57 protein-coding genes and 1 pseudogene (2 of these 58 only partly in view) are annotated in these 54414 nt (G+C 67.6%); 30 read left to right on the forward strand and 28 right to left on the reverse strand.

Features of this window, described 5'->3' with window-relative positions; translation table 11 throughout:
* Positions 1–512, reverse strand: the beginning of a protein-coding gene (locus tag QZH52_RS14570) for an MBL fold metallo-hydrolase (protein WP_301810215.1). It extends 562 nt beyond the left edge of the window; 512 of the gene's 1074 nt are visible here — the first part of the coding sequence; its start codon is at positions 510–512; its stop codon lies beyond the left edge, outside the window.
* A 71-nt stretch (positions 513–583) separates the two neighbouring features.
* On the opposite strand from QZH52_RS14570, the gene QZH52_RS14575 reads away from it, so the two are divergent.
* Complete coding sequence (locus QZH52_RS14575; protein WP_301810218.1) at positions 584–1078, forward strand: CinA family protein; 495 nt, start codon at positions 584–586, stop codon at positions 1076–1078.
* Here QZH52_RS14575 and QZH52_RS14580 read toward each other — a convergent pair.
* Positions 1075–3504, reverse strand: a complete 2430-nt coding sequence (locus tag QZH52_RS14580) for a mechanosensitive ion channel family protein (protein ID WP_301810221.1) — start codon at positions 3502–3504, stop codon at positions 1075–1077. The genes QZH52_RS14575 and QZH52_RS14580 overlap by 4 nt on opposite strands.
* 40 nt (positions 3505–3544) lie before the next feature.
* Positions 3545–5788 carry a heavy metal translocating P-type ATPase gene (locus QZH52_RS14585; RefSeq protein ID WP_436411585.1) on the reverse strand — a complete coding sequence of 748 codons (2244 nt, stop codon included), beginning with the start codon at positions 5786–5788 and terminating at the stop codon, positions 3545–3547.
* Positions 5789–5961: 173 nt separating this feature from the next.
* On the opposite strand from QZH52_RS14585, the gene QZH52_RS14590 reads away from it, so the two are divergent.
* Both QZH52_RS14590 and QZH52_RS14595 read left to right on the forward strand, forming a co-directional pair.
* Positions 5962–6330, forward strand: coding sequence for a hypothetical protein (locus QZH52_RS14590; RefSeq protein WP_301810223.1), 369 nt, complete (start codon positions 5962–5964; stop codon positions 6328–6330).
* A gap of 45 nt (positions 6331–6375) precedes the next feature.
* Positions 6376–6987 (forward strand): response regulator transcription factor, encoded by a 612-nt coding sequence (locus QZH52_RS14595; protein ID WP_301810226.1) that lies wholly within the window; start codon positions 6376–6378, stop codon positions 6985–6987.
* 35 nt (positions 6988–7022) lie between these two features.
* Here QZH52_RS14595 and QZH52_RS14600 read toward each other — a convergent pair whose 3' ends face one another.
* Together QZH52_RS14600 and QZH52_RS14605 are read right to left on the reverse strand one after the other, a co-directional pair.
* Positions 7023–7421 (reverse strand): hypothetical protein, encoded by a 399-nt coding sequence (locus QZH52_RS14600; protein WP_301810230.1) that lies wholly within the window; start codon positions 7419–7421, stop codon positions 7023–7025.
* Between the two features lie 33 nt (positions 7422–7454).
* The gene (locus tag QZH52_RS14605) at positions 7455–7901 is read right to left on the reverse strand and encodes a YidH family protein (RefSeq protein ID WP_301810232.1); all 447 of its coding nucleotides are present in this window, start codon (positions 7899–7901) and stop codon (positions 7455–7457) included.
* A gap of 93 nt (positions 7902–7994) precedes the next feature.
* Between QZH52_RS14605 and QZH52_RS14610 the strand changes: the two genes are divergently transcribed.
* The 3 genes from QZH52_RS14610 (at position 7995) to QZH52_RS14620 (ending at position 11670) form a co-directional block, all read left to right on the forward strand.
* Positions 7995–9284: a tripartite tricarboxylate transporter substrate-binding protein gene (locus QZH52_RS14610; RefSeq protein ID WP_301810234.1), complete on the forward strand. Its 1290-nt coding sequence runs from the start codon at positions 7995–7997 to the stop codon at positions 9282–9284.
* Positions 9285–9367: 83 nt separating this feature from the next.
* A complete protein-coding gene (locus QZH52_RS14615) occupies positions 9368–11161 on the forward strand; it encodes an ATP-binding protein (protein WP_301810236.1) in 1794 nt (597 codons plus the stop codon).
* A gap of 86 nt (positions 11162–11247) precedes the next feature.
* On the forward strand, positions 11248–11670 hold the full coding sequence (locus tag QZH52_RS14620; protein ID WP_301810239.1) for a Cd(II)/Pb(II)-responsive transcriptional regulator: 423 nt from the start codon (positions 11248–11250) through the stop codon (positions 11668–11670).
* Between the two features lie 72 nt (positions 11671–11742).
* Here QZH52_RS14620 and QZH52_RS14625 read toward each other — a convergent pair whose 3' ends face one another.
* The 5 genes from QZH52_RS14625 to QZH52_RS14645 form a co-directional block, all read right to left on the reverse strand.
* Positions 11743–13470: a bifunctional protein-serine/threonine kinase/phosphatase gene (locus tag QZH52_RS14625; RefSeq protein WP_301810242.1), complete on the reverse strand. Its 1728-nt coding sequence runs from the start codon at positions 13468–13470 to the stop codon at positions 11743–11745.
* A gap of 13 nt (positions 13471–13483) precedes the next feature.
* Positions 13484–14296 carry a formate/nitrite transporter family protein gene (locus QZH52_RS14630; protein WP_286531049.1) on the reverse strand — a complete coding sequence of 271 codons (813 nt, stop codon included), beginning with the start codon at positions 14294–14296 and terminating at the stop codon, positions 13484–13486.
* 50 nt (positions 14297–14346) lie between these two features.
* The gene (nirD, locus tag QZH52_RS14635; protein WP_286520365.1) at positions 14347–14691 is read right to left on the reverse strand and encodes a nitrite reductase small subunit NirD; all 345 of its coding nucleotides are present in this window, start codon (positions 14689–14691) and stop codon (positions 14347–14349) included.
* A gap of 18 nt (positions 14692–14709) precedes the next feature.
* Complete coding sequence (nirB, locus tag QZH52_RS14640) at positions 14710–17235, reverse strand: nitrite reductase large subunit NirB (protein WP_301810249.1); 2526 nt, start codon at positions 17233–17235, stop codon at positions 14710–14712.
* A gap of 142 nt (positions 17236–17377) precedes the next feature.
* Positions 17378–17872, reverse strand: coding sequence for a hypothetical protein (locus tag QZH52_RS14645; RefSeq protein WP_301810252.1), 495 nt, complete (start codon positions 17870–17872; stop codon positions 17378–17380).
* Between QZH52_RS14645 and QZH52_RS14650 the strand changes: the two genes are divergently transcribed.
* Both QZH52_RS14650 and QZH52_RS14655 read left to right on the forward strand, forming a co-directional pair.
* Complete coding sequence (locus QZH52_RS14650) at positions 17871–19238, forward strand: homoserine dehydrogenase (RefSeq protein WP_301810254.1); 1368 nt, start codon at positions 17871–17873, stop codon at positions 19236–19238. The two genes, QZH52_RS14645 and QZH52_RS14650, sit on opposite strands and share 2 nt — an antisense overlap.
* 307 nt (positions 19239–19545) lie before the next feature.
* On the forward strand, positions 19546–20163 hold the full coding sequence (locus tag QZH52_RS14655) for a hypothetical protein (RefSeq protein ID WP_301810256.1): 618 nt from the start codon (positions 19546–19548) through the stop codon (positions 20161–20163).
* 110 nt (positions 20164–20273) lie between these two features.
* On the opposite strand, the gene QZH52_RS14660 is transcribed toward QZH52_RS14655, so the two are convergent.
* The 7 genes from QZH52_RS14660 to QZH52_RS14690 form a co-directional block, all read right to left on the reverse strand.
* Positions 20274–20528 (reverse strand): hypothetical protein, encoded by a 255-nt coding sequence (locus tag QZH52_RS14660; RefSeq protein WP_301810258.1) that lies wholly within the window; start codon positions 20526–20528, stop codon positions 20274–20276.
* Positions 20529–20601: 73 nt separating this feature from the next.
* The gene (locus QZH52_RS14665; protein ID WP_301810260.1) at positions 20602–21756 is read right to left on the reverse strand and encodes a cupin domain-containing protein; all 1155 of its coding nucleotides are present in this window, start codon (positions 21754–21756) and stop codon (positions 20602–20604) included.
* A 14-nt stretch (positions 21757–21770) separates the two neighbouring features.
* Positions 21771–22475 carry a fumarylacetoacetate hydrolase family protein gene (locus QZH52_RS14670; RefSeq protein ID WP_301810263.1) on the reverse strand — a complete coding sequence of 235 codons (705 nt, stop codon included), beginning with the start codon at positions 22473–22475 and terminating at the stop codon, positions 21771–21773.
* Positions 22476–22501: 26 nt separating this feature from the next.
* Positions 22502–23716, reverse strand: coding sequence for an NAD(P)/FAD-dependent oxidoreductase (locus QZH52_RS14675; protein ID WP_301810265.1), 1215 nt, complete (start codon positions 23714–23716; stop codon positions 22502–22504).
* 9 nt (positions 23717–23725) lie between these two features.
* Entirely contained in the window at positions 23726–24043 is a 318-nt protein-coding gene (locus QZH52_RS14680) for a non-heme iron oxygenase ferredoxin subunit (RefSeq protein ID WP_301810267.1), read from the reverse strand.
* 8 nt (positions 24044–24051) lie between these two features.
* Positions 24052–24522 (reverse strand): aromatic-ring-hydroxylating dioxygenase subunit beta, encoded by a 471-nt coding sequence (locus QZH52_RS14685; protein WP_301810269.1) that lies wholly within the window; start codon positions 24520–24522, stop codon positions 24052–24054.
* Position 24523: 1 nt separating this feature from the next.
* Positions 24524–25792 (reverse strand): aromatic ring-hydroxylating dioxygenase subunit alpha, encoded by a 1269-nt coding sequence (locus QZH52_RS14690; RefSeq protein WP_301810272.1) that lies wholly within the window; start codon positions 25790–25792, stop codon positions 24524–24526.
* Positions 25793–25921: 129 nt separating this feature from the next.
* Between QZH52_RS14690 and QZH52_RS14695 the strand changes: the two genes are divergently transcribed.
* From QZH52_RS14695 to QZH52_RS14775, 17 genes are all read left to right on the forward strand, one after another.
* Positions 25922–26836, forward strand: coding sequence for a LysR family transcriptional regulator (locus QZH52_RS14695; protein ID WP_301810274.1), 915 nt, complete (start codon positions 25922–25924; stop codon positions 26834–26836).
* A gap of 223 nt (positions 26837–27059) precedes the next feature.
* On the forward strand, positions 27060–27257 hold the full coding sequence (locus QZH52_RS14700; protein WP_301810277.1) for an OmpA/MotB family protein: 198 nt from the start codon (positions 27060–27062) through the stop codon (positions 27255–27257).
* Between the two features lie 22 nt (positions 27258–27279).
* The gene (locus tag QZH52_RS14705) at positions 27280–27585 is read left to right on the forward strand and encodes a hypothetical protein (protein ID WP_301810280.1); all 306 of its coding nucleotides are present in this window, start codon (positions 27280–27282) and stop codon (positions 27583–27585) included.
* A 68-nt stretch (positions 27586–27653) separates the two neighbouring features.
* Positions 27654–28700: a phospholipase D-like domain-containing protein gene (locus QZH52_RS14710; RefSeq protein WP_301810281.1), complete on the forward strand. Its 1047-nt coding sequence runs from the start codon at positions 27654–27656 to the stop codon at positions 28698–28700.
* A gap of 106 nt (positions 28701–28806) precedes the next feature.
* The gene (locus QZH52_RS14715; RefSeq protein ID WP_301810282.1) at positions 28807–29271 is read left to right on the forward strand and encodes a hypothetical protein; all 465 of its coding nucleotides are present in this window, start codon (positions 28807–28809) and stop codon (positions 29269–29271) included.
* Positions 29272–29305: 34 nt separating this feature from the next.
* Positions 29306–30148: a DUF2092 domain-containing protein gene (locus QZH52_RS14720; RefSeq protein WP_301810284.1), complete on the forward strand. Its 843-nt coding sequence runs from the start codon at positions 29306–29308 to the stop codon at positions 30146–30148.
* A gap of 21 nt (positions 30149–30169) precedes the next feature.
* Positions 30170–30772, forward strand: a complete 603-nt coding sequence (locus QZH52_RS14725; protein ID WP_301810287.1) for a hypothetical protein — start codon at positions 30170–30172, stop codon at positions 30770–30772.
* A gap of 36 nt (positions 30773–30808) precedes the next feature.
* Positions 30809–31567: a porin family protein gene (locus QZH52_RS14730; protein ID WP_301810289.1), complete on the forward strand. Its 759-nt coding sequence runs from the start codon at positions 30809–30811 to the stop codon at positions 31565–31567.
* 78 nt (positions 31568–31645) lie between these two features.
* Complete coding sequence (locus QZH52_RS14735) at positions 31646–33136, forward strand: arylsulfatase (protein WP_301810292.1); 1491 nt, start codon at positions 31646–31648, stop codon at positions 33134–33136.
* A 21-nt stretch (positions 33137–33157) separates the two neighbouring features.
* Positions 33158–33628, forward strand: a complete 471-nt coding sequence (locus QZH52_RS14740; protein WP_301810295.1) for a (2Fe-2S)-binding protein — start codon at positions 33158–33160, stop codon at positions 33626–33628.
* 10 nt (positions 33629–33638) lie between these two features.
* Positions 33639–35876, forward strand: coding sequence for a xanthine dehydrogenase family protein molybdopterin-binding subunit (locus tag QZH52_RS14745; protein WP_301810296.1), 2238 nt, complete (start codon positions 33639–33641; stop codon positions 35874–35876).
* Between the two features lie 5 nt (positions 35877–35881).
* A complete protein-coding gene (locus QZH52_RS14750; RefSeq protein ID WP_301810298.1) occupies positions 35882–36097 on the forward strand; it encodes a hypothetical protein in 216 nt (71 codons plus the stop codon).
* Positions 36098–36185: 88 nt separating this feature from the next.
* Complete coding sequence (locus tag QZH52_RS14755) at positions 36186–36644, forward strand: cupredoxin domain-containing protein (protein ID WP_436411586.1); 459 nt, start codon at positions 36186–36188, stop codon at positions 36642–36644.
* Entirely contained in the window at positions 36634–38247 is a 1614-nt protein-coding gene (locus tag QZH52_RS14760) for a cbb3-type cytochrome c oxidase subunit I (protein ID WP_301810304.1), read from the forward strand. Before QZH52_RS14755 ends, QZH52_RS14760 begins: the two co-directional genes overlap by 11 nt.
* Positions 38247–39107, forward strand: coding sequence for a c-type cytochrome (locus tag QZH52_RS14765; protein WP_301810306.1), 861 nt, complete (start codon positions 38247–38249; stop codon positions 39105–39107). The genes QZH52_RS14760 and QZH52_RS14765 overlap by 1 nt, the downstream gene beginning before the upstream one ends.
* 147 nt (positions 39108–39254) lie before the next feature.
* Positions 39255–39554 (forward strand): hypothetical protein, encoded by a 300-nt coding sequence (locus QZH52_RS14770; protein WP_301810308.1) that lies wholly within the window; start codon positions 39255–39257, stop codon positions 39552–39554.
* 295 nt (positions 39555–39849) lie between these two features.
* The gene (locus QZH52_RS14775; protein WP_301810309.1) at positions 39850–40263 is read left to right on the forward strand and encodes a cell envelope biogenesis protein TolA; all 414 of its coding nucleotides are present in this window, start codon (positions 39850–39852) and stop codon (positions 40261–40263) included.
* 60 nt (positions 40264–40323) lie between these two features.
* On the opposite strand, the gene QZH52_RS14780 is transcribed toward QZH52_RS14775, so the two are convergent.
* The 7 genes and pseudogenes from QZH52_RS14780 to QZH52_RS14810 all read right to left on the reverse strand — a co-directional run bounded on the left by QZH52_RS14780 (position 40324) and on the right by QZH52_RS14810 (position 46804).
* Positions 40324–40818 carry an SRPBCC family protein gene (locus QZH52_RS14780; RefSeq protein ID WP_301810310.1) on the reverse strand — a complete coding sequence of 165 codons (495 nt, stop codon included), beginning with the start codon at positions 40816–40818 and terminating at the stop codon, positions 40324–40326.
* A 139-nt stretch (positions 40819–40957) separates the two neighbouring features.
* Positions 40958–41290 (reverse strand): cell envelope biogenesis protein TolA, encoded by a 333-nt coding sequence (locus QZH52_RS14785; RefSeq protein WP_301810313.1) that lies wholly within the window; start codon positions 41288–41290, stop codon positions 40958–40960.
* Between the two features lie 161 nt (positions 41291–41451).
* Positions 41452–42055 (reverse strand): annotated as a pseudogene (locus tag QZH52_RS14790) (HupE/UreJ family protein).
* Between the two features lie 44 nt (positions 42056–42099).
* Positions 42100–42345, reverse strand: coding sequence for a hypothetical protein (locus QZH52_RS14795; protein WP_301810316.1), 246 nt, complete (start codon positions 42343–42345; stop codon positions 42100–42102).
* Complete coding sequence (locus QZH52_RS14800; RefSeq protein ID WP_301810319.1) at positions 42335–43495, reverse strand: tetratricopeptide repeat protein; 1161 nt, start codon at positions 43493–43495, stop codon at positions 42335–42337. The genes QZH52_RS14795 and QZH52_RS14800 overlap by 11 nt, the downstream gene beginning before the upstream one ends.
* Positions 43492–44997, reverse strand: a complete 1506-nt coding sequence (locus QZH52_RS14805) for a DUF4331 family protein (protein ID WP_301810321.1) — start codon at positions 44995–44997, stop codon at positions 43492–43494. Before QZH52_RS14805 ends, QZH52_RS14800 begins: the two co-directional genes overlap by 4 nt.
* A gap of 13 nt (positions 44998–45010) precedes the next feature.
* The gene (locus QZH52_RS14810; RefSeq protein WP_301810324.1) at positions 45011–46804 is read right to left on the reverse strand and encodes a di-heme-cytochrome C peroxidase; all 1794 of its coding nucleotides are present in this window, start codon (positions 46802–46804) and stop codon (positions 45011–45013) included.
* A gap of 229 nt (positions 46805–47033) precedes the next feature.
* Here QZH52_RS14810 and QZH52_RS14815 point away from each other — a divergent pair, with 229 nt between their 5' ends.
* Positions 47034–47621, forward strand: a complete 588-nt coding sequence (locus tag QZH52_RS14815; RefSeq protein WP_301810328.1) for a hypothetical protein — start codon at positions 47034–47036, stop codon at positions 47619–47621.
* 36 nt (positions 47622–47657) lie between these two features.
* A complete protein-coding gene (locus tag QZH52_RS14820) occupies positions 47658–49055 on the forward strand; it encodes a patatin-like phospholipase family protein (RefSeq protein WP_301810331.1) in 1398 nt (465 codons plus the stop codon).
* A 61-nt stretch (positions 49056–49116) separates the two neighbouring features.
* On the opposite strand, the gene QZH52_RS14825 is transcribed toward QZH52_RS14820, so the two are convergent.
* Genes QZH52_RS14825 through QZH52_RS14835 form a run of 3 tightly spaced genes read right to left on the reverse strand, consistent with a single transcriptional unit; the run spans position 49117 to position 52107 of the window.
* Positions 49117–49986: an isocitrate lyase/PEP mutase family protein gene (locus QZH52_RS14825; RefSeq protein WP_301810334.1), complete on the reverse strand. Its 870-nt coding sequence runs from the start codon at positions 49984–49986 to the stop codon at positions 49117–49119.
* The gene (locus tag QZH52_RS14830; RefSeq protein ID WP_301810337.1) at positions 49983–50939 is read right to left on the reverse strand and encodes a tripartite tricarboxylate transporter substrate binding protein; all 957 of its coding nucleotides are present in this window, start codon (positions 50937–50939) and stop codon (positions 49983–49985) included. Before QZH52_RS14830 ends, QZH52_RS14825 begins: the two co-directional genes overlap by 4 nt.
* 40 nt (positions 50940–50979) lie before the next feature.
* Entirely contained in the window at positions 50980–52107 is a 1128-nt protein-coding gene (locus tag QZH52_RS14835) for a TauD/TfdA family dioxygenase (protein WP_301810340.1), read from the reverse strand.
* A 128-nt stretch (positions 52108–52235) separates the two neighbouring features.
* Here QZH52_RS14835 and QZH52_RS14840 point away from each other — a divergent pair, with 128 nt between their 5' ends.
* Positions 52236–53099 (forward strand): LysR family transcriptional regulator, encoded by an 864-nt coding sequence (locus QZH52_RS14840; protein WP_286531124.1) that lies wholly within the window; start codon positions 52236–52238, stop codon positions 53097–53099.
* Here QZH52_RS14840 and QZH52_RS14845 read toward each other — a convergent pair whose 3' ends face one another.
* Positions 53100–53405, reverse strand: coding sequence for a hypothetical protein (locus QZH52_RS14845; RefSeq protein ID WP_301810343.1), 306 nt, complete (start codon positions 53403–53405; stop codon positions 53100–53102). It lies immediately after the preceding gene.
* Between the two features lie 420 nt (positions 53406–53825).
* Between QZH52_RS14845 and QZH52_RS14850 the strand changes: the two genes are divergently transcribed.
* Positions 53826–54113: a hypothetical protein gene (locus tag QZH52_RS14850; protein WP_301810345.1), complete on the forward strand. Its 288-nt coding sequence runs from the start codon at positions 53826–53828 to the stop codon at positions 54111–54113.
* Positions 54114–54260: 147 nt separating this feature from the next.
* On the forward strand, positions 54261–54414 hold the beginning of the coding sequence (locus QZH52_RS14855; RefSeq protein WP_286531133.1) for a response regulator transcription factor. The gene runs 215 nt beyond the window's last position; 154 of the gene's 369 nt are visible here — the first part of the coding sequence; the start codon lies at positions 54261–54263; its stop codon lies off the right edge, out of view.

Genomic DNA, 54414 nt, shown 5'->3' on the forward strand with positions numbered 1-54414 from the left:
TAGTCGTGGGCCGGGTACACCTTGAGCGCAGGGTCGAGATGCAGCACCCGGTTGAAGAGGCTGTCGTAGAGCGCCTCGGGGTCGCCGCTGGGCAGGTCGGTGCGGCCGGTGCCGCCGATCAGCAGGGTGTCGCCGGTGAAGAGCCGGTCGTCGACCTGGATGCACATCGAGTCGGCCGTGTGGCCGGGCGTGTGCAGCACTTGCAGGCGCATCTGGCCGACGACGATCATCTCGCCGTCGCCGAGCCGCATGTCGACGAAGGGCGCCGGGCTGGCCCGCTGCATCACGACCGGCACGCCGAGCTGGCGTGCCAGTTCCTTGGTGGCCGAGAAATGATCGGCGTGGGTGTGGGTGTCGATGAGGTAGCGGATGCGCACCCCGTTCTGTGCGGCGAGGGCCACGTAGTGGTCGATCTGGCTCAGCGCCGGATCGATCAGGACGGCGGCGCGGGTCTCGTCGCAGCCCACGAGGTAGGACTGGCAGCCGCCGGTTGCAACTTGCTCGAAGATCATGGTGGGGACCTCGCTGGCGGTCGAGTCTAGCGGGCTCTGCGGCCAGGGGAAAGCGCCCTTACGATAGCCGCATGTCCGACCTGCCACCACTCTCCATGCTCGCCGCCCGCGTCGGCGCCACCCTGAAGGAGCGCGGCGAGACGGTCGCGGTCACCGAATCCTCGGCCGGCGGGCTGGTCTCGGCGGCACTGCTGGCGATACCGGGGGCCTCGGCTTTCTTCCTGGGCGGCGCGGTGGTCTACACCCGGCGCGCCGGCAGGGCGCTGCTCGGCCTGACGCCCGCCGACGTCGCCGGCCTGCGCGGCGAGACCGAGCCCTATGCCGCGCTGGTCGCCAACCGGGTGCGCCAGCAGCTGCGCGCCACCTGGGGCCTGGCCGAAAGCGGCGCGGCGGGCCCGTCGGGCAGCCCCTACGGCGACGCGCCCGGCCATGTGTGCCTGGCGGTCGCCGGCGCCGCGACGTCGACCCAGACCGTCGCGACCGGCGAAGCCGAACGGACGCTGAACATGGACCTGTTCGCGCGCCACCTGCTGGCGCTGTTCGATGACGTGCTGCGGCAGCCCTAGGACGGCGCTGCGGGTTCCTTGCCGGCCAGCGCTTGCGCGAATTCCGCCGACAGGCCGCGCAGGTGCAGGTCGCTCTGCGGCCGGGGCACCTCGATGCCGGCTTCCGCCAGGCCTTCGCGCACCGCCACCGCCAGGTTGCTGCGCACCACCACCCAGCTGACGCTGTCGGTGGTCCAGGCGCGCAGGCTGAAGTCGAGGGCGCCGGCGGTCAGGCCGGTCATGAGGGCGGCGGGTTCCGGCACGGTGGCCACGCCGTCGACGCCGCGGGCGATCGCAAGCAGCAGCTCGATGGTGGTGCGCGGGGGCACGTCGGGGCCGGTACTGACATTGATGTCGATGCGCCGGCGCGTGCCCCGCAGCGTCCAGTTGACCAGCTTGTCGGCCAGCAGCATGCCGTTGGGCACCACCACGTCGGCGCCTTCGAAGGTGGTCACGATGGTGGCCCGCATGCCGATCTGGCGCACCGTGCCGGACATGCCCGCGACATCGACCACGTCGCCCGGCTGGATCGGCCGCTCGAACATCAGGATCAGGCCGGCGACGAAGTTCTTCACGACGTCCTGCAGCCCGAAGCCGATACCGACGCCGAGGGCGCCGAACACGATGGCCAGCTGCCCGATCGGGAAGCCCAGCACGGCCAGCGCCGACAGCAGTCCGACCAGCAGGATCGTGTAGTAGGTCAGCGTCGAGATGCTGTTGCCTACGCCGCGCGTGAGGGCGAGCGAGGGCAGGATGTCCTCGGCCAGCAGCATGCGGATCGTGCGCGCCAGCCAGAAGGCCAGGAAGGCGGCGGCCACGAACGCCGCGATGTTCCCGAGGCTCAGCGACACCACGCCGATGGTGAATCCGTAGGAGAGGATCGCCAGCAGGAAGTCCGACAGCGGGCGATAGATGCGAAAGGCCTGCAGCCCGATGACGACGCAGGCGACGGCCATCAGCGTGCGGCCGATCCTGGCGCCGGCGTCGATCAGCGAGCTGGTGTTGCGGGCCCCCGGGCGCGCCGGCCCCGGCCGCGCCAGCAGCACCCTGAACAGCGCCACCAGCACCGTGGCGCCGGCATACATGACCAGGGCGAGGTAGCTGGTGTCGAGCACGGCGCTGGTCAGCATGGCCGACAGCGACAGGTTGCCGAGCAGGTTGGAGACCGCGGCCGCCGCGAGCACCGCCGAGGCGGCGCCCAGCAGGTAGATCATCGGGGTCGGACTCGACGGCGCGTCCGCGGTCCCGGCGGCGCGGCGCGCCCGCGCGACCAGCCAGACCAGGGTGCCGGCCATCGACAGGTCCATCGCGAGCAGCATGCTCCGGTACAGGAATTCGTTGCCGAGCAGCAGCGAGGCCAGCACGTTCAGGAAGTAGAAGACGGCGCTGAGATAGGCCCAGGGGCCGACGGCCTGCAGGATCCGCTCGGGCAGCAGGCGCAGCACGGGCACCCAGGCCAGCAACATGGCCGCCTGCTGGCGGATGGCCGGACCCTGGAAGTCGAACACCACCGCACCGAGCGCCAGCAGCACCAGCCAGGCGGCCCAGGGGCGGGTCAGCGCCTGGAGTGAGGCGGCGCTGGCATGGCCCTGGGCAATGAGCTGTCCGGCGCGGTGGCGCAGCCAGAACAGCAGCGGGAGCAGCACCAGGCCGACGGCCACCAGCACGCGCAGCACCGGTGCGTTCGCGGCATCGTGGTCGCGCGCGAAGGCGGTCTCGATGGCCAGGCTCTTGCGCAGGCTGGCATTGGCCGTCTCGGAGGCCCGGCCGGCGGCGGCGCCCTGCCACAGGGCCGGCGAATCCATCGACAGCAGGCGCCGGTCGAGCTCCTCGACCTGGGTCTGCACCGCCGCCTGGCCGGCGTCCACCTCGGCCGCCAGCACGCTCGCCTTGCGGCCGAGATCGAGCAGCTCGGCCAGGGGTTGCGCGACCCGCTGCTCGGCTTGTTCGATCTGCGCAATCAGCTCGTCGATGCGCTGCTGCAGCGCCGCCGCCAGCTCGGTTGACGCTGCGCGCGTGGCCTGCCAGTCGCTGCGGCGGGCGGCCAGCGAGGCGGCGTCTTCGGCGTGCGCGTGGGTGGTTCGCGAGAGGCGGGCGCGGCCGTCGGCGAGCTCGCGGGCATAGAGCTGCCAGTGCCTCTGCAGGCTCTCGAGGCGCCGAACCGGCAGCGCGGCGAGGTCGGTGCCGGTGGAAAGCGAGGACAGCGCCTCGACGGCGGCGGACTGGCGGGCCAGCACGTCTTTCGAACGCTGCAGTTCTTCCGCCGACGCGACGCGGCGCATGGCGGCCTGGACGAACTGTTCGTCGGCGTCGGCGCGGGCCGTGATGTCCGCGGTCGGGATCGGGGAGGTCGCCGTGGCGGCGACTGGTGCGTCGGCCGCCGTCGCCGCCTGCGCGCCGATGAGCCACAACGCGCAGGCGATGAAGGCGAGGAGGCGCGTGGGCATGGTCGGTCGCGGCGATGTTGCTTTCGAATCCTGAAGGGTGTCAAGGAGAACGAAGAGGGCGGGACACGCCGCGCAGCAGCCGCAGCCCGTTGGCCACCACCAGCAGGCTCGCGCCCATGTCGGCGAAGACGGCCATCCACATGGTCGCGCTGCCGAACACCGCCAGCACGAAGAACACCGCCTTGATGCCGAGCGCCAGCGAGATGTTCTGCCACAGCACCGCGTGCGTGCGGCGCGACAGGTGGATGGTCTCGGCGATCCGGCCGAGGTCGTCGTTCATGATGACGACGTCGGCGGCCTCCACGGCGGTGTCGGTGCCGGCGCCGCCCATCGCGAAGCCGATGTCGGCCTGCGCCAGGGCCGGCGCGTCATTGATGCCGTCGCCGATCATGGCTGTCGGGCCGTAGCGCTGGCGCATGTCCCGGATGGCCGCCAGCTTGTCTTCGGGCAGCAGGCCGCCGCGGGCATCGTCGATGCCGGACTCGCGCCCGAGTGCCAGGGCGGTCGCCTGGTTGTCTCCGGTCAGCATGACCGGTGTGACGCCCAGCGCCCGCAGCGCGGCGATGGCCTGCACCGAACTGGGCTTGATCGTGTCGGCCACCGCGAACACCGCCAGCACGCCGCCCTCGTCCGCCAGCAGGGTGACGGTGCGGCCCTGGGCTTCGTGGGCCGCCAGCTCGGCTTCGAGCGCCGGCTCGGCCTGGCCGCGTTCGCTGACCAGGCGATGGTTGCCGAGCACCATCGTGCGGCCCTCGACCACCCCCTCGACGCCGCGGCCCAGCAGGGCCTTGAATCCGTCCACCGGCAGCGCGTGGCCTTCGATGCCCAGGGCGATCGCGGCCGACACCGGATGGTCGGAGCGCGCCGCCAGGCTCTTGGCCCATTGCCGTGCCTGTCGCTCGTCGGCCTCGCGCCAGGCCTTGAAGGCCACCAGCTTTGGCTTGCCCACGGTCAGGGTGCCGGTCTTGTCGAGTGCCACGGCCTTGAGCCGGCGGGCGTGCTCGAGGTGGCTGCCGCCCTTGATCAGGATGCCGCGCCGCGCGGCTGCCGCCAGCCCGCTGACCACCGTGACCGGCGTGGAAATGACCAGCGCGCAGGGGCAGGCGATGACCAGCAGCACCAGCGCCTTGTAGACGGCGGCCAGCCAGGGCCAGCCCAGCAGCAGCGGCGGCAGCACCGCCACCGCCAGCGCGAGGGCGAACACGGCGGGCGTGTAGATGGCGGCGAAGCGATCGACGAAGCGCTGGGTCGGGGCGCGCGTGCCTTGCGCTTCCTCGACGGCGTGGATGATGCGCGCCAGCGTCGAGTCGCTGGCCGTCGCGCTGACGCGGAACTCCAGCTCGCCGTTCTGGTTGATCGTGCCGGCGAAGACCGGGCTGCCCGGCTCCTTGTCGGCCGGAATGCTCTCGCCGGTGACGGGCGCCTGGTCGATCGCGCTGTGGCCGCGCGTGACCATGCCGTCGAGCACCACGCGCTCGCCGGGCTTGACGCGTGCGATCGCGCCGATGGCGATCCCGGTCGCCGGCACGCGGCGCCAGCTGCCGTCGGGCTGCGCCACCTCGGCGTCGGCGGGCGCAAGATCGACCAGGCCCTTGATCGCGTTGCGGGCGCGGTCGACCGCCCGCGCCTCGATCAACTCGGCGATGGCATACAGGGCCATCACCATGGCGGCTTCCGGCCATTGGCCGATGGCGAAGGCGCCGGTGACCGCGACCGACATCAGGGCGTTGATGTTGAGCTTGCCGTGCCGCAGCGCGCTCAAGCCCTTGGCGTAGGTCTCGAGGCCGGCCAGCCAGATCGCCGCCGCCGCGACCGCCATGCCGGCTGCCTTCCAGGCCAGGATGTCGGGGGCGAGGAAGGAGATCGCCTCGGCGGCCGCCGCGAGCGCAAGGGCGGCCGCGAGCCGCAGGTGGCCGGGGCTCGCGCCGTGCGCGTGCAGCGCGCCATCGGGCGATGGCGCAGTCTGGGCCGCGGCCTCCAGCGGCTCCGGCACGAAGCCGGCCTTGCGAATGGCCGCCAGCGCGATCGGCACCGCGGCGTCGGTGCCGTCGATGCGCAGCGTCCGCTGGCCGAGGCGGAAATGCAACCCCCGAATACCGGCGATCGGCTCCACCAGGCGGCGAATCTCGGACTCTTCGACCGTGCAGTCCATGGTGGCGATGCGGAAGGTGTTCGGCGCGTCGCCGGGTTCGACCCGCGTGGGCTCGGGCGCGCCCAGTGGCGTGGCAGCGCAGCAGGCATCCGCTGCGGCCGTCGGCGCGTGGGGTTGGTGGTGTTGGGCCATGTCGTTGTCGCTTTCGAGGGTATTTCACACCCTGTACCCACTACAAGGTCAAGCGAGGCTCGGGCGTCGGGCCCGGGCTGGTCAAAGGGTACTGCCTGCCGGACAATTCAAGACAGGTCGCTTGACTCGTCTCACCCTGGATCGCCCCGTCACCCCCACCGAGGAGCAGCACCATGACCCCCCACCCCATGCATGCGGCGATCTCTTGCGTCGCCCTTGCGGCGTGCACCGCCGCGTTCGCGCAATCGTCCGACCTCGACGCGGCCCGGGCGCGCTACGAACGCACGCTCGCGTACTGCAATGATGGACATCTGCCGCGCCCGCAACGCGATGCCTGCGTGCGCGATGCGGGAATGACGTGGGACCAGGCTCAACGCGGACTGCGGCCCCTGGACGATGTCACGTCACCCGGCGGCCGCGCCATCGTGGTCGTTCCGCAAGGCGCGCCGCCGCCCTTGAGCGACTCCGACACCATGACCTCGCCGGACGGCGACTCGACGATCGTCCTGCCCGCGGATGGCTCCAGGCCCCTGACGCAGTGATGGCCCGAGGGGAACACGACGCGGCCAATTCGCTAGACTGGCGAGATGCCGGACCCCACCGTATTCATCATCGACGACGACGAGGCCTATCGCGACTCGGTGCGGGAACTGGTGAGCTCCGTCGGCCTCGCCACCGAGACCTACAGCTCGGCTCTCGCCTTCCTCGAGGTCTTCGACGCTGCACGTCCCGGCTGCCTGGTGCTGGACGTGCGCATGGCGCGCATGAGCGGCTTGGCGCTGCAGGAGCGGCTGGCGAAGATCGGTGCGCGGATCCCCATCGTGTTCATCAGCGGTCACGGCGACATCGCGATGGCCGTCAAGGCCGTCAAGGATGGCGCCGTGGACTTCGTGCAGAAGCCGTACCGCGAGCAGCAGCTGCTCGATGCGATCGACGAGGCCTTGCGCCGGGATGCGAAGCTTCGAACGCCCGTGGACGATGCGCACGACCACCTCGACAAGCGGATCGAGGCCCTGACCGAGCGTGAACGCGAAGTGATGCAGCTCGCGCTGAAGGGATTGCCGAGCAAGCTCATCGCCAAGGAGCTGGACATCAGCCACCGGACCGTCGAACAGCATCGCAGCCGGCTGCTCGAGAAGCTGGGCGTGAGTTCGATGACCGAGTTGATACGTCTCAGCCTCGAGCGGCCGGGCGGGTAGGCATCGCGAAGCAATCGGCGACCGGGGCGACCTGGTCATCGGGACCGCGTGCGGCGCAGCATCCAGTTCACCAGGCTGCGAAACAGCAGGTAGGGAACCACCGCGAGCACGAGGGCGACCATGAGCGCCTCGCCCGGATAGACCCAGCGCATCGCGACGAATTGGTAGATCGCGTCCATCACGACCGCCACGATGAACACCTTGCTGACATGTCCCCAGCCCTCCCGGATCAAGGCTCTGCGCTGCGCGCGGTCGCGCACCAGTGCCAGGAAGTAGAGGGGGCGTCCGTCCAGCGCATCCCGCCTGCCGGCCCGGTACGCCAGGAAGGCCGCCACCGCCGGCTGCAGGATGAAGCGGAACGCCAGCGGCGCGTGCCGGCCGCTCGTGATGTCGGCCCAGGTGCGGGTGAGGAAATCCATCGGGAGATCGACCATGGTTCCTCCATCGCGCGGGTTCTTCGGCGATGCTCAAAGCATCCTGAAGCTGATGCCCATGAAAGCGCACAGGCCCGTGACCGCCATGATCAGCGCCATGACGAACGAGGGCTGGAAGACGCGGAAGTTCTTGGCTTCGCGGAGCTTCTTGATCCGGTACCAGTACTCGACCACGCCCATCAGCATCGCCACCGTTCCGAGGCCGGTGAGGAACAGCCCCATGTCGCGCGGCACGTGGCTGGCCGTCAAGGCCGCGCCCTGTTCACGGATGCCCTCGAGAATCTTGTAGATCGTGAAGCCGAAGCTGATCATGGACAGCGCCGTCCTCACCCATGCCATCAACGAGCGGTCCGCAGCCATCAGGGTGCGGTCGATCGCCAGCTCGGTGTTGAACAGCGCCAGCTCGCTGGAGGACTTCTGCGCCAGCGCGGCCGCGCCCGGGGTCGAGTGGGTCGGCGTGGCTGAGGAAGGGTCTTGCATGGAGATCCGTTTCGCATGTTGCGCGCTGCGAGGAGGCATTGTGCGCACGGCGGCCGGACAAATCCAGCCCTGCGGCCACGTAGCGCCACGTACGTGGCACGGGTGTGCGCCGGTGATCGCCCTCATCCGGCCGAGCCGCGCGCCGCCCGCCGCGGGTTGCGCTGCCGGCCATCGCAGGAGCGAATCGCTGCACCAGCAACGGCCGCCGAGCCACCGCGCCGCCAGGGTGCCGAAGACCAGCGGAATGGCGGTCGTGGCGAGGGGTCGGTGCCGCCACTGCCAGGCTGGGGTTCCAAGACCTCCGGTCGCACTCGGGCATCGCGGGTGTCATACTCCGCCGCTGGCGGACGGATCAGAAGTCGCTGCCGGCGGGTTCGGGTTCGGCCATCGGGCAAGCGCATTTTCGAAGGAGCGGCCATGCGGCTGGCCAAGATCCTGAGGATTCTCACACTTGCGATGGGCATCTGCCTCGCTGCCGTTTCGCGGGCAGACGACGGCGGCCCGATCAGGTTCCTGGTGCCCTTCGAAGGCGGTTCCGCCACGGCGCTGGCGCTCTACCTGGCGGAACGTGCGAACGCCGAATATGGCGCCCACATCTATGTCGAGGAAAAGCCGGGCGCGAGCGGCCGCATCGGCGCCATGGCGCTGAAGAACGCGCCGCCCGACGGCAAGACCATGGCGCTCTTTCCCTTCGTCGTGCCGGTCCTGGCGCCGCTGATCTTCAAGGATGTCCACTACGACGCGGTGCACGACTTCGCGCCGGTCTCGCAGATCGCGGCATACCCCTTGGCGCTCGCGGTTTCGCAGGACCACCCCGCGACCTCGGTGGCCGGCTTCGTGGCCTGGGCGAAGGACCACCCGACGGAATCGTTCTACGGCATGGGCTCCGCCGGAAGCCTGGCTCAGTTTCTCGGCGTCATGATTGCGCAGGAGGCGGGCATCGTCTTGAAACCCGTGCCTTACAAGGGTGCCGGGCCGATGACGGTCGATCTCGTCGCGGGCCATATTCCCGCCGGCATTTCGTCGGTCTCGGACCTGATCGAGATGCATCGCGCGCACAAGTTTCGGATCATCGCGGTGTCGGGCACCCGGCGCCTGGCGCAACTGCCGGATGTGCCGACATTCATCGAGCAAGGCTATCCGTCGGTCCAGGCCATCGGCTGGGTCGGCATTTTCGCCCCTCGGGGTACACCGAAGACGGTCGTCGATCGATGGTCGACGATGTTCGCGACGATCGTGCATTCGCCGCAGGCGGCCGCCAGGCTCGCCGAGTTGGGTTTCGAACTCACCGGCACCTCGTCGGACGAACTCGCAGCGACCCTGGACGCCGATATTGCGCGCTGGGCGCCCATCGTGAAGGCATCGGGCTTTCACGCCGACTAGGGACGTCGTCCATGGCTGTGCGACCATCCACCGTCTTGGGGACACCGACCGCGGCCCGGGTGCAAGGGCCGGCGCCGGTCTCCATGCACGACCTCCTTTGCTTCGAACGGCTCCTGTCGGATCTGTCGGCTAGATTCATCGCCCTGTGCCCCGGGGAAATCGACGGTGCCATCCACGACAGTCTGGCGCGCATCGTCTCGACGCTCGGCATCGATCGATCCACCCTCAGTCGGGTCTTTCCCTTGAGCGGGCGGATGCAGGTCACCCATTCGTTCGCGGCGGAAGGCATCGGGCCCGCGATGACGAATGTGTCGGCGCGCGAATTCGCTCCCTGGTCTCTCGACATGATGATGGCCAACAGGCCGGTCGTGTTCGAGCGTCTCGACGACCTTCCGCCCGACGCAACCGTCGACAAGGAAACCTTGCGCAGCATCGGCCTCAAATCGCACGTGACGATGCCGATCATCGTGGCGGGCGAATTGCATGGCGCGCTGAGCTTCGGTTGCGTGCGCGCGGAGCGCCGCTGGCCGGAAGATCTTCTGAATCGGATGCGGCTGCTGGCGAATGTCTTCGGTAGCGCCCTCGCACGCAAGCATGCGCAGGAGCAGCTCGACCATGCGATCGGCTTCGAGCGACTGGCCAGCAGCATCCTGGCGTCCCTGGTGCTGGCCGAGCCCGGGCAGTCGGAAGTCGCGATCGGAATCGGCTTGCGCCAGATCGGACGGTTCATGGAGGCCGAGCGCATCGGCCTCTGGGATCGCGGATCTGGCGACCTCATGTTTCGCGCGGTCCAGCGCTGGCATGCGGATGGCTTCGCGCCGCCTTCGACCCTGGGTGAACCACCCGATCTGCCCTGGATCATGCATCGACTGGCGGCGGGAAACATCGTGCGCCTGCCTCGGGTGAGCGAACTGCCGCCCGAAGCCGACGGCGATCGCGCTGCATTGCAGGCCTCCGGGGTGCGCTCGCTGCTGGTGGTGCCGATCTCCGTGCCGGTCGGGGTCACGGGCGCCTTGGCCATCGCCAGCACGCAGCGCGCGCACGAATGGCCGGAGGCGCTGATGCCCGGCGTCAGCCTGCTGGCCGAAGTGTTCGGCAGCCTGCATGCACGCGATACGGCCGAACGCCGGAAGCTTGCCGCGGAGGTCGAGGCGGCACATTGGCGTGAGCGGCTGGCGCATCTCGTGCGGGTCCATACGGCGGGCGAAATGTCGGTCGCACTGGCCCATGAGATCACCCAGCCGCTCGGCGCCATCGAGAACTATGCGCTCGCGGCACGCCGGCGCGCCGGCGAGTCTGCGCCCGACATGACGCGGGTGTCGGAACTCCTGGACAAGGTCATCGGGCAGGCCACTCGCGCCGGCGAGGTGGTGACACGCATGCGCGACATGGTGCAGCGGCACGAACTGGAACCGAAGCTGATCGACATCCAGCGTGCCATCGCCGAATGCATCGGCATGGTGAAGATGGACTGCGACCTGCGCGACATCGAGATCCGCCTGTCGGAGGCGAGCCGGCTGCCGCCGGTCATCGTCGATGAGATTCATCTGCAGCAAGTGGTGCTCAATTTGCTGCGCAATGCGATGGATGCGATCGGGCATGGCAGCGGCGAGCGCGCCATCGGCGTGTCCGTCATGCGCAACGAGGGCGACGAGATCCAGGTGGAGGTCGCGGACACCGGCACCGGCATCGCCAACGGCGATCTGGAGCGGATCTTCGAATCCTTCTACTCGACCAAGGCGAGTGGACTGGGCGTTGGCCTGGCCATCTGCCGCAAGCTGATCGAGGCGCACGGCGGCAGGCTCTGGGCTTCGCATCGGGCCGGCGGCGGTGCCCTGTTCAGATTCACGATTCCGATCGCCGTCCAGGGCGATTGAAAACGCATGGCCCCCGCCCCAACGTCCCTATGGTTGACGCCATTATTGGAAGAATGGAGCATGTCTTCGCTTAATCTCACGACACCATGAAGATCGGCGACCTGAGCAATGCAACCGGTGTCGACGTCGGCACCATCCGCTTCTACGAACGGGCAGGCCTGCTGGCGGCGCCGGCGCGCCAGCCCAACGGCTACCGCGCCTACGGGCAGGCACACCTGGAGGGCCTGTCCTTCGTGCGCCATTGCCGGGCGCTGGACATTCCCCTGAGCGACATCAAGAGGCTGCTGGATTTCGCGGCGACGCCACAGCAGGATTGCGCCGACATCAACCAGCTGGTCGACGAGCAGATCGAGCGCGTGCGCGCCCGCCTGAAGAGCCTCAAGGCCTTGGAGAAGCAACTGACCGTGCTGCGCGGGCGCTGCTCGCAGCCGCACGCCACCCAGGAGTGCGGCATCTTGAGCGAGCTGGTGTCGGCGGCGCACGGCGAGGCCTGTGTTTGTCACTCCTGAGACCTTGCGGGACAGACCAAGAAACTGCGAAGCAGTTTTTGCTCTGTCCTCAACTGATCAGAATTGCGGGACTCACTTCCCCGCCACCAGCAGCCCCAGCAGGACGACCGTGACCACGCCCAGCAGCGCGGTGGCGCACTGCCAGAACCGCACCGGATGCCGCTCGGCCAGCGGCGAGTTCCGTGGCCGCAGGAACTCCGGTCCCGGCGCCTTCAGATCATGCGCGAACTCGGACACCGCCTGCTGGCGCCGGGCAGGGTCCGGGTGCAGCGCCTTTTGCAGCACCGCATCGACCCAGGCCGGCAGGTCGGGCCGGAAGTGGCGCAGCGGCACGTAGCGCAGGCGCTTCGCGTCGGCGGCCGACCGAACGCGTGAAGCCTGCAGGCCGTACGGCAATTGCCTGGTCAGCATCTGGTAGACGATCACGGCCAGCGAGAACAGGTCGGAGCGGATGCTGCCGCCCTGGCCGATGAAGTACTCCGGCGCGGTGTACTGCAAGGTGCCGGCGATGGCGAGCGCGCGCCGGTCCCGAGAGCTGTCGGCCAGGCCCGCCACGTGCGTCGATGCCAGGTCGATGATCTTCACGGTGCCGGCGCGATCGATCATCACGTTCTCGGGCCGGATGTCCTGGTGCAGCATCTCCTTGCCATGCAGCGCCTGCAGCCCCTTGGCCAGCTGCTCGACGATGCTGCGCACGCTGTCCAGCGAAGGCCTGTGATGGTCGACCATCCATTGCGCCAGCGTCTGGCCATCGACGTACTCCATGGCGACGAACAGGTGCCCGCGCACGCGCTCGATCGTGCCGGCCTTGACGACGTGGGGGCTGTCGACCCGCCGTGCCACCCATTCCTCGAGGACGAAGCGGTCCAGGTAGTCGGGGTCGTCGCGCAGGTCGACCGACGGAAGCTTGAGCACCACGGGGTGCCCGCGGGCGTCGTCCAGCGCCAGGTGCACGTGGCTGCGCGCACTGACCTGAAGCTCGCGCACCAGGGTGAAGCCCTCGAAGCGCGCCCGCGGGGCGAGCGCGGGCGGGATCGCCAGCGCCTGGCGCTGCGACTGCAGCTGCGCGGCGTCCGCCGCCGGGAGTTCGTCGATGCGCAGCAGCTGGACCGTGCGGTCGTCGCCGCTCCGCGCGTTCGACGTCAGCAGGCGGGCGGCTTCGTCGAGGTCGTCGCCGCAGCGGGCCAGTGCGTGGTGCACCGCCCGGGCGTCGAGGCCGGTCCAGGCGCCATCCGTGGCCAGCAGGTAGACCTCGCCGACTTCCGCTTCCCAGCAGCGATAGTCGATCTCCACGTTGGGGCCCGCCCCCAGGGCGCGTGACAGGTACGACTCGACCGACGACAGGTGGACCCGGTGGTCCTCCGTGAGCTGCTCCAAGGCTTGCGGATGCAGGCGGTAGATTCGCGCGTCGCCGACGTGCAGCAGGTGCACGTCGCGGCCCTTGAGGACCAGTGCGCTGAAGGTGCAGACGTAGCCGCTGTCCCTGTCGAAGCGGGCGTCGCTGCGCAGGGTCTGGGCATGCAGCCAGGCGTTGGTGGCGCCCAACACCCGCTGGGCCGAGCGGCGCACCGACCAGGCCTCGGAGGTGGCGTAGTAGTCGTCGAGGAAGCCGCGCACCGCCGCTGCGCTGGCGACCTGGCTGACGCGGCTGGAGCCGATCCCGTCGGCGATCGCGATCGCGATGCCCTTGGTCGTCCGCAGCGATCCTTCCGGCAGCATGGCGCCGTGGAAATCCTGGTTGACCGGCCCCGGCCCGGCCAGCGAATGCTGGCCGAGCGTCACGCGCAAGGCGCTGCCCATGAAGGCGCTGCGCTCAGCCCACGACCCGCTTCGGCGCCGTCTTGTAGTGGGTCGCGTACAGGGTCGCGCCGACGAAGGTCAGGCCGCCGACCAGGTTGCCCAGCACGGTGGGGATCTCGTTCCAGATCAGGTAGTCCATCAGCGTGAACTTGCCGCCCAGCAGCAGGCCGGTGGGAAACAGGAACATGTTGACGATCGAATGCTCGAAGCCCATGTAGAAGAAGACCATCACCGGCATCCACATGCCGATGGCCTTGCCGGACACCGTGGTCGACATCATGGCGGCGACCACCCCGGTCGACACCATCCAGTTGCACATCACGCCGCGGATGAACAAGGTCAGCATGCCGGCGGCGCCGTGCGCGGCATAGCCCAGGGTGCGGCCTTCGCCGATGTGGCCGAGCTTCTCGCCGACCGCATTGGGCGCCTCGCTGAAGCCGAAGGTGAAGATGATCGCCATGAAGACCGCGACCGTCAGCGCGCCGGCGAAGTTGCCGACGAACACCAGCCCCCAGTTGCGCAGGCAGCCGCGCCAGGTGGCGCCGGGGCGCTTGTCGAGCACGGCCAGCGGCACCAGCGTGAAGACGCCGGTCAGCAGGTCGAAGCCCATCAGGTACAGCATGATGAAGCCGACCGGGAACAGCATCGCGCCGACCAGCGCGTTGCCGGTGTTGACGGACACGGTCACGGCGAAGGCGGCCGCCAGCGCCAGGATGGCGCCGGCCATGTAGGCGCGGATCAGCGTGTCGCGGGTCGACATCAGCAGCTTGGATTCGCCGGCATCGACCATCTTGGTCACGAACTCGGCAGGGGCTAGGTAGGCCATGGGGATTCCTTGGAAAGTGGAAAAGTCGTGAAGCTGCGAGGCGGCGGGGATCAGGCGAGCGCGACCAGCACGCGGCCTTCCTGCACGCGCACCGCATGGGCACGCACCGAGTGCTCGGGCGCCTCGATGCATTCGCCGCTCTGCAGGTCGAAGTGGTTCTTGTAGAGCGGCGAGGCGACGACGATGCGTTCGCCGATGCTGCCCACCAGCCCGCGCGAGAGCACGCTGGCGCCCGCCTTCGGGTCGACGTTGTCGATGGCATAGAGCGCCTGTTGCCGGCCGACCCGGAAGATCGCGACATGCACGCCCTCGACGAGGGCGCACACGCCGGTATCGGGCAAGATGTCGCCGTCGGCGCAGACGGCGGTCCAGTGGCGTGATTCGTTGGTGGTCATCTCGAAGTCCTCGGGTGTTCAGGCGGTGGCGGCATCGGCATCGGCACGTTCCTCGCTGCGAGCCGGCCGGATCTGGCCGCGCTCCTGCACGAAGACGATGTGCTCGTCCGGCTTCTCGCTGTTGACGAAGGAGCGGAAGCGCGCGCGCGTGACCGGGTCGTTCACCGCCGTCTTCCACTCGCACTGGTAGGTGTCGACCACGTGCTGCATCTGGGCTTCGAGCTCGGCGCCGAGGCCCAGCGTGTCCTCGATCAGCACGCCCTTCAGGTAGTCGAGGCCGCCCTCCAGGTTGTCGCGCCAGGTGCTGGTGCGCTGCAGGCGGTCGGCGGTGCGGACGTAGAACATCAGGAAGCGATCGATCAGCCGGACCAGCTCTTCCTTGCCCAGGTCGGAAGCGATCAGTTCGGCATGGCGCGGCTTCATGCCGCCGTTGCCGCAGACGTAGAGGTTCCAGCCGCGCTCGGTGGCGATGATGCCGACGTCCTTGCCCTGCGCCTCGGCGCATTCGCGGGTACAGCCCGAGACGCCGAACTTGATCTTGTGCGGTGCCCGCAGGCCCTTGTAGCGGTTCTCCAGCTCGACCGCCAGGCCCACGCTGTCGGCCACGCCGAAGCGGCACCAGGTCGAGCCGACGCAGCTCTTCACGGTGCGCAGCGACTTGCCGTAGGCATGGCCCGATTCGAAGCCGGCCGCGATCAGTTCCTCCCAGATCGGCGGCAGCTGCTCGACCCGGGCGCCGAACAGGTCGACCCGCTGCCCGCCGGTGATCTTGGTGTAGAGGCCGTACTTCTTCGCCACCTGGCCGACGGCGATCAGCCCTTCGGGCGTGACCTCGCCGCCGGGCATGCGCGGCACCACCGAGTAGCTGCCGTCCTTCTGGATGTTGCCGAGGAAGTAGTCGTTGCTGTCCTGCAGAGGGGCCAGGTCCTTCTTGAGCACGAACTCGTTCCAGCACGACGCGAAGATGCTGGCGGCGGTGGGCTTGCAGACCGCGCAGCCCAGGCCCTTGCCATGCCTGGCCAGCAGGTCCTCGAAGCTGCGGATCTCGCCGACGCGGATCAGGTGATAGAGCTCCTGGCGCGAATAGGCGAAGTGCTCGCACAGGTGGTTGTCGACCGCCAGGCCGCGCTTGGCCATCTCGGCCTTCATCACCTGCGTGACCAGCGGCACGCAGCCGCCGCAGGTGGCGCCGGCCTTGGTGCAGGCCTTGAGTTCGGCGGTGGTGCAGGCGCCTTCGCTGACGGCCGCGCAGATCTGTCCCTTGGTGACGCTGTTGCACGAGCAGATCTGGGCGCTGTCGGGCAGCGAATCCACGCCCAGGCCAGGCTTGGCCTTGCCGTCGCTCGAAGGCAGGATCAGGAATTCCGGGTCGGCCGGGAGCGTGATGCCGTTCAGCGCCATCTGCAGCAAGGTGCCGTACTCGGTGGCATCGCCGACCAGCACCGCGCCCAGCAGCTGCTTGCCGTCTTCGCTGACCACGATCTTCTTGTAGATCTGCTTGTGCTCGTTGACGTACTGGTAGGCACGCGACCTGGGCGTCTTGCCGTGGGCGTCGCCGATGCTGGCGACGTCGACGCCCATCAGCTTGAGCTTGGTGCTCATGTCGGCGCCGGTGAAGGCGGCGTCGTCCTGGCCGGCGATGTGCCGGGCGGCCACGCGGGCCATGTCGTACCCCGGCGCGACCAGGCCGAAGGTCTGCTCGTTCCACGCGGCGCATTCGCCGATCGCGTAGACATTGCGGTCGCTGGTGCGGCAGTGGCTGTCGATCGCCACGCCGCCGCGCGGGCCGACCGCCAGCAGGCACTGGCGCGCGAGTTCGTCGCGCGGCCGGATGCCGGCCGAGAACACGATCATGTCGGTCTCCAGGTGGGTGCCGTCGGCGAACACCATGCGGTGGCGCGCGCTCGCGCCGTCGGTGATCTCGACCGTGTTGCGCCCGGTGTGCACGTGCAGTCCCAGGCCCTCGATGCTGCTGCGCAGCGCGCGTCCGCCGCCCTCGTCGACCTGGACCGCCATCAGCCGCGGCGAGAATTCGACGACATGGGTCTCGAGGCCCATGTCGCGCAGCGCCTTGGCGCATTCGAGGCCCAGCAGGCCGCCGCCCACGACCACGCCGGTCTTCGAGCGGGCGCCGCTGGCCTTCATGGCCTCGAGGTCCTCGATGGTGCGGTAGACGAAGCAGTGGGGGCGGTCGCGGCCCGGCACCGCCGGCACGAAGGGCGCCGAGCCGGTGGCCAGCACCAGCTTGTCGTAGTGCACCACTTCGCCGTCGGCCGTGGTGAGGGTGTTGTTGCGCCGCTCGATGGCCACGGCCCTGGCCGCCAGCTTCAGGCTGAAACCGGTGCGCTCGAAGAAGCCCGGCTCGACCAGGGACAGGTCCTCGGCGGTCTTGCCGGCGAAGAACTCGGACAGGTGCACCCGGTCGTAGGCCGGCCGAGGCTCCTCGCAGAGCACGGTGACCTGCGCCTGCGAGAGCCCGAGTTCGTGGAGTTGCTCGAGAAACTTGTGGCCCACCATGCCGTGGCCAATCACTGCGATTTTCATGTCGGATCCTGCACGCAACCGCCCGTGACGGGGTGCAGGCCACCATGACTGGCTGTAGCTCAGCCGGTGGCAGCGGGCCCCCGCGTGGAACGGATGCGACTTGGGTTGGAACAGGCGAACCGGCGGCGTCGTTGCTTTCGGTTCACTCGGATCCCTCGCCATCGTTAGCGGAGGCACTGCAAAAATCCGCGACAACGGTGTCGGCGGAACAGCGAAGGGATTCAAGCAACAACCGTGCCTGCGGGGTTTGCCCTCGCGGGTCGTGCTTCTGCGGGGAAAGCGCGCGTGATCGGCCCTGGAAGCCGGGCACCGTGCGCCGATGTGGCGCAGCGCTCGCCTGTTTGGTGCGGAGGAGGTCGGTGGCGCGGGCTCCTGTACACTGACTGCCCATGTCGTGCCAATTCATCCCTGCCGCATCGAGCGCCGCCCTCATGGGCCGCATGATGTCGCCTGCCTTCACTCGGGCGAATGGGGCATTGGGTTCACGAATGATTACCACCATTACCACCGCGGCCACCTGAGCACGCGCAGGTGGCCGTTTCGGCAGCCACCTGGTGTTCTCGCTCTCCCCCGAACGAATCCGACCCAGCTCTGGCAGCTGGGTTTTCTGTTTGTTCGTCCGTCCGGAGATCTTCATGTACCGCGATCCAGTCCAGTCCTTCGAGTGTGAGTCCCGCAGCCGCCTTCCCGCGGCGACCCGTCCCCTGCGCGTCGGCATGATCGGCATCGGCACCGTGGGTTCGGGCACCTTCCGGGTGCTGGCGCGCAACCAGGCCGAGATCGCCGGGCGGGCGGGGCGAGGGATCGAGGTGGTGATCGTCGCGGCCCGCGACCTCGTGCGGGCCGCGGCCATCGTCGACGGCAAGGCCGCATTGACGGCCGACCCGCTGGAGGTCGCGACCCATCCCGATGTGGACGTCGTGGTGGAAGTGGCCGGCGGGACCGGGCCGGCGCGCGACTGGGTGCTGGCGGCCATCGCCCACGGCAAGCACGTGGTCACGGCCAACAAGGCGCTGCTCGCGGTGCATGGCGGCGAGATCTTCGCCGCCGCTCGGCAGCGCGGCGTCAGCGTGGCCTATGAAGCGGCCGTGGCCGTGAGCATCCCGATCATCAAGGCCCTGCGCGAGGGCCTGACGGCGAATCGGATCGAATGGGTGGCGGGCATCATCAACGGCACCACCAATTTCATCCTCGGCAAGATGCGTGACGAGGGCATCGACTTCGGCAGCGCGCTCGCGCAGGCGCAGGCGCTGGGCTATGCCGAGGCTGATCCGAGCTTCGACATCGAGGGTGTCGACGCCGCCCACAAGCTCACGCTGCTGGCCGCCAATGCCTTCGGCATGCCGCTGCGTTTCGCGGATGCGCAGGTCGAGGGCATCGCTGCCCTGCAGGCGCAGGACGTGGCCGGCGCGGAGCAACTGGGCTATCGGGTGAAGCTGCTGGGGATCGCGCGACGCCGGGCGGATGGCGTGGAGCTGCGCGTGCAGCCGGCGCTGGTGCCTGCTGCGCACCTGATGGCGCAGGTCGATGGGTCGATGAACGCAATCATGGTCAAGGCCGATGCGGCGGGACTCACGATGTACTACGGCGCGGGCGCCGGATCGGAGCAGACCGCATCGGCCGTGATCGCCGACCTGGTCGACGTGGCGCGGCTGGACGGCACCCATGCGGCGCAGCGCGTGCCGCACCTGGGTTTTCATGCCCATGCGATGACGGCGCTGCCGGTGCTGCCGCGCGCAGCCGTGTGCAGCGCGCACTACCTGCGGGTGCCGCTGCAGGCCGCATCGCAGGTCGAGGCGGTGGGGGCCGTGCTGGCGGCGCAGGGCGTGCCCGTGCGACGGGTGCTGCTGGCCAGCGCACGGGCAGGCCATGGCCCGCAGGCGCTGGTGTTGACGGATGCGGTGGCGCAGGGCGCGGTGGACCTGGCTGTGCGTGCGCTGCAGGGCCATCCGTCGGTGGCCGGCGCGATCGTCGGGCTGCGGGTGGAGGAACTGGGCCGCTGATTCAGCGCTTGCGCGGCGATGGAGGTAGTGCAGATCAAAGAGCAAACCGGACCTTGGGAGGGCGCGCTGGCTCACCTGAGCGAATGGGACGGTGGCTGGCGCTGACGTCCCCAACGCTGCAGCCGCCGGTGCGTCGGTCGAGGCGTTCATGGCAGTGCTCAAGCGACGTCATGCAGGCCATCGCGAGAAGAGGAGCAGTCCTACGCCGACGTGCCGCGCCAGGTCGCATTGTTCGTTTGATCTCGCGGCGACTCTTCTTCCTGGACACCATCTCAAGGGAATCCTTCGAACGGACCTGGGGTTCAACATGAAGCAACGGCAACCTTCTCCATGGATCGCAGTTTGGGCGGCGCTCTTGTTCGCCGGGTGTGCGTCGCCGCCGCAGCGTTGGGGCGAATGGATCGATCCCGCGCTGGGGCCGGGATCGGGCTTTCTGAGGGATGGCAAGGTTCTTGTCGCGTGCGACTCGTTCGACCTCGCGTCCCGGGCGCAGTGCCAGGACAACCTCCGGCGAGCACTGGAGGCCAGAGGCGTGCGTGCGGTTGGGGCCCCCTTGGAAACGACGGCGCTCAACCCTCGCGACTGGGAAGGGCAGTTGGCCGCCAGCGCCAATGCGGCGGGCGCAAAGGCCGTTTTCGTCTTGAGCCTGACGCCTGCCACGACGTCGATGGGCTCGGGCATCTCCGTCGGGGTGGGTGGCTTCAGCTTCGGGCGCGGCGGTGGCGGGGGAATCGGTCTGAGTGCCCCGATCGGCGGATGGGGGGCTACCGGATTTTCAGCGACGGGGCGCGTTACCGATGTCCGCAATGGGCGGATGGTGTGGACCTCGACCTTCGCTGCGTCGCCGTCGTCCGATTTCGGCGCCCAGTTTCAAGAACTGACCCGCACCGTGCTGGACGCTGCGCAAGGCGCGGGTCTGCTTTAGGACGGTTGGCTCGACGAGCCAGGCGTCAGGACGCCGGCGCGCGGCGCGACAAGAAGTCTCCATGGGGAGAAAGGGTGGAGAAATCCATGATCTCCAATTCGATCGGTCCTTCAGGTCGGCGACTGCGCTTGTTCCAGTGCGACGCTTTCAATTGCGCCGAAGTTCGATTCGCAGGCGTCGAGCAGGCTCTTCGGCCCGTCGCGCGCGCCGAACACATCGCGCAGGGCGTCCTCAGAAGTCTCCGCCAAGACACGCGGGCCTTCGCCTGCGCAGCGATGGCGGCAGCAGATGTCGCGGCGCGCGCCGGCGTAAGCTGCTCGCCGCGACGGGCAGATCGGACCGAGGGCCAGCACGACGTGATACATCGAGTCCTCGACCTCCGGTTCACCTTCCCGGACGGCAAGAATCCCTCTTGGAAATAGCGCTGACGCGCTAGCGCTATCCGCGCGCTTCGAGTGTTGAAGAGCCGTCGATCGTGGTCGAGCGGTGGGCGTTCAGCGCCTCGAAGATCGGGGAATCGCTGAACCGGAACAGGTCGAGGCAGGTTGCGGACGTGTCGCATTGCGCGCTGAAGGGCGCCCACGAAGGCACGACGAACATGTCTCCGCGCTTCACCGACCATTCGCGCTCACCGACCTTGACGGTGCCGCTGCCCTCGAACACCTGGAACACCGAAGAGCCGACTTCCTGCCGCTTCACCGTGCTGGCGCCGCACTTGATGCGGTGCATTTCCGTCCGGATGGTTGGCAGCACATCGCGGCCGGTGCTCGGATTGGTGAAGCGCACCGCCGCATGGCCGGGGCTCATGGTGCCGGCGTGGCCCTCGGCCTCGAGCGCGAGCTGATCGGCGAGCGCCCGATCGGTGTCCACCCAACGGTAGGCCAGGAGCGGCGTGGCGCTTGGCGACTCGGGCTGCGACAGGGGCCGCAGTCCGGGATGGCCCCAGAGGCGCTCGGAGCGCGACCGATCGGGCGTTCCCATCTCGGAACTCGCGACCCGCTCGCGTCCGAACTCGAAGAACTGGGACTCGGTGAGGTAGGAGAACGGGATGTCGAGGCCGTCGATCCACGCCATCGGCGCGGTGGCTGCGTTGTGATGCGAATGCCAGTTCCACCCGGCCTGCGGCAGGAAGTCGCCACGGGACATCCGCACGGGGTCGCCGTTGACCACGGTCCAGACGCCTTCGCCTTCGACGACGAACCGGAACGCATGCTGCGTATGGCGATGTTCGGGCGCGTTCTCGCCCGGCATCAGGTACTGGATGGCGGCCCACAAGGTAGGCGTCGCGAAGGGGCGGCCACCCAGCCCGGGATTGGCCAGCGCGATCGCACGCCGCTCGCCGCCGCGGCCCACGGGCACGATGCGCCCGGCTTCGCCGGCGAGCTCCAGCAGCCGGTCCCAGCGCCAGAGGTGCGGCATCGCCTTGCTGCGCGGGTGCTTCGGCATCAGGTCGCCGATCTCGGTCCAGAGCGGCACGAGCAGCTCGGCCTCGAAGCCGCGATAGAGTGCTTCCAGCGCCGGATTCGGGTCAGGCTGACCCGGACCGGCGACAGCCTTGAGGCGAACGGGAGACGGGGCGGTGTCGTCGGTCATGGGAACTCCGGACTTTATTCGGCCGGACCGATGTTGAGCACGATCTCTCCGACGCCGGCGACGCTGCCGTCGATGCGGTCGCCAGGCTGCAAGGGGCCCACGCCTTCGGGCGTTCCGGTGAAGATCAGGTCGCCCGGCTGCAGGTGGTAGAACTTCGACAGGTCCTCGATGAGTTCCGGGATGTTCCAGATCAGCTTGTCGAGGTCGGAGGTCTGGCGTGGCTGGCCGTTGACGCTCAGCGTCAGGGCGCCGGTCTCGAGCACCTTGCCCGGCATCGGCACGATCTCGGACACCACGGACGATTGCTCCACGTCCTTGCCGAGGTCCCATGGCCGGCCCTTGTCGCGCGCGACGAGTTGCAGGTCGCGGCGCGTCATGTCGAGGCCGCAGGCATAGCCGTAGATGAGCTTGGAAGCGTCTTCACGTTTGACGCGGAAGCCCGGCGTCCCGATGGCCACCACCAGTTCCATCTCATGGTGATAGTTCTTCGTCTCGGGCGGGTAGGCCACGGTCGCGCCGGACTCCACCAGCGTCGACGGGCTCTTCGTGAAATAGAACGGGACTTCGACCGACTTGTCGACCGGGCGTCCCATCTCGACCGCATGCGCGTGATAGTTGCGGCCGACGAAGAAGAGTCGGTTGACGGGCAGGCGCTCGGCCTTGCCGCGCACTGGCAGCGAGGCGACGGCGGGAGGCGTCCAGAGATAGGTCGTGGTCATGAGTTTTCCAAAAGAAGAGGGTGAAGCTACAGCTTGGCGAGCGCTGCCTGGAGGTCGGCGAGTTGCCCCGGATCGACAGGGGTGCGGCGCTCGATCAGGCGCCGCGCAAACCGCAGGTCGCGCGCTGAATTGGGGCCCAATGCCGCCATCACGTGGTCGCCATCGAGAAAGAACATCACGAAGGCATTCGAGTCCGGGTCGCCTCGGACGACCACCTGGTGCTGCAGCGCGGGCATGCCGTAGATCTGCAGATTGACGTCGAACTGGTCGGACCAGAACCACGGCAGCGGCTGGTGCGTGACATCGGTCCCGAGTGCGGAGCGCGCGGCTGCAATGCCCTGCTCCTGCGCGTTCTGCCAGGACTCCAGCCGAATGCGCCGGCCGGCCCATTCGCTGTGCCAGACGGCAACGTCGCCGGCGGCGAGGATGTCGGGGTTCGACGACCGGCACTGCGTATCGACGCAGACGCCGCCGTCGCACGCCAGCCCGGCTTCGCGCGCGAGTTCGTCGTTGGCAATCAGGCCCACGCCGACGAGCACGGTGTCGCAGCCGATCTCGCGCCCGTCGCTCAGGGTTGCGCTCAATCCGTTCGCCGACACTGCCAGTCGCTCGACGCCGGCACCGAGCTCGATCCGGACGCCATGGGAGGTGTGCAGGCGCTGCAGGTAGCTGGAAATCCCGGGGGGAACGGTCCGTTCGCAGAGCCGGCTCATGGCCTCCACGACCGTGACTTCCATGCCCTTCTTGCGCGCCGTGGCCGCCACCTCGAGGCCGATCCATCCGCCGCCGATGACGAGCAGGCGACGGCCGGCCACCAACTCGGCACCGAGCGACGCCGCATCCTGGAGGTTTCGCAGCGTGTGAACGCCTGGCAGGTCGGCGCCCGGAATGGTCAGTCGGCGGGCACGCCCACCCGTGCAAAGAATCAGCTTGTCGTAGCCGACGGACTCGCCGTTGGCGAGTCGCACCTGCTTGGCCGTCGGGTCGATGGCCGCCGCCGTCGCGTTCGGTCGCCAGTCGACCCCCAGGGCATCGAAGGCCTCCGGCTTCTGCAGGTAGGCCGTGTCGGCGTGGGCATCACCCGAAAGAATCGCCTTCGACAGCGGCGGACGCTCGTACGGCCGATGGGGTTCGTCGCCGATTAGCACGACCCGGCCCTTGTAGCCCTCGGCGCGCAAGGTCTGCGCGGCCCAGCCGCCGGCCTGGCCGCCGCCCACGATGACGATCGTCTCGGTGCTCATGGCGGCGAATCAGGCGAGCGACAGGAACACGCGGCCCGCCTCGATCTTCACCGGATAGGAGCGGATCGCTTCGGTCAGGGGTGCGCACATGGGGGCGCCGTTCCGGACGTCGAATCGTCCCTGGTGCAGGGGGCACTCGATCTCGTGGCCCTCCAGGAAGCCCTCGCACAAGCGCGCGTGGCCATGCGTGCAGATGTTGTCGGTCGCGTAGATCTCGCCTTCGACGTTGTAGAGCGCGATGTCGCGGCCATCGACCTTGACGCCGATCACGTCGTCCGTGGGCACCTCGTCCAGAGGCGCAGCGTCGGTCCATTGGGAATCGCTCATGACTGTCCTCAAAGCGGGTAGATGATCGAGTTGGGGATCATCTCGCTGTCGTAGATGACCTGCCGGGATGCGAACTTCAGTCCTTGTTCGGTGCGAACGACCGTGTCGATGTAGCGGCCGACGCTGAAGACCGACGACAGTTCGGACAGCTTGGTGCGGAAGACCGCGTAGTTGGCTTCGCATTCGAAGCGGTCCACCTCGGCCTTCAGGATGACTGGTGCACCTACCACGTGACGCTGGTAGTAGGGATCATGGAACAGCGTCTCGCGGATGCCGTAGACGCGGTCCTTCAGCATGCCCTTGCTCTCGAACGAGAGGGTGGCGAGCGGAAAGCCGCGTTCGAAGTTCTCGCGCGGCTGCAGCCGGTAGCTGCATTCCTCGGTGAAGAATTCGGGCCAGAGTTCCCACTGGCCGGAGCTCACGGCGCTGGCGTAGCTGGCGTAGAGCTGGTTCAGGTCGAAGTAGTCCTGGAAGTTCATCTCAAGCCTCCATGACCTTGCGCCAGTATTCGTACATGCCGCGGATCAGCGTCTCCGTCACCATGTGGTCGGTGTCGCCGACCTCGCGGCCGCCGAGTTCCGCCAGTGTTCGATGGAAGGGCTTCTGCTCGAAGCCTTTCTGCGAAAGCTCGATGACTTCGCCATCGTCGGCCGACACGAAGCCGGCCGGGCCGAACAGGTTGGCCTGGCGCAGCCGGCGCTGCGTCATTTCTGCGTCGTCGTCCTCGAAGCCGAAATGCGTCCAGACGAAGTCGAAGGCGCCCGGGCCGCTGGGCTGGATATGCCGCGTGGAGACGCTGTTGACCTGCTGCTGGAAGATCACGCTCGGGAACAGCGTCATCATCACCGCCGTCGGACCACCCCACCACGGCTCCGGCACGATGTCGAGAAAGCGGGGGTCGTTGAGCGCCATGCTCTCCTTGAAGCTCGACACCTGCGTGACCTGGTCGGCCTTGCCGCTCGCGCCCCGGGTCGAGATCATCGCCGCGTGGCGGTGATGGCGGTCCATGCGAAGTTCGGACTTGTTGTCCGCGCGCCAGAGGCCGAAGGTCACGAACCAGGTGTGGAGCAGGCCCGGGTGGTAGGGGTCCTTGATGTTCTCCTGCATCAGCTTCCAGTTGCCCGGGATGCGCTGCCGGTTGTAGCCGAGGATGGTCAGCTTGCGGCCGTTGAACAGGCGATCGAAGTAGCCGAGGATCTGTGGTCCCATGAAGTCTTCGAGCGATTCGACCTCCGGATCGAAGGAGGCGAACACCACGCCGCCGCGCGTTGCGACCTTCAGCTTGTTGAGGCCGTGGTCGGCGGGCTTGAAGTCGGCAGGCATCCCGCCGTTGACCTTGCCATCCTGCTTGACGCCGCGGCGGAAGGGAACGCCCTGCAGATCCCCGGTGAGCGAGTAGTTCCACTGGTGGTAGGGGCAGGTGAAGCCCGAAGCCTTGCGATTGCCGTGGCGCTCACGGCAGAACTGCATGCCCCGGTGCGCGCACACGTTCTCGACCACGCTGATGGCGTCCTCGGCGTCGCGGACCATGATGACCGAGCGCTCGCCGACCACGGTGCGCTTGAAATCCCCGATCTCCGGGATTTCAGCCTCCAGGCCGACGTAGCACCAATGGCCCTTGTAGAAGAGGCGCTCGAGCTCTCGCTTGTGCTGGTCGGCCTCGGTGTAGGCCATGAAGGGGATCCGGCTGGTTCCCTTGTCTTCCCAGTGGATCTTCTGGGGAAACACTGCTGTCGCGTTGTCATCCATGTTTGTCTCCTGTGAGGCCGTGCGGGACGGCCTGCGTATCGCGGGTAGGGCAATCATCCGCAGTTCGTCACCATCGTTCAATAGAATATCGGCAATAGTTCATATTGATTTTGAGAATGGAGGGCCGGCTTGGAACTCAAGGACATCGACCTGAACCTGCTGGTCGTCTTCCAGCAGCTGCTCATCGACCGACGGGTGTCGAAGGTGGCCGAGAGCCTTGGCCTGTCGCAACCCGGGGTGAGCAACGCCCTGGCCCGGTTGCGGAAGCTGACCGGGGACCCGCTGTTTCTCCGGACGCCCAAGGGCATGGAACCCACCCCCTTCGCCGAGCAGCTCGCTGAGCCCACGGAACGGGCGCTGTCGGTCATCCACCTGGCGATCAACCAACGCGCGACCTTCGATCCCGAGACCTCCACGCGGGCCTTCAGGATCGGGATGACGGACATTGGCGAGATCTACTTCCTGCCCAAGCTGATGAAGGAGCTCAAGCGCCTCGCACCCCACGTGTCGCTGAGCACGGTGCGCAGCGCCACGGTCAACCTGCAGGACGAGATGGAGGCGGGCCATGTCAGCCTGGCGATGGGCCTGCTGCCGCAACTCAAGGCCGGCTATTTCCAGCGCCGGTTGTTCAAGCAGGAGTACGTGTGCATGTTTCGGCGCGGCCACCCGTTGGACAAGCGGTCGATCTCGCTCGCGGCATTTTCGGCCGCCGAGCATGTCGTCGTGATCTCGGAAGGCACCGGCCATGGAAATGCGGACGAATTCATGACCCGCAGGAAGGTGGCTCGAAGAGTGGTGCTCACCGTCCCGCACTACGTCGCGGTCGGACACATCCTGCACGACTCCGACCTGGTGGCGACCGTGCCCGAGCGGCTCGCGCAAGCGCTGGCGGAACCCTTCGCCTTGTCTTACGTCGGCCATCCGGCCAAGCTGCCGGAAATCGCGATCAACCTGTTCTGGCACGAGCGCTACAACAAGGATCCCGCCATCGCCTGGCTGCGCTCGCTGATCATCCGCCTGCACGGGGAAGGCGCGGCCGATTGAGGGGGCCGGGTCCGTTCAGACGGCCCATGGCCCGCGGCAGCTGCACGGAACTGGTGCGCCGATGGCGCGCGGGGCGTCCACGTACGTGCCAGTGCGTGGGCGCACGGATGGGCGAAGCCCGGCCTGCGGCCTAGCATCGGATTGGCTCCGGTGCACAGACGGCCGGCCACCGGCCTGGGGCACGCATGAGCCTGCCTCATCGATCAACCACCGAGGAGAAGTCATGAAGTCGAACCTCGAGCTCTCGTCGGCACGCGCCGACCACGTGGCGCGCTTTCTCACGGCGAAGGGCGTGCCTCCGAGTTACATTGCGGCCCAGGGCTTCGGCGACGCCCATCCGGCCGCGAGCAACGACACGGCACAGGGCCGGGCGAAGAACCGGCGCGTCGAGATCGTCATCTTGGCTGCCAACCGACCGTAGCGGCCACCCCTTGGGAGTCAACATGTCCAGTCATCGTTTCAAGGCCGCTGCCGCCCTCCTGCTGGGCAGCATTGCCGGCTGCGCCAACTACCAGCCACCGCCGATCTTCGCGGGTTTCATGTCGCCGCAGGTCTCGCGCACCAGCTGCATCGATGCGGTCTCGCGCGACCGCAAGGTGCCCAAGGAGGACGTGAAGCCGCTCTACGACTCGCAGACCATGCAGGAGGGCGTCTACGTCGTCACGCTGAGCATCGGCGCCGGCCAGCGCAACATCAACTGCACGGTGAACGAGAACGGCGTCGTGTCCGACGTGATCAACGCGCGCTGAACGCCGGCGACGCTGCGCCGAGGCGGCCGCAGCCGCAGCCGCTCCCGCCTGGAAAACGGAGGCCCGCCATGTCCCATCGACTGATCGTTCTGCCCGACGACACCGCCAAGCCGATCCTGGACGCAATCAACGCGGCCAAGTCGGCGTTGAACATCCGGATGTTCCTGTTCACCGACGACACGCTGATCGGCGCGGTCATCGCCGCCAAGCAGCGCGGCGTCAAGGTGCGCGTGATGCTGAACCCGGCCCGCCGCAGCGGCGAGACCGAGAACGAAGCCGCGCGCAAGGCGCTTGTGGATGCGGGCATCGAGGTGCGCGACAGCAATCCGAAGTTCGACCTCACGCACCAGAAGTCGATGGTCATCGACAACCAGCTTGGCTTCGTGGAATCGCTGAACTGGGAGCCCAAGGACCTGACCGAGACGCGCGACTACGCGGTCCTCACCACGCACGACCTCGAGACCCGCGAGATGGTCGACTGCTTCGACGCCGACTGGGCGCACGAAGACTTCACGCCGCATCCCGAGTCGCGCCTGATCTGGTGCCCCGACAACGGCCGCCAGCGCGTCGCCGCGTTCATCGATGGCGCCCAGGACTCGCTCTGGGTCCAGAACGAGCGCTACCAGGACATGGTCATCATCGAGCGGCTGGTGCGTGCGGCGAGCCGGGGCGTAAGGGTCCACATCCTGACCAAGCCGCCGCATTCGCTCAAGGCCGAGAAGCTGATCGAGGGCGTCGGCGGGCTGCGCATACTGCAGGACGTCGGTGCCAAGGTGCACACCATGAAGCACCTCAAGCTCCACGCGAAGATGATGCTGGCCGACGGCAAGCGCGCCATCGTGGGCTCGATCAACCTGGCGCCCGGCAGCTTCGACGGCCGGCGTGAGCTGGCGATCGAGACCGAGCACGAAGGCACCGTGCAGCGACTGGCGGAGACCGCCCAGCGCGACTGGGCCTCTTCGCACAAGATCGACCTCAGCGATGCGGGCCTGCTGCACGACCTGCAGAAGCGCCAGCTCGATCCCAGCCACCTGGTGCTGGACGGCAGCGGCGACGCCGTCGAGCAGGCGGCGACCACCGCCAAGGGGCACCACAAGGTCAAGGGAAAGCACTGATCCAATTCAGCGCCGCACACCACGTACGTGGACATACGTGGCCGCCCGGCTGGTTTTACCGCGTCGCCGCTTCCAGAATCGATCGCCGCGCCAACGAAGGAAAGTCATGAGCACACTTCTCGCAGCCACGATGGCCAGTTCGGTGATCAAAGATGGTCCAAACCCCGTGCAGCAGCTTTTCGGTTGCCTGAAGAAAGTCGCCGCGGTGGCACTGGTCGCCATGGCGGCGGGCTGCGCAACCACCGATGCCCTGAACAACGACAACCTGGCGATCGCCGCCGGGTTCAAGATGATCACCCCGAAGAAGCCGGACCAACAGGCGATCCTCGCCAAGCTTCCCAAGGACAAGGTCAGCCCCGTGACCTACCAGGGGGCGACCTACTACGTGCTGCCCGATGCGATGAACAACGTGGCGTACGTGGGCGGCGCGACCCAATACCAGGACTACCAGCGCTTGCGCGTCGCCAAGCAGCTGAGCAACAACAACCTCGAGGCCGCCCAGATGAACGAGATGGATTGGGGTGGCTGGGGCGGCTGGGGCGGCCCCGCCTTCATCGGCTTCCGGCGCTAGCGGCGCGACGCCGGCGATACGCAAAGGGCACGCAATGAAGCAGCGTCCATGCATCCGGGCCGTTCTCCTGGCAGCGAGCCTGGCCTGCGTGGTCGGGGCGCAAGCGCAACAGGCACGGACCGACGGTCCGGCGCAGCGGACCCGGGTCGCGCCGGCCGCGCCGCAGCTCGAAGCCAAGGCCATGGATCTGCTGCGGGCCATGAGCGGCGCGCTGACCGGGGCCTCGTCCATGATGTTCACCGCCGTGGCCAGCTACGAGACCCCCACGGCCATCGGCCCGGCGCTGGTCTTCTCGACCATCTCGGAGGTGCTGGTGCAGCGACCGGACAAATTGCGCGTGATCACGAGCGGCGACGGCAAGGCCTCGGAGTACTACTACGACGGCAAGACCTTCGCCGCGTTCGCACCGTCCGAGAACCTCGTGGCGATCGCGCCCGCGCCGCCCACCCTGGATGCAGCACTCGAAGCGGCCTTCAAGAATGCGGCGATCTATTTTCCGTTCGCCGACGTGCTGGGGGCCGATCCCTTCAAGAATCTCAGCGAAGGTCTGACCAAGGCGTTCTACGTCGGTGACTCGAGGGCCGTGGACGGGACGACGACCGACGTGATCGCGGTGGTCAGCGACGAGCTCTTCATGCAGATCTGGATCGGCGCTGACGACAAGCTGCCACGCCGGCTGCGCGCGACCTACCGCGGCGACCCGCTGCTGCTTCGCCACCAGGTGGATCTTTCGAAGTGGCGACTCGACCCGGTCGTGGCCGCGGACGCCTTCGCATCGGTCAACGCGGCCAACGCACGCAGGATTCCGCTGGCCGCCCCGCACGCCGCGCCGGCATCTCCCAAGGGCAAGGGCGGCAGGCCGGCCAAGCCTTCCTGACGGGCCGAAAGGATCTTCGACATGATTCCACGGAATGCCATTCCTCTCCTGGTGTCCGCCGCGCTGCTGGCCACGGGATTCCCGACGACGGCGGCGGCGTGGGCTCGTGCCAACGCGTGGGGGGGCCGTACGGTCGGCGGATTCGGTGGCTTCACGCACGACAACGCGTTCGGCGGCAGCACGACACACAGCTGGTATGGAGGAACGAGCCACACGAACCGCTTCGGTGGCACGACGACGGGCGCCTACGGAATGGGCGCCGTGCACACCACGGCGGGCGGCTTCACCACCTACCATCCACCGGCCTATGGATACGGCGGCTACGCGCCGTACTACCGACCCGTGGGCGTGCCGTACTACCACCCGGGCTGCTACTACGACTGCGGCGCCGCCGTGGCCGCCGGCGCCGCGGTCGGGCTGGCAGCGGGCGCGGTCGCCGGCGCGGCGATCGCACGGGCCAACACCATCCCGGCCTACCCGCTGGGCGCCGACTTTTCCACGCTGCCGGCCGGGGCGACCTATGTCGACCGCGGCGGCGTCACGTACTACCAGGTCGGCGGTTCCTGGTTCCGGCCTTCCTTCGGGGCCAACGGCGTCTACTACAGCGTCGTCGCGGCGCCCTGACGGCCTCCCGAGTCGCGCGCGGTCAAAGGAGCAGGCATGCACCGAGCCAGAGCTTCCATCGCCACCCGGCGGGTCGCGGGCATCGTTGCGGCCTTCGCGTCGCTGTCGGCCGCGGCGCAGGTTGCTCCTTCGCAGGACGCGTGGCAGTTCGAAATCATTCCCTACCTCTGGGCGCCGGGCATCTCGTCGGATCTTCGGCTCGGGCCCTTGCCTGGCAGCAGCTCGCACGTGAGCTCCACCGGCGTCCTCGGCGCCCTGGATTTCGGCGCCATGGGGACTCTGGAGGCCCGCCGCGGCCCATGGGGCGCGCTGCTCGACATGCAGTACGTCAAGCTCGGCGTGTCGCGGCAGGGCGTCCTGGGCGCCCCGCTCGGCCTGGACGTCGACTACACGCAGCAGATCTACACCCTGGCGGGCCTCTACCGCGTCCTCGACAGCCGGGTCGCGGTCGATCTGCTGGCGGGCGGACGCTACGTCAACGCCAGGACCGAGATCGACCTGGCCCCCCACCTGCCCGGGCCCCGCCGAGAGGATTCGGTCGGCTGGTGGAACGGCATCGTCGGCGCCCGCGTCATCGCACCGATCGACGACAAGTGGTCGCTGATGGGCTACCTCGACGCCGGGTGGGGCAACTCGACGTCGAGCTGGGAAGCGATCGCCGGCGCCAGCTACCAATACTCGCCGTCGGTCTCCTTCAAGTTCGGCTATCGCTACCTGCGCTTCAGCCGCGACGAAGGGCTGCTGAACATGGTCGCGCTCGGTGGCCTGTTCGCGGGTGCCGGTTTCCGGTTCTGACGGTGCCCGCTGCCTGACTTGCCTTTCCAGGTCGTTTGTTCGAGGTGACCTGGCACCTCTCCAACCCGAGGAAAAATCATGACGACGAAAAAGCCCAACATCCTGATTCTCTGGGGCGATGACGTGGGCTGGTGGAACATCAGCTACAACAGCCGCGGCCAGATGGGATATCGCACGCCCCACATCGACCGCATCGCCAATGAAGGCGTCGCCTTCACCGACTACTACGCGCAGCAGAGCTGTACCGCGGGCCGGGCCGCGTTCATCACGGGCCAGAACCCGATCCGGACCGGCCTCACGAAAGTCGGCATGCCGGGTGCCGCCGTGGGCCTGCAGAAAGAGGACCCGACGATCGCCGAGCTGCTGAAGCCGCACGGGTACACCTGCGGGCAGTTCGGCAAGAACCACCTGGGCGACAAGGACGAGTACCTGCCCACGATGCACGGATTCGACGAATTCTTCGGCAACCTCTACCACCTCAATGCCGAGGAAGAACCCGAGGACCCGGACTATCCGAAGGACCCTGCATTCAAGAAGCGCTTCGGCCCGCGCGGCGTGCTGCATTGCCTGGCCGACGGCAAGGGCGGGCAGACCATCGAGGACACCGGCGCGTTGACGAAGAAGCGCATGGAGACCGTCGACGACGAGACGACGGAGAAGGCGCTGAAGTTCATCGACAAGTGCCATGCGGACGGCAAGCCCTTCTTCCTCTGGTACAACACGACGGCCATGCACTTCAGGACGCACTGCGCCGAGAAGCACAAGGGCAAGAGCGGCGGCCAGGGCGACTACAACGACGTGATGGTGGCGCACGACGAGCACATCGGCGAGATGCTCGACAAGCTCGACCAGCTCGGCATCGCCGATGACACCATCGTCATGTATTCGACGGACAACGGCCCGCACTACAACAGCTGGCCCGACGCCGGCATTACGCCCTTCCGGGCCGAGAAGAACACCAACTGGGAAGGCGGCTGGCGGGTGCCGTGCTTCGTTCGCTGGCCCGGCAAGTTCAAGGCCGGCACGGTCATCAACGGCATCGTGTCGCACCAGGACTGGATGCCGACGCTGCTGGCCGCGGCCGGCGAGGAAGACATCAAGGAGAAGCTCGTCAAGGGCTGCAAGATCGGCGAGAAGGACTTCAAGGTGCACCTCGACGGCTACAACATGCTGCCCTACCTGAGCGGGCAGGCGAAGGAGAGCCCGAGAGAGTCGTTCTTCTACATCAGCGACGACGGCGACATCATGGCCATCCGCATGAAGGACTGGAAGGTCGTGCTGATGGAGCAGCGCGCGAAGACCCTGCAATGCTGGTTCGAGCCCTTCGTGAGATACCGGGCGCCGAAGATGTTCAACCTGCGGCGCGACCCGTTCGAGCGGGCCGACGAGAACTCGAACACCTACTGGGACTGGGTCATCTCGCATGCCTACATCGTCTACGCGATGCAGGGCGCGGTGGCGCAGCAGATCGAGGCCTTCGTGAAGTTCCCGCCGCGGCAGAAGCCGGCCGCCTTCAATCTCGACGAGGTCATGCGCAAGCTGCAGGAATCATCGAGCGCGGCCCACTGAGGCGCTGCCTGAAAGCCCGCCATGGCGATCTCCGTCCAGCTGACCGTCAACGGCAAGCCGGAGACGCTGCGGGCCGACGACCCGGCCATGCCCTTGCTCTATGCCTTGCGCAACCAGCTCGGCCTGCACGGCTTGCACTTCGGCTGCGGGCTGGCGCAATGCGGCGCTTGCACCGTGCACTACGACGGCGAGCCGCTGCGCAGCTGCGTGATGCCGCTGTCGGCAGTGGCCGGCGCCCGCATCGTGACGCTCGAAGGCCTCGGCACGCCGGACCGGCCGCATCCCCTCCAGCAGGCCTTCGTCGACGAGCAGGCGGCGCAGTGCGGCTACTGCATCAACGGGATGATCATGCAGGCGGCGGGGTTGCTGGCGTCCAACCCGCATCCGACGGAGCAGCAGGTGCGGCAGGCGCTGGCCGCCAACCTGTGCAAATGCGGCACGCACGTGCGCATCCTGCGCGCGGTGATGCGCGTGGCGGACCGCAAACCCTGAAGGGCGCGAGATGGCCGCGCCCCCGGTTCCCCTGTCACGGCGCGCGATGCTCCGAGCCGGTGGGGCGCTCGCGGTGGGCTTCACCCTCCGAGTCCCAGCCCAGGCAGCCAACGAGTCGCCGGCAGGCAGGGCGGCGCGCGGTCGCGTCGTCTCTGCGGACGAGGTCGATGGTTTCATCGTGATCGACGGGCAAGGCGGCGTCACGCTCTATAGCGGCAAGGTCGAACTGGGCACCGGCGCGCTCACCGCGTTGACGCAGATGGCGGCCGAGGAACTCTCGCTGCCATTCGAGCGCTTGACACCGGTACAAGGCGACACGCTGCTCACGCCCGACCAGCGGCCGACCTATGCGAGCTTGTCGGTGCAGCAGGGCGGCATGCAGATCCGGCGCGCCGCGGCAACGGCGCGCGAAGCCCTGATCGAGCGGGCGGCGCGGCAACTCGGCACGACCAAGGCGGCGCTGCGCGCGCAGGGCGGCCGGGTGCTCCCCGTGACGGGAGGCGGGGAGGGGCTGTCCTATGCCGAGCTGGTGGCGGGTGCGAGCCTCTCGCTGCCTGTCGATCCAGCGGCGCCTCTGAAGGACCCACGCGACTACACGGTCGTCGGCAAGCCCGTTCCTCGGCTCGACATTCCGGCCAAGGTCTTCGGCCGCTTCGATTTCGTCCATGACGTCCGCATGCCCGGCATGCTGCATGCGCGCATGGTGCATCCCGCGTCGGCCGGCGCCAGCCTTGAAGCCTTCGACGACGCGCCGTGCAAGCGAATTCCGGGCTATCTGCGCACGGTGCGCAGAGGCGACTTCCTCGCCGTCGTCGCGACGGACGAATGGGCGGCGGTTCGCGCGTCGACCGCCCTCGTGGCGCGCTGGAGCGCATGGGCCGGCCTGCCCGACGAGGCCCGTCTGGTCGAGTATCAGCGCGGCGCGAAGGTCGACCGCGACCAGGTGTTGCAGGCGCACGGCGTCACCGCCGGCGGCGCGGCCGAGGCGGGACGCCAGCTGCGCGCCAGCTACGACTTCCCGCTCAACACCCACGGCTCGATCGGGCCTTCGTGCGCGGTCGCCGACTTCAATGACGGCCAGCTTACCGTGTGGACGCCGTCGCAGGCTGCTCATCTGCTGCAGAAGCAATTGGCCAGCATGTTGGGTCTGGCCCCCGGGAAGGTGCGCTGCATCTACGTCGAAGGCGCCGGTTGCTATGGACGCAACGGCTCCGACGATTGCAGTTCCGAGGCGGCCTTCATCGCGCTGCAACTTGGCCGCCCAGTGCGGCTGCAGTGGATGCGCGCCGACGAGCACGGCTGGGACCCCAAGGGGCCACCGACCCTGCTCGACTACCGGGCCACGCTCGACGCAGAAGGGCGCATCGCGGCCTGGGATGCCGACATCTATCTGCCCGAGCGGCCGATGCGTCGCTCGGGCGCGACACTGCTGGGTGCCGTGCTGGCGGGGCTGCCGCGTTACGGGTCAGACGAAGGCATCTATGACCCGGGCCTGGGCATTCCCTACGCGCTCCCCGACAACCGGCTCACGGCCCACTGGCTCGTCGACACCCCGCTGCCCGCCGCATGGATCCGCGCGCCCGGCCGCATGCAGAACACCTTCGGCACGGAGAGTTTTCTGGACGAGATCGCGGCGGCGACGGGCACCGATCCCTTCGAGTTGCGGATGCGGCACCTGAGCGACCCGCGCGGCCGCGAGCTGATGGAGCGGCTGCGCAGCTTCGCCCGCTGGGAGCCGCGTGCTTCCCGCCCGCGCGACCCCGGCGAGCTTGCGCGCGGACGCGGCATCTCCTACGCCAAGTACGAGCTGGTGCGCACCTACGTCGGCGTGGTCGCGGACGTCGAGGTGCATCGCCCGACCGGCGCGATCCGTGTCCTGCGCGTCGCGGTCGTCCACGACTGCGGCCAGATCATCAACCCCGACGGCCTGCGCAACCAGATCGAAGGCAACGTGGTGCAGACCGTCAGCCGCACCCTCGTCGAGCAGTTGCGCTTCAACCGCAGCGCCGTCACCAGCCTTGACTGGGCCAGCTACCCGATTCTCACGTTTCCGGGCGTGCCCGAAGTCGCCATCGAGCTGATCGATCGGCCGACCGAGGTGCCATGGGGCGCCGGGGAGCCCACTACCTCGGTGATTCCGTCCGCCATCGCCAACGCGGTCTTCGACGCCAGCGGCGTGCGCCTGCGCTCGGTGCCGTTTCGGCCCGCGGTGGTCCTTGCCGCGCTCGCGCAGGTCGAAAAGAAGTGACCGCCATGCCATCGCACGACGCGACATCGACGGAGCATGTCTCGGCCTCGTTCCTGGCCGAGAACGTCGCCTTCCACGGCAGTCCGCAGGAGATCGAGCGCATCGGCGATTCCGGCCCGAGCGGCGCCTTCGCGGTCGCCGGGCTGGCGGTGTTCGTGCTGCTGGTGCTCTGGATCGCCTTCTTCTTCTTCATCTTCGCGCCGCGGGGCAGCAGTGGCTGAGGTCGACCTGCTCCGCGGCGTGACCGACGGCTCCGAGCGCCGCTGGGCGCGCTTGGTGGCGGTCGTCGTCGCGCTGGTGGTGACGCTGATGATCTACAGCGGCCTGCACTGGAGCGCGATCGCGCCCGCGCCGGTGCAGGCGATCGATGCCGCCACGCTGCACCTGTCGGGCGAATTCATGGAGGCCAACCTGGGCACCGCCATCCAGCCCGACGGCTCGGCGGTGGTGCGCGTGCTGGCACAGCAATATGCGTTCGTGCCCGCCTGCATCGTCGTGCCGGCGAACACGCCGGTCACCTTCCGCATCACCAGCCCGGACGTGGTGCACGGCTTTCTGATCGTCGGCACCAACGTCAACAGCATGGTGGTACCGGGCTACGTGGCCGAGTTGCGCACCCGCTTCGATCGCGCCGGCGAGCATGTCATGCCATGCCACGAATACTGCAGCGTCGGCCACGAAGGCATGTGGGCGCGCGTGAAGGTGCTCGAGCGCGCCGAGTTCGACCGCCTGCACGGCAGTGCGCAGAGGGCCTCCTGTGCAGGGTAGCCGCAAGCTCGTGCTGGCCCACTTCGGGGCGGCCTTCGCGATGCTGGCATTCGCGATTCCGCTCGGTGCCTGGCAGATGCTGGTGCGCAGTCCGCTGCACCGCTGGGTCGACCCCGAGCGCTACTACATCGCCGTGACGGCCCATGGCAGCACGCTCGCCTATATCTTCCCGACGTTGATCGCGATGGGTTTCGGCTATGCCGTGTGCGCGGTCGCGCTGGGCCGGCCGATGCGCGGCATGGCCATGGCGTGGCTGTCGCTCTGGCTGGTGCTCGGCGGCGCCGCCATGGCGCTGCTGACCGTGGCTGGCGGCAAGGCGACAGTGCTCTACACCTTCTATCCGCCGCTGCTCGCGAGCGCCTGGTACTACCTCGGCATCCTGTGCGCGGTCGCTGGATCGTGGATCTGGGTCTGGCTCATGGTGTGGCACTTCAGGCAATGGAAACGCGACCATCCGGGCCTGCCGGTGCCGCTGGCGATGTTCGCCACCACCGCCGCGGCGCTGCTATGGGCCTGGACCTCGCTCGGGGTCGGCTCGGAGATCTTGTTCCTGATCCTGCCCAATGCCTTCGGCTGGACGACCTCCATCGATCCAGGCCTGGCCCGCGTGCTGTTTTCCTGGACCCTGCATGCCATCGTCTATTTCTGGCTCATGCCGGCCTACATCGCGTTCTACGTGCTGCTGCCGCAGGCCGCGGGCGGGCGCCTCTACAGCGACCGGATGGGCCGCATCGCCTTCCTGCAGCTGCTGGTGTTCTCGATGCCGATCGGGCTGCATCACCTCTTCACCGACCCGCAGGTCGGCGCCGGCTTCAAGTTCCTGCATGCGGTGTTCACGGGCATGGTGGCGGTGCCGACGCTGCTCACGATCTTCACAATCTGCGCTTCGCTGGAGATCGCAGGGCGGCTGCGCGGCGGCCGCGGCCTGTTCGGCTGGGTGGCGGCATTGCCCTGGCAGCAGCCGATGGTGCTGGCCTCGGGCCTGTCGCTGCTGATGCTCGGGCTGGGCGGCGCCGGCGGGCTCATCAACATGAGCTACGCGATGAATGCGACGGTGCACAACACGCAGTTCGTCACGGCGCACTTCCACCTGATCTTCGGCGGCGCGGTGGTCATCATGTACTTTGCCATCGCCTACGAGCTGTGGCCGCGGCTCACCGGCAGGGCGTTGCCGTCGGCGCTCATGCGGCTGCAGCTGTGGAGCTGGTTCGCGGGCATGCTGATCGTGACGCTGCCATGGCACGTCGTCGGCCTCATGGGACAACCCAGGCGCATGTCCTACTACGACTACACGGACCCGGCGCTGGCGCCGCAGGCGATCTGGGTCGCGCTGTCTGCAGTCGGCGGCTTCGTGCTCGTGCTCTCGACGCTGCTGCTGGTCGGCATGCTGCTCGCTTCGTTCCGAAGAGGCATCAGCGTGCAGCCACCGTTGCGCTTCTCGCTCGCCATCGATCCGCCGCGCAGCCTGCCTGCGTCCTTGAACGGATTCGGCGTCTGGGTGGTGCTGGTGGCGGCGCTCACGGTGACCAACTACGGCTTTCCGATTGCGCAGGCGCTGGCGGCGCGCGGCAGTGCGGTGGCGGCATTCCCGACGGGGGGGTGATGACCACCGGCTCGCGACCGCCCCCTCGCGACCGCAGGTTCGCGGTCTGGATCGGATCGATCGCGGCGCTGCTGGTCGCCGCCACGGCAGCGGGATTCGTCTGGCTGCCGGCGGTACAGGCCGGGCGCGACGGGCCCGGCTTGTGGGACGCGATCTGCAGTGCGATCGGGCTGCCCTCGCGCGGCGCGCGCGCCGTCGCGGTCGCGGGCGCCGAGCCGGCATCGAACGTGGCCTGGACCGCTGCCACGCAGCAGCTGCTCGCGGGCGCGAATCCTGGCCGGGGCGCCGCGCTGGCTGCAGCATCCTGCAACGGCTGCCACGGACCGGCCGGCGTGAGCGACGACGCCATCTTCCCGAATCTTGCGCGCCAGAGCAGGGCCTCGATCTACAAACAGCTGCAGGACTTCAAGAGCGGGCGACGCGATCCGGCCGTGATGGGCGCGTATGTGGCCGCTCTGAGCGATGGTGACCTGAGCGATCTGGCTGCGCACTATGCGGGCCTGCCCGTGCCGGGCACGGCGCGGGGCCAAGGGCAGGCGCAGCAGGCCCCGGTCGATGCCGCGACGCTGCGGCTGGTCGACCATGGCGATCCCATGCGCGGCATCGCGGCCTGCGCCGCCTGCCATGGACCCATGGGATTCACCGCCGCCGCACCGCGGCTCGAGGGCCAGCAGCGGGCCTACCTCGAGGTCCAACTGGAAGCGCTCGCCAGCGGCGCAAGGCACAACGACATCGGCGCGCAGATGCGCGGCATCGCTCGCCAGCTGACGGCGCGGGAGATCAGTGGGCTGGCCGCCTACTACGCGGCCGCGCCCGCCGGCGAAACCGATTCGCGATCGAAGTCGACTCGCACGAAGTAGTCCTGGAATCGGGGCTGCGCGGCCACGTACGTGGGTGTAGGTAGGCGCCCCTCTGGATGTTCGCCCCCCGAACTTTCACAATGGAACGCCGGGCGTGTCGAGAGTCACTCGACCCGCCCGGACCATTCAACCTGTTGGGGACATGCAATGAGCAAATCGGTCGCTGTCATGGTCGCAGGCCTTCCTGCCGTGGGACGCCTCGCCTTCGCAGCCGTCGTCGCCGTCTCGCTTTCGGGTCTGGCCCGGGCCCAGGGCGACGGCGGCAGCCAGACGGCCTGCGAGTTGCAATACAGCACCTGCAAGCAGACCGCGCGTGCCGACTACCAGTTCTGCCGCAATGCCTCAGAGAAGAATTGCCGCCAGCGCTTGAACCGGTCGCTGCAGAGTTGCAGGAGCAGCCAAAGCCGATGCGCCAACTCGACAGCGGGTATCCAGTTCAGCGGCTGACGGAGGACGCAGGAGGTCACCATGCGGAGCGCGCGATGGTGGCGACAGCGTCGGAAAAAGCTTGCCTTGGTCTCGCCGATCGCCGATATTCGCCCCAGCCGATGGTCTCCGTTCATCCTCAGACGGGCCTTTGGTCAGAGCCTCGCGGATGTTGCTCCATCGGCGATGGCTCGATTGATTCCAGTCGGCCCGTCGCGGGTTTTCCTGTCAACCGAAGGCACGAGGCCTTCGTTGTGCCATGACCTCCGCCGATGGCCGAGGCGAATCGCCCTTCAAAACACACCGAGGATATTCGATGACCAAACTTCTCGCAGTCATGCTCAGTGGCCTGTTTGCAGCAGGCGCCTATGCCCAGAACCCGGCTGGCACATCGTCGGAGCAACAACCGGTAACAAATAGCAAAGCGCAGAATCGCGCCCAGGCGAGGGTCGAGTCGCGTCCCCAGGGCAAAGTAACCAAGCCCGCGGGCGATCAAGCCAAGTCCGGTGAGATCAACCCCGAAGCGGCTGGCGGCAAGGCCGCCGTCGCAGGCCAGAACAGGGCTGACGCGAAGCCCCAAGGGATGGTGAAAAAGCCGGTGGGCGATCTGGGAACCACACCTGAACTCAATCCGGAGGCCAGCGGTGGCAAGGCGGCGGCAGCGGGGCAGGCCAAGATCGGTGCACGCGACGCGAAGGCTGCGGCGAAGAAGCAGGCCGCTACGAACTGACCGGCCTTGGCGGCGGGGCGACCTGGCCTCTGGTGGCCTGTCGTCCTCGCGCCGGGCAGTTCATTGCTTGACGTAGGCTTTCAGATTCTTGCACGCGCTTTCGAACATCGATTCGAAATACATCTTCGACAGCGGACCGCCCAGGCTGACCATCAGATGGGGCTCCATGGCAACGCGGTAGTTGAATCGGGTCTTGCCCGGCTCGATCTCTTCGAGTTGATAGTCCTCCGCCAGTGCATGGGCGAGCGGCATGGAGGTGCCGGTCGCGTAGAACGCCATGCGGCGCCCCGGCTCCCAGATGAAGAAGTGCTCGTCGATGCTGACAGTGGCCAGCGAGGCAGTGCGTGTGCTTCCGACGCCATACGGTTTCTCGCTGGTCCAAACCAGCTTGTGAATGGCGTGGAACCAGTGGGGCCAGGACTCGCCATCCTCGAAAATGGCAAAGACCTTGGACGGCAGCGCGTCGAGGTCGACAACGTTGCTGAACAGCATCGGCGCGGTGTCGAAGAATGCCGCGTCGACGGGGCGACATTGAAAGTGCATGGAAGCCTCCATGTGAAGCCAGACAACGGCCCCCCAAATGATCACCTCGCCCGAAAGGCTTCGGCCCGGGTAGCGAGGTGTTCGAAGCTGGCCCCTGTCAATGCAGCGGGCCAGCTCGTACCTCGCCAGGAGAGGCAGCGAGCGCAGTCTGCTACTTGGCGGCCGGCATGCCGGGGGTATTCGGCGGGGCCGGGTATTGGCCCGGCGTTTTGCCCGGATTGGCGGCCTCCCGGGCGTTGGCGCGCGCCTGACCCGCTGCTGCCGCCTTGCCCGAGCCGATGTCGTCATTCAGGGTGGAGTTCACTTCGTCACCACCGACCTTCTTGACCTTGCCCTGCGCCCGCGCATTGTCCTTGGCCTGTGCCCGCTCCTGCGGCTTGCTGTTGGTGATGACCTGTTCCTGCGACGATGCGCCCGGAGGGTTTTGTGCGTATGCGCCCGCCGTGAACAGGCCGGCGATCAAGGTTGCGAGAATCTTGCTCATTGAGGGCTCCTTGGTGGGGTTGAGGTGGCTCCTTGCAGCCATGGAGAACTACTGCCGACACAGGCCATTTGCGATGGACCGGCCAGGTCATTGTGTGAGTGCTTCCTCGACAAAACCATCCCGGCGGCCACGTACCGTCACGTACGTGAAAACTCGCGATGTCAGGCCCGGGCGCCCAACATGGCGGCGCCGCACACGACGACGAAGAGTCCGGCCAGCCGGGGCCACCAGGGCCTTGCGCGGCGCAGCGCGGCACCCAGCGCGACGCCCGAGCCATGCAGCAGCAGCGAAGCTGCGAGCATGCCCCCCAGTGCCAGCGCGGCCTCGGCCCCGCCTGCCAGTTCCCGGCCATGTGCGTGACCGTGAAAGAGCGCGAACAGGCCCACCAGCAGGCCCCGCCATCGACGCCGGCAGGTGGCGCCGTGTCATGACCAGCAGGCCGAGCACCAGCAGCGAGACCGCGATCGACGACTCGACCGCGGGGATCTGCACGCCGGCCATCCCGAGCAGCGCTCCGCCCAGCAGCATCAGCGCGAAGGCCGCCGGCGCTGCCAGCAGATCCGGCCAGCGACGGGCCGCGAGCGCGCTCCAGAGTCCGACGGCCACCATGGCCGCGAGGTGGTCCGCGCCGGTGAACGGATGCAGGAAACCCGCCGCCAACCCATGGTGAAGACCTGCATCGACGCCGGTGTGGGCGAGGGCTGGCAGCGGCAGGACGGCGATGAGCAGGAGGGTCGCGTGGGTCGATGGGCGAACGCGCTTCATGGGTCTGATCCTTGGATTTGAACGGGCCAGCCGAGGCTTGCAGCTCAGTGCCAGGCCCCCCGCCATTGCGGGTCGATCGCGATCCAGGCGGCGCCGTCGCCGCGATCCCACCCCACGATCCGGAGTTCGAAAGAAGGCCCGTCCGTGCCGGCGGCCAGCGGCGTCGGCGCGGAAGCAGCCACCGCGCCGCCCTGTCGACCGACGGCGGCGACCGCGCGCAAGGATGCGAGCACGCCACCGCCCGCGGCGATCCCGCTTCCGAGCATGAAGGTCCTGCGATCAATCGGCATGGCCGGTCTCCGGGTGAAGCGGTGCAGCAGCCAGCGGCGACTGCAAGAAGGCGGGCGTCGACGCCCATCGTCGGCGGGCGGCGGCCAGGATGCTCGTGGCTTCCAGCGCCTCGCCGGCCTGGATAGCGGCGGCATGGGCCTTCTCGAAGGCCCTCAGCGTCGGGCGGTTCGCGAGGTCGATGGCGGTCAGCTCGAAGGCCCGGCGCGCGTCGTTGCCGCTGCCGGCATAGAACTCCGCCGCGTGGTCCGCGAAAGCGAGCGGATGCCGCGCCAGCAAACGCTCGAAGCCGCTGCGGGCCGCCTCGGACAGGGCCTGCGCCTCGGCCGGCCGGCCCTGCGCCATCGAAACGTCGCCAAGACGCCAGCTCACTTCCGGGTCGGCACTCGCGAGCACCGGAAGCAACAGCGCGCGCGCCTCGGGGCAGCGTCCTTCGGCCGCTTCGATCTCGGCCAGATGCACGCGCGCCTTGACGTAGCCGGGCAGGTCCTCGATGGCCTTGGCGTACCAGCGGGCCGCCCGCGCGTGTTGTGGCCGGGGCGCGCGTTCACCCCACAGCATGCCGAGCAGGAAGCAGACCCAGGCCACCGCGAAGGGCGAGACGTCGCGGTAGGCGTCGAGGGCCCGGCAGTAGGCGCGCTCGGCCGCTTCGAACTCCCCGAGGTCCACGAGCAGCGAACCCAGCGGCACCCAGTCTTCCAGCCGGCCCGTTTCCCGGGCGTGGCCCCATCGCTGCTCCAGCAGGGCTTCCAGCGATACGCCGCAGGCCTGATCGATGCTCATGGCGAGCCTTTGGGCGGCGAGCGCGGGGCAGTGCAGCTGCGTTGCCCGTGCCAGGCAGTCCCTCGCGAAGACAAAGCGATGGGTCGAAGCTGCGACCTGGGCCTCGATGAGTGCCGTGCGCGCGGATTCCGGATCCATCCGGACCAGATGGCCCGCCAGCTGCTCCAGCCGGTCGTAGGCGTCGAGATCCCCGAGGAACTGCGCATTGAGCTGCTCCTGCTCGATGAGACCTTCGGCGATGCCCGCTCGCAGCGGCGCCTGCCAAAAGCGGTTCCATGACTGGGCCAGCGTGCTGCGCAGGTTGATGGCCGCGATGACGCCGTCGGTGGCCTGAACCGGGCCGGTCGCGAGAGCGGGCTCGGCGATCATTGCGGGACGCCGAATCGAGGCTTCAGGCTGTCGAGGCCAGTCTTCAGCAAGGTCGAACTGATGGTCTTCACGATGAGGTCGGGTTGGCCGCCCGGCATGTACTGGACGCGCCATTCGACCGAACTGCCGCTGCCCTTGGGCTTGACGTCCAGAACGCCCGTGTAGTCGGTGGCCGGGATGCCGGCGATGGACGTGTAGCGGTAGCTGCGCTTTGCGTTGTCCATCGCGTCCAGGCGCTCGATGATCTGCTTGCCGTCGATGGTCTCGATCGTGCGCAACTGGCCGACACCCGTGCCGGTCAACTTGATGCTCGCGATCAACGGGTGCCACTGCCCGCCGAAGCCGCCGATAAGTGCCCAGACCCGATCGGGTGGTGCGGCGAGGTCCACGGAGAAGGCGATGTTCTGCAGTTCCGCATTGGGCGCGGCGAGGTACGGAAAGCGCGTCGTCCCCGGCTTGGTCGCGCCGGTCGAGCCGCCCTGCAGGAATTCCCGGTCGTGGTTCACCATCCAGGTGAGCAGGATGTCGATGACATCGGAATTCACGGTCCGCCCGCCGCCGGTCTGATAGGGACGGCCCGCGAGCGTGCTTTTCTCGATCTCCAGGTGGCTGATGTTCGAGGTGGGTTTCGCCACGTCGATCGTCATGAAGTCGTCGAGGAACATGTTGGCGTTGGCGGCCAGCGCCGCAGGCGTCCAGTCCTCCTTTCCGTCGCGCGAGTCCCAATTCTTCAGGCTGTCGACCATGCGCTTTCGGAACAGGGGCATCAACTCCTCGGAGATCGCGAACGGCGTCTGCTGGTTCCACAGGTCGCGAACGTCGTCGGTGCCTTCCATGCCGTTGTTGTTCAGCCGCATGTTGGTCTGCTCCGGACGGCCAACCCAGTCGATGCGCGGCGGGTCGTGGCCGATGAAGCCGCCAGGCTTCGGGATCGGAATGGTTTCGGCGATGACCCCGAAGAGCGACCCCTTCGCCGGTTCCAGCACGCGGCGGGTGTCGAACTCGATCAGGAAGGTCAGCACGTTGTCGTGTTGAAGCAAGTTGGGAAACTTTTTCATCTCGGCCACGATCCAGGCCAGGTAGAACGGATCCGAGCGCAGTCCCGCGAACACGCGGTAGGTGCCATCGGACGAGGTCGAGCCGTTTTCATCGTCGACCACGAAGCGGATCGCCTGGCCACCGGGAACGGTGCAGGTGCCGCGCTGCACCGGCCGCTTGCCTGGCGTGGCGCGCTCCAGCACATCGAAGCGAAAAGTGAAGCGAAGCTCCGGATCGCTCGGCCGGAACTTGGTCTGCTCGCCCGTGCCGGCGATCGTCAGGCGGCGCGCGACGATGGCATGGTCGATGGCGTTCGAGAACATCGCCTGCGTGCCGGCGGACGGAAACACGTTCGCTGCCAGCACGGTGCGGTTGGGATCCGCCGGGCTGATGAAGGCAAACAGGTCGGTCAGGTCGGCCGAGGGGTCGCCGATCTGGCGCGGGCCGTCGACATGGTCGGACATGGCGTCGGGCCTTTCACTTTCGCGACCAGGGGCTGGTGCCCGTGACCGCATTCGGCGGGCCGCCGAAAGGAGTCGCGCGGCCGGGCTCTTCGGGAATCGACTTCAGGTATTCGACCAGTTCCCATCGCTGGGCGTCGGTCAGAAGCGGGCCGATGATGCCGTTGCCGAGCGGGCCGTTCTCGAACGAATGGCCGGCATTCGAATTGCCGCGCAGCGACGTGTCGAGCAGGAAGCTGCCGCTCTTGCCGCTGGTGTCCAGGCCAACCTTCACCGGATCGAATTCGCGGCCGACATAGAACTTCCGGGTCCGCTCCCTGGCTGGGATCAACATCTCGTAGAGGTTGGGCACCGAGCCGTTGTGGAGGAAGGGGGGCGTCGCCCACACGCCGTCGCGCGGCGCGGCCTTGTACGCTTCCTCCGTCTGGCGGGCGGGCGGCAGCTCGCGGTAGCCGTGGAGATTGATGGTCTGCTGCTCGTCGAGCTTCAGTTTCGACAGCGCCTTTTCCAGCACTAGGTTCTGCGTGATGAGATACAGGGCGCCGGTCGGAATGATCTCCCTGTTCTTGAAAGGCTCCGGCAGGTAGGGTGCGAGGTTGGCGGTGATGGCGTAGGGCCGCAGGTTGTCGAACTGCCCCGGGTCCGTGCCGACGTACTTCTGCGGCACCACGCCGACCTCCAGGAAGCGCTTGCCGTACTTGTTCGGTGCCGTCCACGTGTAGGGCCAGGCGTTGTGGCAACTCGCGCAATGGGTCGCGAACAGCGCTTTGCCGGCCGCTGCCTTCTGGCGGTCGATCCGGCCGAAGATCTCCTCCGGCCACTTGGGCGGTGCGAGGCGGGTCAACTGGTTCTCGATCTGCTGCAGGCTGAGCAGTTGCGCATTCGAATCGAAAAGCCCTTCCTCCGGCGTCCTGGAATGCAGGTTCATCGGCAGGTAGACACCCATCGATTCGACCAGGTTGCGGTTGGCTGGGTCCTGCTGCGACGCCCGCCACTGCGTCCAGGTGCCGTGCGGGGCATTCCAGAGGAACGGTGGCTTGGTCGGCGCGAGCGGCGTGGAGGAGTTCTGCGGGATGTTGGGCTCGATGGCCAACAACCGGTTGACGATGGCGGAGATCGCATCGATCCGGGATGGACCCCAGGCGATGGGCGTGGCGAGCGTGCGCGTCCGGTAGTCGTGGATGGGCATGGCTTCGCGTTCGAAGCGCTTGCCCAGTTCGCTCTTCGCGTCCGCGCTCATCGCGCCCAGCCTGGCCGCGAGGCGATCGAACTTCTGTCTGTCCGCCAGCGTGGCCTGCATCGCATCGTCGAGGGCGCTCACATAGGCCAGCATGTCGAAGGTATTGCCGACGCCGCCGTCGATGCGGATGCGCTTGCCCTGGAAGTTGAGTTGGCCGTTGTGGCACGCCGCGCACGTCAGGCCGACCTGTACGTCGTCCACGCCGCTGCCTCTCTTGACGATGGTCTTGCTCAGGCCGATCGGCAGCGCATCGGGGTTGTTCTGCGGATCGGCGGGCTGGGTGATCAGGCCGAAGCGATCGCTGTTGGCGTCCGAGCGGAACAGCTCCTGGCTGCCTGCCGTTTCGAGGTTCAGGAACAGGTCGTACGACATCACGGCCGAACCTTGCGAGACCTGGTAGTACCACGCACGTTCGGCGGGCGTCCAGCCCTGGTCGAGGAAGACCACGGGTCCCGATGGACTGGCTGCGGCTTGTGCCGCCGCGCCCGACGGCGCCAGGCTCAGCATGAGTGCGCATCCGGGTGCCAGAAGACCGAAGACAGCGATGGTGGAGCGACGCTTGCGAGACATGGGCACTCTCCGAAAACCGGCCGCCTTCCGGGCCCGTTCCGGCATTCTGAGACCGATGACGCCACCGACCTATCCCGGTGGACACGTAGGCCACGTACGTGGGGAGGCCAGGCAGGACACGTACGTGGTCCTGCGTGGCCGTCCGGATGGCGCGCGGCATCGCAATCCTGAAAATCCGCAGTGCGGGGTGCGAGCGCTCCGCCTACCGGACGTGAAAGGAAAACCTGAAATGAAAGCAGCCCAGTACACAGTTCTAGCACTGGCTTCGGCGCTGGCCTTCGGCGCGCCGGCCCTGGCGCAGCCGAGCACGCCTTCAGCCACCCCCAAGGTGCTGGATGTCCGTGACATGCTCAAGGAAGTCTCGATCTCCGCGCTGGTGACCGCGATCGACCCGAAGAACCGCATCGTGACGCTCAAGGGGCCGGAGGGGAATGAATTCGCGGTCATGGTCGATGCGCGGGTCAAGAACCTGGCGCAGGTCAAGGTCGGCGACATGGTCGATGCCACCTACATCCAGTCGGTGGCGCTGGACTTCCAGACCGGCAACGGGATACGGATGGCGACGTCGACGGCGGCCGTCGACCGCGCCCAGGTCGGACAACTGCCCGGCGGGGCTGCGATGAAGCAGACCACGATGGTGTCGAACATCTGGGCCATCGACCAGGCCAAGGGCACCGTGATGGTCCGGGGGCCCTTCGGCCACTTCACCGAAGTGAAGGTGAAGGACCCGGCGATGCTGAACGGCGTCAAGGTCGGCGACCAGATGAAGATGACCATCACGCAGGCGATCGCCACGTCGGTCGTCAGGAAGTCCTAGCCGCGTTCTTGCCGGACAGCCTGGTGGGCGTGTGACATGGCGGCTTCATTGGCTGTCTTCTCGCGCCATGGTTTGCTGTTGCCTCTGCTGGCAGGGATGGTTCTCGCGCTTGGCGCCTGTACCACCTACGGCGTGGTTGCCAATCAACCGCTGTCTCCAGGTCGGCAGGGACCGGTCTACTCGCTGGGTGAGTTCGCTCGCGACCCGCAGCGGCACTCCGGCGAGTTGACGCTGGCCGTTGCCTTCTCTGGCGGCGGTACGCGCGCGGCCGCCCTGTCCTACGGCGTCATGCAGGAATTGCGCGACACGCGCGTGCGCATCGACGGCAGGGAGCAACGCCTGCTGGATGCGATCAATGTCATCAGCTCGGTGTCAGGCGGGAGCTTCACGTCGGCCTACTATGGCCTCTACGGCGATCGACTCTTCGCCGACTACGAGCAGCGCTTCCTGCGCAGCGACGTCGAGGGTGCCCTGCTGCGCGGCTTGCTGAACCCGGTGCGGTGGTTCAGCAGCCAAGGCCGTACCGAAATGGCGGTCTCCTACTACCAGCAGACGCTGTTCGGCAATGCGACCTTCGGGGATCTGGCCCAGCGGCCGGCGCCACTGATCCTGATCAACAGTTCGGACCTGGGTTCGGGCGGCCGGTTCTCCTTCGTCCAGGAGTACTTCGATCTCCTGTGCTCGGACCTGAGCAGCTTCCCGCTGGCCCGTGCCGTCACGGCATCCAGTGCCGTGCCCGTGCTGTTCGAACCCGTGGTGGCGGAGAACTACACGGGATGCGCCGCCGGCATGCCGCCTTGGCTGGTGGCCGCGCAGAGGCGCGACGCCGACAACGGCTACCTGAGCATGGTGGTGCAGGATGATCTTGCCTACCGGAACAAGGTCACGCATCGCTACGCCCAGTTCGTCGATGGCGGAATCACGGACAACCTCGGCCTGCGCGCCCTGCTGGACGCCGTGGAACTCGCGGGTGGCGCCGAGAAATACCTCCGCACGCTCGGCATCGCCGCACCACGTCGCATCGCCATCATCTCGGTCAACGCCGCCGCCGACACCCCCGCGGGCATCGGGGAGAGCAACCGTGCGCCGTCCTTCGAGCAAACGATGAACGCCGTCACCAATGTGCAACTGGATCGCTACAACGTGTCAACGCTTCAACAGACGCAGCAAGGCCTCGAGCGCTGGACACGCGAACTCTCGACGCCCGAACGGCCCGTGACCTCGTACTTCGTCCGCCTCAGTTTCGAGGACGTGCCCAATCTGCCGCTGCGCCGGTTCCTGAACCGGATCCCGACCAGCTTCGCTCTGGACAAGGAACAGGTGGAGCGCCTGATCGCCACCGGGCGGGAGCTGTTGCGCAGCAACCCGGAGTACCAGCGCTTGCTGGCCGGTCTGCGGGCGCAGGCGACCGAGGCGAGAGGTACCGCGCCGTGAAGCGGCGTGATCCGCTGCAACGCCCTGGCTCGGGTCGCATGACCTTCAGCCGCCAGAGCGTCTACGTGTGATCGCCCGCATAGGCCGCACCCCGCTTCAGAAGCTCCGGCGTTCCGATAACCGCGTTGAGCTGGTCAAAGTCCAGCATCTGGCCGCGCAGCGGCTGCGTGGTGCCCTCGGCCTTCAGCGAGGCGAAGTAGTGCTGCAGGCCGGCTGCGACCCAGCGGGCCGTCCCACCAGGAAAGATCACGATGCGAAAGCCCAGCAAGCTCAGGTCGCCCGCACTGCTGATCGGCGTGTGCCCGCCTTCGATCATGTTGGCAAGGAGCGGCACGCGGTGGCCGAAACGCTCGCATGCCGCACGCATTTCCTCGCGGGAACGCAAGGCCTCGATGAATAGCGCATCCACGCCGCATTCGAGATAGGCCTCGGCCCGCTCGAACGCAGCTTGCGTGCTCTCGACGGCGACTGCATCGGTACGGGCCAAGACAAGCGTTTCGGCGCTGCGCCTCGCATCAAGAGCGGCATGCAGTTTGCCGCACATCTCCTGGCGGCTGACGAGCGTCTTGCCGGCCAAGTGGCCGCAGCGCTTCGGAAAGCTCTGGTCTTCCAGCTGGATCATGGCCGCGCCGGCACGCTCGAAATCGCGCACGGTGCGCTGCACGTTCAGCGCGTTGCCGTAGCCGGTGTCGGCATCCACGATCACCGGGAGCTGCACGCGATCGGTGATGCGGGCGAGTACGTCCGCCGTTTCGCTGGCGGTGGTCAGCCCAACGTCGGAACGGCCCAGCTGTGTGTAGGCGACCGCGCCGCCCGAGAGGTAAAGTGCCTCGAAGCCGGCCTGCTGGGCGAGGAGGGCAGTCAGTGCGTCGTAGACGCCTGGCGCGAGCAGAGGCAGGTCTTGGCGCAGCCGTTCACGCAGCCCGCTCATTCCGGCTTCGCTCCCGTTGCCTGGACGATCTTTCCCCAGCGGACGATCTCGCTCTTGACGAAACGGCCGAACTCCTCCTGGCCTGTGCCCATGGCGATGAGACCCTCGCTCTTGAAGCGTTCGCGCATGGCAGGCGAGCCAAGCGCCTCGCGGGCGGCGGCGGAGATGCGCGCCGCCTCGGCCGGCTGCATGCCCGCGGGCCCGAACAGGCCATACCAGGAGCTGAAGTCGAATCCGGGCACGGCTTCGGCGATGGCGGGCACCTCGGGGAAATCCGCCAGCCGCCGCTTGCTGGTCACACCCAATGCCTTTACCTTGCCGGCACGCAGAAGCTGTTGCACGCTGGCCACGCCGGAAATCACCAGGTCGATCTGGCCGGCCAAGACGTCCTGCAGCGCTGGACCGGTGCCCTTGTATGGCACGCCGGTGATATTGATGCCCGCGTCCAGTTTCAGCACCTCACTGGCGAGGTGATTGGAGCTGCCCAGTCCGGCAATGGCAATGTTGAGCTTGCCCGGTTTGGACTTCGCCAGCGCAATGAGTTCCTTGATGTCATTGGCAGGCAGGTCGGGACGGGCGACGAGGATGCCCGGCAGAGATGCGATGCCTGCCAATGGCGTGAAGTCCGCGACGGCATCAAAAGGCAGCTTGCCATACAGCGATGGGTTGATGGCGTGGCTGGTGTAGCTCAAGAGCAGCGTGCCGCCATCCGGCGGCGACTTGGCCACTGCCTGGGCTGCGATGTTTCCCGCTGCGCCAGGCCGGTTGTCGACGATGAACTGTCGGCCCAGCCGCCTGCTGAGTTCCAGAGCCAGCTCGCGGGCGACGATGTCGGTGCCGCCGCCGGGCGTGGCGCCCACCAGCAGACGGGTCACGGTCTGGGCCTGTGCCCACGGGGCGGTCAGGGCCGCCGCGCCCGCGCCCAGCAGGAAAAGTGTCTTGCGTCTATTCATGTCTTGTCTCCTTTTTGGGTGGCGCGAAGGTTGCTCCGCGTCAGCCGGCGTTCGCCGCAGCGGTCTCTCGCGTCACCATTGGCCGCCAGGGTCGCCAGGCCATGCCCAGTGCTCTGGCATGGCGCTCCTCGTAGGCCAGGAATTCGGGGCTGATGGCGCTGCCGCGCACGCCGCCACGCACGGCACCCGGGCGCACGTCCCCGTAGTACTCCTCCCACTGCGGGGGCAGTGGCTGCGATGAGGGGATCGACAGCCACAGGCGCAGCAAATGGCGCTTCTTGTCGGGCTCGTCGAAGTCCTCGAAGTTGGTGCGCGAATGGAGAGTGACGTAGTTGTTCAAGAGCTGCAGGTCGCCGCGTTCCAGTTCCATCGAATAGCAGAGCCTGTCGCTCGGCATCAGTTCGTCGAACAGGTCCAGGGCCTCGATCTGTCCCTGCGTCAGGCGTGGCACTTCCTCGAAGTCTCGCTGGGCCGCATCGGAGTTCTTGCGGTTGGTGCGGGCGCAAAAATGGATCGGGTCGTCACCGAAGATCGGGCAGCTGTAGAAGGGCAGCTGCGCCGGGTCCTGCGTGCCCTGGTAGCTGTGGAACCAGGGTTGTTGCAGCACCGGAATCAGGTCGGGGCGTAGCCGCTGCACTTCGTCGCGCAGCGCGATCGAGCTGATCACCTTGCTGGTGCCCCCGCTCTTGGCGGTGCGACGGCACAGCAGCGCGACCACGTCGCAGGAGTCCTGGTGGAAATCCAGGCCGGCATTGGTGTTGTAGCCGCGCCCCCCCTTGATCTTGTAGTTGCCGCCTGCGTCGCGCACGTCATTGATGATCTCGCTGGCGCGGTTCTGCGTGCGGCCCACGCCCATATACAGCCCCATGCCCCAGTAGGCCAGGCGAGTCTGCGCCTCGGTCCACCGCTGTACCGGAAATCCCTTGAGCAGGCACATGCCCCAGCGTTCCTGGGTCGTGTCGATGGCGCGCTTGAGAACCGCCCGCGACGCATCGGGCAAGGGAAAGTCTTCCTGATTCATTTCCAGCAGGCCCTTGCCTGTGCCTTCGGCATGGGCCAGTGCTGCATCGAAGCCCGCCACTTCCTCGGCGGCCATGCGGATGATCCATGACGTGTCGTTGCGAACGTCCTCGGCCAGCCATGGCCGGACTTGGAAGGGGGTGCTCATTGTGCTGCTGTCCTTTTCGGGTTGGTGCAGAGCCGGCGCGACGCGCGGCCACTCGATGAAGATCAGTCTAGGCTTGCAAGCGATCAATAAAAAGCGATGATCCTTGAATCCAAACGTCAGAAACTTTGATGAAGATCGAGACTTTTTCAACTCTGGACGCTGTGATCCGCAGTGGCAGCTTTGCGGGCGCCGCCGTGCAGATGAATCTCACGCCCAGCGCGGTGAGCATGCAGATGAAGCAGTTGGAGCAGTACTTGGGCGTAGCGCTTTTCGACCGGTCGGGCGCGCAGGTGCGCCCGCTGGTCACCGCCTTCGACGTGGCATCGGCAATGCGCGAAGGGCTGCTGCGGCTCGAGGAACTGCGGCGCCGTCCGTCCATGGCCATCGAAGGTGTGGTGCGGCTGGGCATCATCGAGTCGCTGCTGCCGTCCCTGCTGCCTGGCACGCTGTCGTCGTTGCGAGGGCGGCACCCGCGTCTTGCGGTGCGACCGCAGCGCGGCCGAAGTGCTTCGCTGATTGCCGACGTCAAGGCAGGGCAGCTCGATGCGGCTGTGGTGGCCATGCCTGCCAAGGGCGGCAGCGATCGCCTGAGATGGTGGCCGCTGGCGCGCCGCGACCTGATACTGATCGCGCCACCCGATTCCACCGAGTCCAGCCCGACGGCATTGCTGCGCCGCTACGACTGGATCCGATATGACAGAAACACGGTCACCGGCGCCATGGCGGCACGGCACGTTCTTTCGCTCGTGCCGGACAAGCGCGGCGCGCTGGAACTGGACTCGGCGCCCGCCATCATCGCGATGGTCAGCGGCGGGCTGGGCGTGGCGATCATCCACATGCTCGACGAATCCCTGCGCAAGGCCTACCCCGTGCGGCAGGTGTCGCTGGGAAGAAGCGCCCCGAGCCTGATCCTTACTTTGGTGAGCCGCAAGTCGAGCGAGGACGACAGGGCGTTGGTGGCGCTGCGCGAGGCGCTGGCAGAGCAGTTGTGACTACGGTCCTGCGCGCCTGTAGGTGCCCCGAGGCAGGCACGGGCTGGTGCCGGTCACCACCAGCTTCGTGAAGCCGAAGTCCGACCGGACCGTGTAGTCCTTGCCCTTGTGGGCATCGCCCGGCTGTGTGCGGTGGCTGAACTTCCTGCCTGGACATAGGCTGGACAGGAACTCGTTGCCCGAGTGCCCTCCGGCACGCCACGTGATCGTGGTGTTGCCGTTGACGTAGGTGCCCTCGAAGTCGTCGAAGGCCAGGGCGCAGGAACTCCAGCCGCCCGCGAGGACCATCGCGGCAAGGAGCGGCATCTTCTGGCGCAAGCGGTACGTTGACATAGGGCGCGTGGTGAGTGGGGTGAATTCTATGGCGGGCCCCGCCCAGTTCGCGGGACTGTGACGCTGCCATCACCACGTACGTGGTTCTAGGTGGCCGCAGGGATGGCGGGAGGCAGGTGCTCTTTCCAAAATTGGCCTGTCGCGATGCTGCCGCGAAGGAGATTCACATGCGCCACATGTCTGGCGGCCCGAAAGCGATCGACTTCAGCTTCCAGGGCCGGCCGGATACCGGCATCGCGCCGCGGGGCCCAGGTCCGCACGACCGAAGTGCCCCGGAGGGCAATTCGCATTGCACCAAGGTGCAATATCGCAACGCGATCGTCGCGGGGAAGATGGAACAAATGGCCTTGTTGCGGTCGCATCCCGGACGCAATCCCTTTCTCGATGGCATCCGTGAGGCTCTTGGAAGCATTGGAAGATCTGGCCGCCTGCCTGCGGGTGGCGGCCCGTTGCTCGCCCGCTGATTTCCCGAAATGGAGCGATGCGCCCTCGAGTCACTTCGCGGAAATCGAAAGATTGTGGTCCGACATCCGGCCATGGTTGCGGCGCGACCTGTCGGCAGCCAACGAGGTGAGCGAATGTCTCGGCGCGATGACTTCGGCTTTCGAGACCGGCGATGCGGTCAGGGTGCGAGAAATCGCCGAGGCTCTGTCCCGCATGGATCTGGTCGGGCTGCGATGACGAGGATTCTCGAGGCGTGTCCGTCCACGTACGTGGTCCTGCGTGCTCGCCGGGATGGTCGCTTCGCCGGGATGGCGGCACCATCGGTTACCGGTTCGGTGCAGCCCGGAACCGGCACCCTCAATGCCTCGGGGAGACGCCGAAGCCATGTCCACCACCGTCCACGTCCTCGGATTCAAGCAGGATGAGCGCGCGTGGATCGAATCGGCACTGGCACGCATCGCCGATGCGGTGGAGTTCGTGGACGACGGCGAGGAGTTCCTCGCCCGGCCGCCCAGTGGTCCGGGGCGGTGCCTGATCG

This window comes from Variovorax ginsengisoli (assembly GCF_030486595.1).
GTDB classification, from domain to species: Bacteria; Pseudomonadota; Gammaproteobacteria; order Burkholderiales; family Burkholderiaceae_C; genus Variovorax; species Variovorax ginsengisoli_B.

Excerpts from the sequence above, each read along its gene's own strand:
- QZH52_RS14575 (WP_301810218.1), top strand. The coding sequence starts at position 584 with ATGTCCGACCTGCCACCACTCTCCATGCTCGCCGCCCGCGTCGGCGCC.
- QZH52_RS14580 (WP_301810221.1), bottom strand. The coding sequence starts at position 3,504 with ATGCCCACGCGCCTCCTCGCCTTCATCGCCTGCGCGTTGTGGCTCATC.
- QZH52_RS14585 (WP_436411585.1), bottom strand. The coding sequence starts at position 5,788 with ATGGCCCAACACCACCAACCCCACGCGCCGACGGCCGCAGCGGATGCC.
- QZH52_RS14590 (WP_301810223.1), top strand. The coding sequence starts at position 5,962 with ATGACCCCCCACCCCATGCATGCGGCGATCTCTTGCGTCGCCCTTGCG.
- QZH52_RS14595 (WP_301810226.1), top strand. The coding sequence starts at position 6,376 with ATGCCGGACCCCACCGTATTCATCATCGACGACGACGAGGCCTATCGC.
- QZH52_RS14600 (WP_301810230.1), bottom strand. The coding sequence starts at position 7,421 with ATGGTCGATCTCCCGATGGATTTCCTCACCCGCACCTGGGCCGACATC.
- QZH52_RS14605 (WP_301810232.1), bottom strand. The coding sequence starts at position 7,901 with ATGCAAGACCCTTCCTCAGCCACGCCGACCCACTCGACCCCGGGCGCG.
- QZH52_RS14615 (WP_301810236.1), top strand. The coding sequence starts at position 9,368 with ATGCACGACCTCCTTTGCTTCGAACGGCTCCTGTCGGATCTGTCGGCT.
- QZH52_RS14620 (WP_301810239.1), top strand. The coding sequence starts at position 11,248 with ATGAAGATCGGCGACCTGAGCAATGCAACCGGTGTCGACGTCGGCACC.
- QZH52_RS14625 (WP_301810242.1), bottom strand. The coding sequence starts at position 13,470 with ATGGGCAGCGCCTTGCGCGTGACGCTCGGCCAGCATTCGCTGGCCGGG.
- QZH52_RS14630 (WP_286531049.1), bottom strand. The coding sequence starts at position 14,296 with ATGGCCTACCTAGCCCCTGCCGAGTTCGTGACCAAGATGGTCGATGCC.
- nirD (WP_286520365.1), bottom strand. The coding sequence starts at position 14,691 with ATGACCACCAACGAATCACGCCACTGGACCGCCGTCTGCGCCGACGGC.
- nirB (WP_301810249.1), bottom strand. The coding sequence starts at position 17,235 with ATGAAAATCGCAGTGATTGGCCACGGCATGGTGGGCCACAAGTTTCTC.
- QZH52_RS14650 (WP_301810254.1), top strand. The coding sequence starts at position 17,871 with ATGTACCGCGATCCAGTCCAGTCCTTCGAGTGTGAGTCCCGCAGCCGC.
- QZH52_RS14645 (WP_301810252.1), bottom strand. The coding sequence starts at position 17,872 with ATGAAGATCTCCGGACGGACGAACAAACAGAAAACCCAGCTGCCAGAG.
- QZH52_RS14655 (WP_301810256.1), top strand. The coding sequence starts at position 19,546 with ATGAAGCAACGGCAACCTTCTCCATGGATCGCAGTTTGGGCGGCGCTC.
- QZH52_RS14660 (WP_301810258.1), bottom strand. The coding sequence starts at position 20,528 with ATGTATCACGTCGTGCTGGCCCTCGGTCCGATCTGCCCGTCGCGGCGA.
- QZH52_RS14665 (WP_301810260.1), bottom strand. The coding sequence starts at position 21,756 with ATGACCGACGACACCGCCCCGTCTCCCGTTCGCCTCAAGGCTGTCGCC.
- QZH52_RS14670 (WP_301810263.1), bottom strand. The coding sequence starts at position 22,475 with ATGACCACGACCTATCTCTGGACGCCTCCCGCCGTCGCCTCGCTGCCA.
- QZH52_RS14675 (WP_301810265.1), bottom strand. The coding sequence starts at position 23,716 with ATGAGCACCGAGACGATCGTCATCGTGGGCGGCGGCCAGGCCGGCGGC.
- QZH52_RS14680 (WP_301810267.1), bottom strand. The coding sequence starts at position 24,043 with ATGAGCGATTCCCAATGGACCGACGCTGCGCCTCTGGACGAGGTGCCC.
- QZH52_RS14685 (WP_301810269.1), bottom strand. The coding sequence starts at position 24,522 with ATGAACTTCCAGGACTACTTCGACCTGAACCAGCTCTACGCCAGCTAC.
- QZH52_RS14690 (WP_301810272.1), bottom strand. The coding sequence starts at position 25,792 with ATGGATGACAACGCGACAGCAGTGTTTCCCCAGAAGATCCACTGGGAA.
- QZH52_RS14700 (WP_301810277.1), top strand. The coding sequence starts at position 27,060 with ATGAAGTCGAACCTCGAGCTCTCGTCGGCACGCGCCGACCACGTGGCG.
- QZH52_RS14705 (WP_301810280.1), top strand. The coding sequence starts at position 27,280 with ATGTCCAGTCATCGTTTCAAGGCCGCTGCCGCCCTCCTGCTGGGCAGC.
- QZH52_RS14710 (WP_301810281.1), top strand. The coding sequence starts at position 27,654 with ATGTCCCATCGACTGATCGTTCTGCCCGACGACACCGCCAAGCCGATC.
- QZH52_RS14715 (WP_301810282.1), top strand. The coding sequence starts at position 28,807 with ATGAGCACACTTCTCGCAGCCACGATGGCCAGTTCGGTGATCAAAGAT.
- QZH52_RS14720 (WP_301810284.1), top strand. The coding sequence starts at position 29,306 with ATGAAGCAGCGTCCATGCATCCGGGCCGTTCTCCTGGCAGCGAGCCTG.
- QZH52_RS14725 (WP_301810287.1), top strand. The coding sequence starts at position 30,170 with ATGATTCCACGGAATGCCATTCCTCTCCTGGTGTCCGCCGCGCTGCTG.
- QZH52_RS14730 (WP_301810289.1), top strand. The coding sequence starts at position 30,809 with ATGCACCGAGCCAGAGCTTCCATCGCCACCCGGCGGGTCGCGGGCATC.
- QZH52_RS14735 (WP_301810292.1), top strand. The coding sequence starts at position 31,646 with ATGACGACGAAAAAGCCCAACATCCTGATTCTCTGGGGCGATGACGTG.
- QZH52_RS14740 (WP_301810295.1), top strand. The coding sequence starts at position 33,158 with ATGGCGATCTCCGTCCAGCTGACCGTCAACGGCAAGCCGGAGACGCTG.
- QZH52_RS14745 (WP_301810296.1), top strand. The coding sequence starts at position 33,639 with ATGGCCGCGCCCCCGGTTCCCCTGTCACGGCGCGCGATGCTCCGAGCC.
- QZH52_RS14750 (WP_301810298.1), top strand. The coding sequence starts at position 35,882 with ATGCCATCGCACGACGCGACATCGACGGAGCATGTCTCGGCCTCGTTC.
- QZH52_RS14755 (WP_436411586.1), top strand. The coding sequence starts at position 36,186 with ATGATCTACAGCGGCCTGCACTGGAGCGCGATCGCGCCCGCGCCGGTG.
- QZH52_RS14765 (WP_301810306.1), top strand. The coding sequence starts at position 38,247 with ATGACCACCGGCTCGCGACCGCCCCCTCGCGACCGCAGGTTCGCGGTC.
- QZH52_RS14770 (WP_301810308.1), top strand. The coding sequence starts at position 39,255 with ATGAGCAAATCGGTCGCTGTCATGGTCGCAGGCCTTCCTGCCGTGGGA.
- QZH52_RS14775 (WP_301810309.1), top strand. The coding sequence starts at position 39,850 with ATGACCAAACTTCTCGCAGTCATGCTCAGTGGCCTGTTTGCAGCAGGC.
- QZH52_RS14780 (WP_301810310.1), bottom strand. The coding sequence starts at position 40,818 with ATGGAGGCTTCCATGCACTTTCAATGTCGCCCCGTCGACGCGGCATTC.
- QZH52_RS14785 (WP_301810313.1), bottom strand. The coding sequence starts at position 41,290 with ATGAGCAAGATTCTCGCAACCTTGATCGCCGGCCTGTTCACGGCGGGC.
- QZH52_RS14795 (WP_301810316.1), bottom strand. The coding sequence starts at position 42,345 with ATGCCGATTGATCGCAGGACCTTCATGCTCGGAAGCGGGATCGCCGCG.
- QZH52_RS14800 (WP_301810319.1), bottom strand. The coding sequence starts at position 43,495 with ATGATCGCCGAGCCCGCTCTCGCGACCGGCCCGGTTCAGGCCACCGAC.
- QZH52_RS14805 (WP_301810321.1), bottom strand. The coding sequence starts at position 44,997 with ATGTCCGACCATGTCGACGGCCCGCGCCAGATCGGCGACCCCTCGGCC.
- QZH52_RS14810 (WP_301810324.1), bottom strand. The coding sequence starts at position 46,804 with ATGTCTCGCAAGCGTCGCTCCACCATCGCTGTCTTCGGTCTTCTGGCA.
- QZH52_RS14815 (WP_301810328.1), top strand. The coding sequence starts at position 47,034 with ATGAAAGCAGCCCAGTACACAGTTCTAGCACTGGCTTCGGCGCTGGCC.
- QZH52_RS14820 (WP_301810331.1), top strand. The coding sequence starts at position 47,658 with ATGGCGGCTTCATTGGCTGTCTTCTCGCGCCATGGTTTGCTGTTGCCT.
- QZH52_RS14825 (WP_301810334.1), bottom strand. The coding sequence starts at position 49,986 with ATGAGCGGGCTGCGTGAACGGCTGCGCCAAGACCTGCCTCTGCTCGCG.
- QZH52_RS14830 (WP_301810337.1), bottom strand. The coding sequence starts at position 50,939 with ATGAATAGACGCAAGACACTTTTCCTGCTGGGCGCGGGCGCGGCGGCC.
- QZH52_RS14835 (WP_301810340.1), bottom strand. The coding sequence starts at position 52,107 with ATGAGCACCCCCTTCCAAGTCCGGCCATGGCTGGCCGAGGACGTTCGC.
- QZH52_RS14840 (WP_286531124.1), top strand. The coding sequence starts at position 52,236 with ATGAAGATCGAGACTTTTTCAACTCTGGACGCTGTGATCCGCAGTGGC.
- QZH52_RS14845 (WP_301810343.1), bottom strand. The coding sequence starts at position 53,405 with ATGCCGCTCCTTGCCGCGATGGTCCTCGCGGGCGGCTGGAGTTCCTGC.